The organism is Pelomonas parva (assembly GCF_043555835.1).
Lineage (GTDB): Bacteria > Pseudomonadota > Gammaproteobacteria > Burkholderiales > Burkholderiaceae_C > Pelomonas > Pelomonas parva.
This window is the reverse complement of the sequence record NZ_JBIGHV010000016.1, coordinates 1-41,805: the sequence shown is the minus strand read 5'-3', so window position 1 is coordinate 41,805 and position 41,805 is coordinate 1. Positions and strand designations below refer to the sequence as shown.

Below are 41,805 nucleotides of genomic sequence, written 5' to 3'. Positions count from 1 at the left end.
GTCCAACTGAAATACGAGCTCGAAGCACCAAGTACGAACCGACCTCTGCGCCGGACGCCGCCCCTGAATTACACGCCCGTTTCATGGGTCGTGGGACGCGCGAAGCGCGGTGGAACAACTGAAATGACGAACGGCGGCCGCAAGGCCGCCGTTTTGCTTGTCCGTTGCAATTCAGTGCTGCAGGATCTTGGCCAGGAAGTCCTTGGCACGCGGCGAGCGCTCCTCGGGCTTGCCGAAGAAGTCAGCGCTGCTGCAGTCCTCGATGATCTTGCCGGCGTCCATGAAGATGACGCGGTTGCTGACCTTCTTGGCAAAGCCCATCTCGTGCGTCACGCACATCATGGTCATGCCCTCGTGGGCCAGCTGCACCATCACGTCCAGCACTTCGCCCACCATCTCCGGGTCCAGCGCCGACGTGGGCTCGTCGAACAGCATGACGATGGGGTCCATCGACAGCGCGCGCGCGATGGCCACGCGCTGCTGCTGGCCGCCTGACAGCTGGCCGGGGAACTTGTCCTTGTGGACCGTCAGGCCCACGCGGTCCAGCATCTTCAGGCCGCGCGTCTTGGCGTCTTCCGCGGAGCGGCCCAGCACCTTGATCTGGGCGATGGTCAGGTTCTCTGTCACCGACAGGTGCGGGAACAGCTCGAAGTGCTGGAACACCATGCCCACGCGTGCGCGCAGCTTGGGCAGGTTGGTCTTGGGGTCGGCGATGGAGATGCCGTCGACGACGATGTCGCCCTTCTGGATGGGCTCCAACGCGTTGACCGTCTTGATCAGCGTCGACTTGCCCGAGCCCGAAGGCCCGCAGACGACGACGACCTCACCCTTCTTGATGGTGGTCGTGCAGTCGGTCAGCACCTGGAAGGCGCCGTACCACTTGGAGACGTTCTTGATGTCGATCATGACGAGGCTCAGCGGATGATTTGGATCTTGGCCTGCAGGCGGCGGACCAGCATGGACAAGCCGAAGCAGATGACGAAGTAGACGACTGCCGCAACCAGGTAGGTCTCGACCGGCCGGTTGAAGTTCTTGCCGGCGACTTCGAAGCCCTTCAGCAGGTCATAGGCACCGATGGCATAGACCAGCGACGTGTCCTGGAACAGGATGATGGTCTGCGTCAGTAGCACCGGCAGCATGTTGCGGAAGGCCTGCGGCAGCACGACGAGCTGCATGGTCTGGCTGTAGCTCATGCCGACCGCATAGCCCGCATAGACCTGACCCTTGGGCACACTCTGGATGCCGGCCCGCATGATCTCGGAGTAGTAGGCCGCCTCGAACAGCGTGAAGGTGATGATGGCCGACAGCTCCGCCCCCAGCGCCTTGCCGATCAGCAGCGGGATGAGCAGAAAGAACCACAGGATGACCACCACCAGCGGGATGGAGCGCAGCGTGTTGACATAGAACGCCGCCGGCCACACCAGCCAGGACTTGCCCGACAGCCGCATCAGCGCCAGCAAGGTGCCCAGCAGGATGCCGCCGACCATCGCAATCAGCGTCAGCTGGATGGAGAAGAAGAAGCCCTTGGCGACGAAGCTGGAGACGACGCTCCAGTCCAGGAAGCTGAAGTCGAGATTCATTTGCCGCCCCCGATCATGCCGGGCACGCGCGTGCGGTTCTCGATCACCAGCGCAAGGCGGTTGATGGTGAAGGCCGACACGAAATAGGCTGCGGTGATGGCCAGGATCATCTCCAGGTTGCGCGAAGTCTCTTCACCGGCCTGCAGATAGAACATCGTCAGCTCCGAGATGCTGACCGCGAAGGCCACCGACGAGTTCTTGATGATGTTCATGCTCTCGCTGGTGAGCGGCGGAATGACGATGCGAAAGGCCATCGGCAACAACACATAGCGGTAGGTCTGCGGCAGCGTCAGGCCCATGGCCAGGCCGGCATAGCGCTGGCCCTTGGGCAGGCTCTCGATACCCGCCTTGACCTGTTCGGCGATGCGGGCCGACGTGAAGAAGCCCAGCGCAAACACCACCAGCACAAAGCTGGGTATCTCGCGCAGGCTCAGGAACAGCGACGGCAGCACGTGATACCAGAGGAAGATCTGCACCAGCAACGGGATGTTGCGGAACAACTCCGTCCAGGTATTGCCGATCGCCACCAGCACGCGGCTGGGCGTCGTGCGCAGGATGCCCATCAGGGACCCCACGCCCAGCGCCACCAACAGCGCCAGCAACGAGACGCTCAGCGTCCAGCCCCATGCCGAAAGCAGCCATTGCAGATAGGTGATGTCGCCACCGCTGCCGAAGCAGCTGCCTATCACTTCACCATCGATGGTGTTCTTGCAGAACACCTGCCAATCCCAACTCATCGCTTCTCCTTGAGCCTGCTACCTAAAGCAAAGCGGGTGCCAGGCACCCGCTTTGCGGTCGTTCAGAAGAGCGCGTGACTACTTCTTCGCGACGTAGTCTTCCGCAGGCTTGTCGTTGGGGTTGGCCCAGGCGTCCTTGGTCGCGGCGGACAGCGGCAGGCCGATCCTGGTGTTGGTCGGCGGGATGGGCTGCAGGAACCACTTGTCGTAGATCTTGGCCAGCTCACCCGACTTGATCATGGCTTTGATGCTGTCGTCCACGGCCTTCTTGAAGGCGGGGTCGTCCTTGCGCAGCATGACGGCGATGGGCTCGACCGCCAGCACCTCGCCGACGATCTTGAAATCGGCCGGATTCTTGGACGTGGCGATGTTCTTGGCCAGGATGGAGCCGTCCATGACGAAAGCGTCGGCGCGGCCGGAGTCCAGCAGCAGGAAGCTGTCGGCGTGGTCCTTGCCGTAGACCTCCTTGAAATCCACGCCCGCAGCGCGCTCGTGCTTGCGCAGCGTCTGCACGGAGGTCGTGCCGGTCGTCGTGGCAATGGTCTTGCCGCTGAGCTGGTTGATGCCGGTGATGCCCGAGCTGGCCTTCACGGCGATGCGCACTTCCTCGACATAGGTCGTCACGGCGAACGCGACATCCTTCTGGCGGGCGGCGTTGTTGGTCGTCGAGCCGCACTCCAGGTCGACGGTGCCGTTGACGGTCAGCGGGATGCGGTTCTGCGAGGTGACCGGCTGGTACTTGACCTCGAGCTTGCCGCCGAGTTGCTTGCGCAGATCGGCGACGACGCGCTCGCAGACATCGATGTGGTAACCGACGAACTTGCCGTCACCGATGGTGTACGAGAGACCCGAGGACTCGCGCACACCCATGGTGATGACGCCGCTGTCCTTCAGCTTCTTCAGCGTGTCCTGGGCATGCACGGCGGTGACGCCGGCCAGCAGGGCGGCGACGAGCAAAACTTTCTTCATGGAGACTCCAACAACAGGTAGTGAAATCGATAACAACCTTGAGCAGACCACGCCGTGCACTCAGCCCGAATACGGGTTTTCACGATCCATGCACAGCTGCAATGACCTCATGCCGCAGATGACAGGTAGTCCCACAGCGCCTGCGCCGCCGGCTTCTGCCGGCGCGACGCCTCGGGCCGCTCGCGGTAGATGCGCAACTCCATGCTGACGCTGAACGTCCCCGGGGCCGCCGCTGGCACCAGACGGCCACCCGCCAGTTCCTTCTGCACCGAGCTGGCGGGCAGGAACGCAAGCCCATGCCCTTCGAGCGCCATCGCCTTCAGGCCCTCGGCCATGTCGGTCTCGTAGATCGCGTCCAGGTGCAGCGCGCAGTCGGCCTGCTTGACGATGAGCTCGACGATGCGGCCCAGGTAGGCGCCAGCGGCATAGCTCAGGAAGGGGATCTTCTGCCCCGGCCGGCCGGGCAGCCGGAACATCGGCTCGCCCTGGGCGTCGGCGCGGGCGTAGGGGGACAAGGTCTCGTGGCCCAGCGACACCATCTGGTAGCGCTCCGGATCGAGTTGCAAGGGCTGGCTGGCGTGGTGATAGACCAGCAGCAGGTCGCAATTGCCTTCGCTGAGCTGCAGCATCGCGTCATGCACGTTGGCTGCGTTCAGCCGGCACTTGATGGCGCCGAAGCCGCGGCGCAAGCCCATCAGCCAGTGCGGGAAGAAGCTGAACGCCAGCGAATGCGGCACGGCGAACTCGATCATGTCGAGATCCGCCGCCTGATGGCTGCGCAGCATGTTGCGCGTGGCCTGCAGGTTGCCCAGCAGGTCCACCGCCTGGGCCAGCAGCGTTGCGCCGGCTGCCGTGAGCCGGGTCGGATAGGACGAACGGTCGACCAGGTCGACCCCCGCCCAGGCCTCCAGCGCCTGGATGCGGCGCGAAAACGCCGGCTGGGTCACATGACGCAACTGGGCCGAGCGGGAAAAGCTGCGCGTCTCGGCCAGGCTGACGAAGTCTTCAAGCCATTTGGTTTCCACCCGGGGCAGTGTAGCGAAGGGTTTTTGCCCTTCCCCACCCCCCTAAGCCCGGTCCCTGGCGCTCGCGTCCCCCTTAACTGAAGGGGCCGCGGCCGGCCCAGTGGGGGAGCGCTTGTTTACAGTCTGTTCCACAAACCCAACTCGAACATTCCGGACGGAGAACGCCATGCGCGCAACGAGCAAACTTCTGGCCCTGGCCCTGGCAGCGGTGCTGCAACCGGCTATCGCCGCGCCGGCTCCCATCGTGCTGGACTTCGAGGACATCACAACCAAGGTCGACGCGGATGGCGTGGTCGACCTGAAGATTCCCCGCTATGCCGGCGTCGAGTTCAAGGATGCGGCCTGGGGGCTCACGTCCAGCACTTGCGATAGCGAAGCCGTCTCCAACTTTTTCACCCGCCCGGCAAACCCCGCGACTGGCGACGCGGGCGGAGGTTGCAGCGGCCTTCTGCTGGCCTCCGCGCGCAGCGGGTCGTCCATAGAGAGGCAGTTCGCGACGATCAACCTGACGGACGGCTTCGTTACCGGCTCCTCGCTGTGGTACTCGGCCACGACGGACTCCACCATCAATGTGACGGTATACGAAGGTCTGGACGGCAGCGGCCGCCGCATGGTTTACGAGGACCTGGAAAAGAGCAACTGCAACGGCGCAACTTTTTGCGATTGGAGCGAACTGAAGTTAAGTTTCGACTTCACCGCCAAGTCCATCGTCATCTCGGGCGCTGATCGCTCCGTGATGCTGGATGACATCAGCTTCCAGCCGTTCTCGACCCAGCCGGCGCCGCTGCCCGAGCCGGGCGGCATCGCCTTGGCGCTGGCCGCCCTGGGTGCGCTGGGCTGGGCACGCAAGCGCGCCGCACGCTAAGCCGCAGGCGCACTGCACCGCCTCAAACGACCGCTGCGGCGGTCGTTTTCGTTGGCGCTAGCCCGCCTGCCCGGCGCGGCGCCAGGTCAGCACCGGCCCGCCATCGTCGATGCGTGCATGGGCGGACGGCTGGAAGCCTGCGGCGCGCAGCGCCGCGAGCGTAGTCAGCGCCGAGTCGGCAGCATGGGCGAGCCCGTGCTCGGCCGCCTCGCCCAGAAAGGACAGGTAGATCGCCTGGCGCGGCAACAGCGCCGCCAGGTGGCTGCGCCAGGCCGCGCCCAGCCGGGCCTCGGCTTGCTGCGGGTCGCCGGCATAAAAGCGCGCACCCAGCGCCTGCCAGACCGGCGAACGGCCCTCGCCGTCGCGCCAGCCCGGCAGCTCGGCCACCAGCCAGTCGCCGAAATCCGCCGGCCGTTCAGCCATCAGCCCTTGCGCCGCCGAGATCAGGCGCAGCAGCGCGGCCGTCTGCTCGGCCTCTGCCAGCCCCGGCGCAAAGCGCAGCTCGGCAAGTTCCGACTGGCCGGTGTGGTCGTTGCCGAGCAGCAGCGTCGTCTGCACGCGGAACAGGCCCAGCTCCTGCGCTGCATGGACGACGCGGCCGATGTGGAAGTGATAGCGCGGCAGCGTCAGGCCCAGCCGCGGCACGAGCAGCAATGATGCGGAGCCATCGGCCAGCGACAGCCGCTGCCCGTCGGCCTCGGCGTGGATGTGGACGTCACTCATGCCACCTCCCCGATGTGCAGCGGCGTGGCCAGCAGCCGCTCGCCCGGGCGCGCGCCCAGGGCCTCGGCGTCGGCCGGTGTCACGCAATCGCCGGCCTCGGCCAGCACCGCCGCAAAGCTGGCGCGCTGCGGCCGCACGAGCAGCTGCCAACGGCGCGCCCCCTCACCATCGGCCCGGACCTCCACCTCGCGCGCCAGCCGCACGCTGCGCAGCGATGCCAGCGGCGCATCGACCGTCGGCCCGCCGTCGAAGATGTCGATGTAGGTGTCGGCGTCGAAGCCCTCGTCCTGCAGGATGGAGAAGGGCAGCTCGCCGACCGGATGCAGCTGGCCGATGGCCCACTGCGCGGCCTCGGGCAGCAGCGCCACGTAGACCGGCGACGGCGGCATCAGCTCGGCGATGCAGGCGCGGCTGCGGCCGCCGATGACGGCCTCGGCCTCGGGGTAGTCCATGCCGAAGAAGCGCCGGCCGACCGCGTCCCAGAACGGGCTCTGGCCGGCCGAGTCCGTGATGCCCGGGCTCTCGGCGGCAATGCGCTCCGAGAACCGCTCGGCATTGCCGTGGATGAACAGCAGCCGCGCACGCGACAGCAGCTGCGCCGCCGGGCCCTGCTCGTAGCCAGGGTCGAGATAGAACGAGGTCAGCAGCGTCGTGCCGGTCAGGTCGTGGCACAGGTGCAGCGTGTGCATGCGCTGGGATACGCCTAACGCCGCACTCGCATGCACGACGAACTCGTTGCGGTAGCTGTAGAAGCGGTCGAAGAAGCCGGCGCTGGCGGCGATGCCCGAGCAGCCGACGATGCCGCCGGCGGCGAGGTCCTCCAGCACAAACAGGTAGGTCTCCTCGCCGCTGGCGTCGTCCGGGCTGGCGAAGGCCTGCAGCGAGGCGGCAATGCGCCGGCGCAGCTTGCCCTCGTCGTTGGGCAGCGAGCTGATGCCGTCGGCGCTGGCTGCAGCCATGCGCTGCAGGTCAGCCAGGTCGGCCGCCGCCACGGGGCGCAGCAGCAGGTGGTTCATGAGGTCTCTCCCGATGGGGGGCCGGCGCGCCAGGCAAGCGCGCGGCGGCTGCGCTCGTCACGCGGCGTGTGGCCGAAATGGGTCTTGTAGGCGTTGGAGAAATGCGGCCCCGACGAGAAGCCGCAGGACAGGCCGATCTGCAGGATGGACTGGCTGCTCTGCTGCAGCAGGCGCTGCGCCCGCGCCAGCCGCGCCTGCAGGTAGTAGCGCGACGGCAGCGTGTCCAGGTGCTGCTTGAACAGGCGCTCCAGCTGGCGGCGCGACACGCCCACCAAGCGGGCCACCTCCTCGGTGGGCAGCGGCTCGGCGAGGTTGGCCTCCATCAGCGCCAGCGCCTCGGCCAGCTTGGGGCTGCCGGCGCCGCGCTGCTCGCTGTAGCCGGCGCGCTGGCGCTCGTCGCGCGGCCGCCAGCCTTTCAGCCCCAGCGCCTGCACCAGCTCCTCGCCGACGCGCTCGCCATGCAGGCTGGCCAGCCAGGCGCACGCCAGGTCCAGGCTGGCCGTGTTGCCGGCACAGCTCAGGCGCCGGCCGTCTGCGGCGATCTCCCACAGGCCGCTGGCCCAGGCGACTGCGGGGTAGGCATCGCCGAGGGCATCGAGCTGAGCCCAGTCGGCACAGGCGCGCAGGCCGTCCAGCTGGCCGGCGGCCGCCAGCGCAGCAGCGCCGGCATCGACGCCGCCCAGCACGGCACCCTGGGCGGCCCAGGCGTTCAGCTGCGCGGACAGCTGCGGGTCGGCCGGGCCGGCGTCGGCCATGACGATGAACACCGCATGCCAGTGGGCCGCCTGCGTCCAGCCCTGCGTCTGCACCTGCAGGCCGGCGGACGACGCGACCGGCCCGCCGGCGGCGGACAGACATTCGCTACGGTAGGCGGCGTCGCCCTGCAGTGCATTGACGGCGGCGAGGCTGTCGATGAAGCCCGCCAGCGCAAGCGTCGAGAACCCGGGCTGCAGCACCAGGCCGACGCGGCGCAGCGGGGCGGGATTCATGCGGGCATTGTGGCGCTCAGGACCACTGCGTCAGCGCCGGAATGGCCAGCAGCACCAGGGCCATGACGAGGTAGGCCGCTTGCAGCGGCAGCATCCAGCGCACCCAGGTGCCGTACTTCAGGCCGGACAGCGCCAGCACGCCCACCGTGATGCCGGAGGTCGGGATGATGGTGGTGGTCAGCTCGCCGAACTGGAAGGCCAGCACGGCCGTCTGGCGCGTGATGCCGACCAGATCGGACAGTGGCGCCATGATGGGCATGGTCAGCGCGGCCTGGCCGGTACCGGAGTGGATGAAGAAGTTGATGACCGACTGGATCACGAACATCTTCTGCGCGGCGAACACCGGGTTCTCGGAGCCAACCAGCGGCGCCAGCGCGTGCAGCATCGTGTCGATGATCTGGCCGTCGCGCATCAGGATGACGGTGGCCTTGGCGAGCGCGATGACCAGCGCCGTGGCGACCAGGTCGCGCGCGCCCTGCAGGAAGGCGGCAACGATGTCTTCGGCCGACAGGCGCGCGACGACGCCCACGGTGACCGCCATGACGAGAAAGAGCGCGGCGATCTCCTCGACGTACCAGCCCCAGCCGACCACGCCGACGATCATGCCCACCAGCGTTAGCGCGAACAGCCACAGCACCATGCGCTGGCGGCCGGTCATGCCGGCGAAGTTCTCGAAGCTGGCCAGGTCCAGCGTGCGGCGGCGTTCCTGGTCCAGCTCGTAGCTGGGGCTGAGCGTCGGGTCGCGGCGGATGCGCGCGGCCCACCACATCAGGAAGCCCACCGTCAGCGCCGTCGCGATGGCCCAGCAGAACACGCGGTAGCCCAGGCCCGAGAACATCGGCACGCCAGCGATACCCTGGGCGACGCCGACATTGAACGGGTTGAGGAAGGCCGTTGCGAAGCCGACCTGCGAGCCGACGAAGGGGATGGCCACGCCGGTGAGCGAATCCAGCCGCAGCGCCAGCGCCAGCGGGATGAAGATCAGCACGAAGGGGATGGCTTCTTCCGCCATGCCGAAACTCGCGCCGCCGAGCGAGAACAGCGTGACGAAGCCGGGGATGATGGCGGCGCGCACAAAGGCTGAGCGGCGGTGGGCGCGGGCCACGGCCTTGATCATGGCGTCGATGGCCTCCGTCTTCTGCAGCACCGAGAAGGCGCCGCCGACGATGAGCACGAAGCCGATGATGAGGGCGGCTTCCACAAAGCCCTTGATGGGCGACGTGAGAAACGCCGTCAGCCCCTGCGGCCTGGCCTCCGCCGGCTGGAAGCTGCCGGCGACGATGAGGGTCTTGCCGTTGACGAGCTCCGTCGCGAAGCGCCCGCCGGGCACGACCCAGGTGGCCAGCGCGATCAGCGCCAGCAGGGACAGCAGCAGCACGAAGGTGTTGGGCAGGCGCAGCGTCATGGCGAAAGCAGCTTGCCGCTGCGGTAGGCGGTGGGGCCGGCGATCTTCATGAGCCGCATGCCGCAGTTGGCGTAGCGGCGCGAGGAGCGGGCGAAGCAGCGGCCGCTGGCGCGGGCGTGCAGCGGCGTGCGGGCATCGGTCAGCGGGTCGATGAGCTCGGCCACCAGCTCGCCGGCCTCGACCCAGTCGCCCGGCGCCTTGGCGAAGATGACGATGCCGCTGGCCGTGGCCGTGATGGGCTCGACGCCTTGCAGCGGTGTGGCCTCGCAGCCAGGCGGCTGCGGCGGTGGCGTGCCGTCGACATGCCCGGTGGACCGCAGGAAGGCGATCAGCGCATCGGCATCGTGCTCGGCCAGCTCGCGCGACACCTCGGTCTCGCCGCGAAGCTCCACCGTCGCGGCCAGGCAGCCCAGCGGGTCGATGGGGAAACGGCCCTCGAAGTGGGCGGCCAGCTCCCACCAGATGCGCGACACGGCCTCGTCGAAGGGGTCGTCGCCCGACACGTCGGCGTAGAGCAGCGCCTGCGCGCCGAGGTAGCCGGCCAGCGGCGCGATGGCGGCCGCCTGCGGCGTGCCGGTGTAGAGGTGCATGACGGCCTGGTTGTCGCAGTGCAGGTCCAGCACCAGGTCGGCATCCATCGCCAGGCCTTGCAGCAGGCGCTTGAGGGCCTCAGCCTCGGTGGCAGGCTGCCAGGCCTGCAGCAGCGTCGCGCAGGCAGCGCGGATGAGCTGCGTGTTGGCGGCCATGTCCGGGCCCAGTTGCGCCTCGACGAGCGGGATCAGCGCCGCTGTCAGCGGCTTGAACTGGCGGTTGAAGTTCAGCCCGGTCGACAGGTCGAAGCGGCCGAAGGCCGAGCCTTGCAGCTCCTGCGCGAGGCCGATGGGGTTGGCCATGGGCACCAGCACGATCTCGCCGGCAATGGCGCCGGCGGCCTCCAGTGCGCTCAGTCGTTCCGTCAGCGCCTGGGCGACCAGCATGGGGGGCACTTCGTCGGCATGCAGGGAGGCCTGCAGATAGGCCTTGCGGCCGGACTGGCCGCTGCCGAAGGACAGGCTGCGCAGGCGCCGCGTGGTGCCGGCGCTGGCGCCCGGCAGGTCATGGATCAGGGTTCGCATCGGGTCAGTGGGCCGCAATGGGCGTGAACAACGGTGTGGCCATGCGCACGGGCACGACGTCCAGCCGCGCCTTGAGCACGGTGTAGTCCTCGCCGCCCAGCGCGCCGCTGAACCAGCCGACCAGGCCGGGCGCCTTGCGCAGGCGGAACTCGAAGCCCACGTCGGGCGCCGCGTCTGCGGGACGGGGCCTGGCACGGAAGGCCAGGCCGCGCACCTCGGGCGCTGGGCTGTCCAGCAGCTGCGCCATGGCAGTGACGATGGTGTTGTCGCCCAGCATGTCCAGGTGGTACTGGTCACCCTGCAGATAGGGCTTGTAGTCGCTGGCGGTGGGGTCGATGCGCGCCTCCTTCAGCTTGTGAGGCGCGGGTGTGCTGACGCCGGTCGCGAGGTCGTGGCGGTCGCCGCGGTCCAGGTAGCTCAGCGTGGCGTTGCGCAGGTTGAAGTGGGGCGTGCGGGCATCGCTCGTCGCCTCGCTCAGGTCCACCAGCAGCGCGCCGCGCGCGCCGATGACCTCCACGGCGGTGCCCTTGACGACGATCGCCGAGTTCTCCTCGACGCCGATGCCCAGCCGAAAGCCCAGCGAGCGCATGGCCGGCAGCATGCGGCCGATGCGGCCGCGCTTGAGGAAGTGCTGGTCGACGAACAGGTCGGGGCCGACAAAACCCAGGCCGCGGTCGTACTCGCGACGCTCGCGCCACTGGCCCTTGAGGATCTGCATGTTGTCCTGCGCGTCGCGGAACATCATGCGGCTCATGATCGCGGCACCGGCGCTCGACCCGGCGACGACGCCGCCCTTGTCGAAGACCTCGCGGATGGCCTTCAGCATCGCGGTCGGCTCGCCGCCGGGCAGCAGCGTGTCAACGATCAGCTCCTGCGCGCCACCCGAGAAATAGATGCCGCGCGACGCGGCCACCTTGGCGATCAGCGCCGGGTCGGCGAGCTGGGCCGCGAGGTCGACACCCTTCAGACGCGGCGCGACCGGGATGACCTCGGCCTGGGCGCCGCGCTGGTTCAGCGCCGCGACGATCTGCGCGCCGCTGCGCCTCGGGTTCGCGGCTGCGGTCGCGAAGACGGCGATGCGCGCACCGGCACCGCCGGACTCGTCGACGACGCGTTGCCAGACTTCGTCGTTGTCGTGCTTGAGCGCGCCGCCGATGACGATGGCCGTGCCGGCGTGGGCCGTGGTGCCACACCACAGGGCCAGGAACATGAGGCGGGTCAGACGTTTCATGCAGCCATGTTGGCAGTGCTGTCGCAGTGCAGCCAGCGGGTTAGGCCCCGAACCAGTGCCCCGTGCACCGCGAACGCAATTGCATGTCGCTTGCGTGCAAGCAGTGTTGCCAATGCGCGCCTGTGCTTGCCCAGAAGCGACGCGCATTTGCGCGCAAGCGACCGGCGCGCCGAAACCCCATAGGCAAGCCCTGCACCGCCTCCCTAACCTGAATGGCATCCGCTCCACCCATCCACGACAAGAGGCTCCATGACTTCAGCTCCCTCCTTCGCCCGGCACGCGCTGGCCCATGCCGCGCTGCTCTGTCTCATTGCCCTGCCGGCGCAGGCGCAGGAGCAGAAGCTCGAACGCGTCGAGATCACCGGCTCCAGCATCAAGCGCATCGATGGCGAGGCCGCGCTGCCGGTGGACGTCATCAAGCGCGCCGACATCGACAAGGCCGGCGTAACGACCGCCGCCGAGCTGCTGCAGAAGATCACGGCCAACGTCGGCGGCCTGACCGATGGCGCCAGCATCAGCGACCAGTCGGGCGCCCAGCGCGGCTTCAATGGCGCCAACCTGCGCGGCCTGGGCGTGTCCAGCACGCTGGTGCTGCTGAACGGCCGCCGCCTGGCCAACTTCGCCTCGCCTGGCGACAACGCGGGCGTGGACCTGAACAACATCCCTGCCGGTGCGATCCAGCGCGTGGAGGTGCTGAAGGACGGTGCCTCCGCCATCTACGGCACCGACGCCATGGGCGGCGTCATCAACTTCATCACCCGCAAGGACTATCAAGGCGTCGACCTGAGCACCTATGCGCTGCGCACCGAAGAGGGCGGCGCCGGCAAGACCACCTTCTCAGCCTCGGCCGGCTTCGGCGACCTGGCCAAGGACCGCTTCAATGTCTTCGCAGCACTGGACGTGCAGAAGCTCGACCCGCTGAACTCCAGCCAGCGCCAGTTCATCCAGGACTACGACCTGCCCGGCCGCCTGGCGCCGCAGCTGTCCAGCAACACCTTCCCGGCCAACGTCGACCTGACCTCGGCGCAGCTGACGGCGCTGAACAACTTCGTGCTGGCCAACCCGACCACGGCGCTGAAGGGCTCCAACGCCAACGGCACCTGGAACCCCGGCGGCGGCACGGCCGCGCCGCGCCGCGTCAACTTCGGCAAGGCCAGCTGCACCGGCGGCGCCAACCCCAACTCGATCTCCCCCACCGGCCCCGGCGGCCGCGAGGGCTGCGCCTTCAACTACATGGGCGACACCGAGATCTACCCGACCTCCGACAAGGCCAGCATCGTCGGCCGCGCGACCTTCCAGGTCGCTACGGACCACCAGGTCTTCGCTGAAGTGCTGCTGTCCAGGACCGAGACCGACTACGCCGCCTCCCCCGCCACCTTCCGCTTCCGCACCGCCTCGGGCATCACGCTGCCGACGGCGCTGCAGGCCGTGACCGGCATCACCACGCCGGTGGACTTCCGCTTCCGCCTGACCGATGCCGGCAAACGCACCAGCCGCGTCGAGAGCGAAGCCCGCCGCCTCGTCGTCGGCGCGACGGGCAACTTCGGCGGCTGGGACTACGACACCGCCATCAATGTCGCCACCAACAAGGCCAGCGATGCCAACGTGAGCGGCTGGGTGTCGCTCGCCAAGCTGGAAGCCGGCATCAAGAACGGCAGCTACAACCCCTTCGTGCCCGCCACCGGCGACGCCGGCCGCAGCTTCATGAACGGCATCCGCCTGGACGGCGCGGCCCGCGTTGCCGAAGGCACCAGCACCAGCATCGACGGCAAGCTGACGCGCGCGCTGACGGCCCTGGCCGGCGGCGACCTGATGGTGGCCATCGGCACCGAGCTGCGCCGCGAGGAGACCGAGTTCCGCGCCACCGACGTGCTCAAGAGCAACGACGTTGTCGGCGACCGGTCCAGCTCCGGCCCGCTGCTGGCCGACACGAATCACAAGCGCGACGTGGCCGGACTCTTCACCGAACTGAGCGCGCCGTTCAGCAAGCAATGGGAAGGCCAGTTCGCGATCCGCCACGACCGCTACGACGGCGTGTTCGACGCGGCCACCGGCGCCACCTCGCCCAAGCTCAACACCACCAACCCCAAGATCGGCCTGAGCTTCCGCCCCGACCGCGCGCTGATGGCCCGCGCCTCCTACGGCACGGGCTTCCGCGCGCCGTCCATCTCGGAGATGTTCCGCCCGGTGCGCGCCGGCATCACGGCCAGCTTCGTCAAGGACCCCGTCTCGGGCGAGGTCGCGCAGATGCCGGTGGACCGCTACGCCAACCCGGCGCTGAAGCCGGAGAAGTCCAAGCAGTTCAACATCGGCGTCGTCTTTGAGCCGTCGCGCGCCTGGAACGGCAGCGTGGACTACTGGGCCATCCGCAAGACCGACATCATCTCGGAGATCGGCGAAGAGACCATCTTCACCAACCCGGTCTACTACAACGACCCGGCCATCGTGAAGCGCTTCTCCGACGGCTTCGTCGAGTTCGTCACCGTGAAGAAGGAAAACCGCGGCCGGCTCGACACCTCGGGCATCGACCTGGCGCTGACCTGGCGCGGCGAAGCCTCCGCCTATGGCCGCTTTGGCGCCAGCCTGGCCGGCACGCTCATCACCGAATACAAGTTCAACACCGACCCACGCTCGCCCATGGTCAGCGGCCTGGGCAAGTTCCGCGACGACAAGGCCGTGCAACGCTGGCGCCACAAGCTCAGCGTGGACTGGGACCTGGGCCCGATCGGCGTGACGGTGACGAACAACTACCTGTCCGGCTACACCGACCAGAACACGCCCGGGCTGGCCGCTGCCGAGTGGAACGACCGCGACGTGAAGCCCTATTCGCTGTGGGACCTGACCGCCAGCTACCGCATCACGCCGGCCCTGCGCCTGCGTGCCGGCGTGCTGAACCTGGCCGACACCGCGCCGCCCTTCACCAACCAATCGCGCTACTTCCAGGTCACCTGGGACCCGACCTACGGCGACCCGCGCGGCCGCAGCGTCTTCGCCAGCCTGAGCTATCAGTTCCGCTGATCGGCAGCAGCCAGCGCTCATGCGGCGGGCGTGAAACCGGGTGTTCCTGCAGGCGGGCAGCGCCGACTACCATCGCGCCTCGCCTGCTTCCCACCACGGCCCTCCGCGCCGCGAATGCCCCATGAGCCACACGCCCGCCCCCTCGCGCTACGACCGCCAGCCCTATCGCCGCAGCGGCCGCAGCGGCCTGCTGCTGCCCACGCTGTCCCTCGGCCTGTGGCACAACTTCGGCGATGTCGACCGCCATGACACGGCCCGCGAGATGCTGCTGGGCGCGTTCGACCGCGGCATCACCCACTTCGACCTGGCCAACAACTACGGCCCGCCGCCCGGCTCGGCCGAGGTGACGATGGGCCGCGTGCTGCGCGAGGACCTGGCCGCCTATCGAGACGAGCTGATCATCTCCACCAAGGCCGGCTACCGCATGAACCCCGGCCCCTACGGCGAATGGGGTTCGCGCAAATACCTGCTGGCCAGCCTGGACGCGAGCCTGAAGCGGCTGGGCCTGCCCTATGTCGACATCTTCTATTCGCACCGCCCCGACCCCGACACGCCGCTGGAAGAAACCATGGGCGCGCTGGACCAGGCCGTGCGCAGCGGCCGGGCGCTGTACGTGGGCCTGTCCAACTATTCGGCCGCGCAGACCCGCGAGGCCAGCGCCATCCTGCGCCGGCTGGGCACGCCCTGCGTCATCCACCAGCCGCGCTACAGCATGCTGGACCGCCATGTCGAAGGCGGCCTGCTCGACGTGCTGGCGGAGGAAGGCATCGGCTGCATCGCCTTCTCGCCGCTGGCCCAGGGCCTGCTGACCGAGAAGTACCTGGCCTCCATCCCCGCCGACTCGCGCGCCGCGAAGGGCGGCTTCCTGAAGCCGACCGACATCACGCCGGGCCGGCTGGCCGCGCTGCGCGGGCTGAAGGAACTGGCCGATGCGCGCGGCCAGACGCTGGCGCAGCTGGCGCTGAGCTGGGTGCTGAGGCAGCCGGTCATGACGTCCATCCTCGTCGGCGCCAGCCGGTTGGCCCAGATCGACGATGCGCTGGGCATCATCGCCGCCGCGCCGCTGAACGATGCCGAGCTGGCGGCCATCGATGCGGCCCTGGCACTGGAGAACGCCACCACGTGACCCGAGACACCGCCCCGCGCCGCCTGCGTTCGCAGGACTGGTTCGACAACCCCGACCACATCGACATGACCGCGCTCTACCTGGAGCGCTTCATGAACTACGGCCTCACGCCGGAAGAGCTGCGCTCGGGCAAGCCCATCATAGGCATCGCCCAGAGCGGCAGCGACATCAGCCCCTGCAACCGCATCCACCTGGAGCTGGCCAAGCGCGTGCGCGAGGGCATACGGGCGGCGGGCGGCATCGCGCTGGAGTTCCCGCTGCACCCCATCTTCGAGAACTGCCGCCGGCCCACGGCGGCCATCGACCGCAACCTGGCCTTTCTGGGCCTGGTCGAGATCCTGCACGGCTATCCACTCGATGGCGTGGTGCTGACCACCGGCTGCGACAAGACGACACCCTCGCAGCTGATGGCCGCCGCAGCGGTCGACATCCCGGCCATCGTGCTGTCGGGCGGGCCGATGCTGGACGGCTGGTTCGAGGGCGAGCTGGTGGGCTCTGGCGCAGCGATCTGGAAGGGCCGCCGCCAACTCGCTGCAGGCCAGATCGACAACGAGAAGTTCCTGGAGATTGCCGCGGCTTCGGCGCCCTCCGCCGGCCACTGCAACACCATGGGCACGGCGTCGACAATGAACGCCATCGCCGAGGCCCTGGGCATGTCGCTGACGGGCTGCTCAGCCATCCCCGCGCCCTACCGCGAGCGCGGCCAGATCGCCTACCGCACCGGCGAGCGCATCGTGCAGATGGTGCATGAGGACCTGCGGCCGTCACAGGTGCTGACGCGTGACGCCTTCCTGGATGCGCTGGTCGTCAACGCGGCCATCGGCGGCTCCACCAATGCGCAGCCGCACCTGATGGCGATGGCCCGGCATGCCGGCGTCGAGCTGCGCGCCGACGACTGGATGACGCATGGCTTCCACGTGCCGCTGCTGCTGAACATGCAGCCGGCCGGGCAGTTCCTCGGCGAGCGCTTCCACCGCGCCGGCGGCGTGCCGGCGGTGATGTGGGAGCTGGAGCAGGCCGGCCTGCTGCGCGCCGACCGCCCCACCGTCACCGGTCGCACGATGCGCGAGAACCTCACCGGCCGCGAGACCAGCGACCGCGAGGTGGTGTTCCCGTTCGCCGCGCCGCTTAAGCCCGACGCCGGCTTCATGGTGCTGCGCGGCAACCTGTTCGACTTCGCCATCATGAAGACCAGCGTCATCTCGCCGGCCTTCCGGGCACGCTACCTGAGCCGCCCAGACGCCGAGAACGTCTTCGAGTGCCGGGCCATCGTCTTCGACGGCTCGGACGACTACCACGCCCGCATCGACGACCCGGCGTTGGCCATCGACGAGGACTGCATCCTCGTAATCCGCGGCGCCGGCCCGGTGGGCTGGCCCGGCTCGGCCGAGGTGGTCAACATGCAGCCGCCGGCGGCCCTCATCCAGCGCGGCATCACCAGCCTGCCCACGCTGGGCGATGGCCGGCAGTCGGGCACGTCGGACAGCCCATCCATCCTGAACGCGTCGCCCGAGAGCGCCGTTGGCGGTGGACTCTCCAGGCTGCGCACGGGCGACCGCATCCGCATCGACCTCAACACCGGCCGCTGCGACGCGCTGGTCGACGAGGCCCTGTGGGCGCAACGTGCCAACGATCCGCCGCCGGCCATTCCACCCAGCCAGACGCCCTGGCAACAGCTTTACCGCGAGACGGTGGGCCAACTCGACACGGGCGCCTGCCTGGAGATGGCTGTTCCCTACCAGCGCATCGCGGATCAGCTGCCCAGGCACAACCACTGACCCAGCCACAGCGTGCGTGGTGCCGCACGCGCACGCTGCTGGCCGACATGCTTGGCTTGGCCCGGTGCTGATCGGCCGCGACGCCGACACAGGCGAAACGTGGGCCGAAATTGAAAAACCCGCCGAGCGGCTGCTGCTACTCGGCGGGTCTCTGAAATTGGTTGCGGGGGCGCGCAACTCCTCCCGGAGACGCCTGTATTTCCCCAGGTGAGCCCGCCGGTGGCATGGGCCGCCCGAATCCCGGTGTGAGAAGATCGATGGCATGAAAAGCGCCGCCGTCGCCAAGGCCAGCAAGCCGAAGCCGATCAGCCTCAAAGAGGTTGAGGGCATCGGCTTCTATGAGGTGCCGAGCAGCGCGCCGCGCTTGAGCCCCGAAGAGATCAGGGCCAAGCTGGACGCCTTCTACGCGAAGCACCCACGGCGCACCCTGAAGAAGGGCCAGAAGAGCATCGCCGAGCAGGTCCGCGAAGACCGTGATCGTCGTTGACGCGTCGGTCGCGCTGGCCTGGGTGCTTGACGACTCCGACGCAAGCCACCGGTACGCGGCAGACGTAGCCGCCGCCAAGCTGGAAGGCGATGAAGAGCTGATCGCACCGATGCTGATGGCGCAGGAATGCAGCTACCGGCTGCTCAAAGTCGGCCGCACCAAGCGCTGGGGAGAGGCCGTCATCGCAGAGTTCGGCGAGACCATCGACATGATCGGCGTGCGCTACCTCGACCAGACCTCCACCGTCTCCGGCTTGGTGCGCTTCGCCGTGCGCCGCCACGTGCAGGGCTATGACGCCGTGTATCTGGCGCTGGCGATTGCCACGGGCGCCAAGATCGCCACGCTGGACGGCGGCCTGCGCACGGCAGCCCGTGCGGCCGGCGTCGAACTCTTCACCGCCTGAACGAACGAGGCCGTCGGTTCGGCGGGTTTACCGTTGCCGGCAACGCAGACGAGATCCAGGCAAGAGGGCGGCGCCAACGAGGCATGGCCCTTTCTGCTGGTGGCCGGAGGCCGGGAACTCTGGAGAGACAGCCGATCAACCGATGAAACTGGCCGGTTGAACCCGTGAAACTGCCCAGTTCTCACCACTAGGCACCCTAGCGCTAGCGGTAGGAGTAGGCAGCAGCGCGGGCGGCAGGCGTCAGCTCTGCACCGCCAGAACGACCACGGCCGGGAGGCCGGCAGCTCGGCGCGTTCACCGCCACCGGCCACCAGATCGAGACCCGGAAGCCGGCCGGCAACGGCGAGGCATAGCCCTTTCCTCAAGACGTGTTGGGGGCTGGGGGCCTGCCCCCAGTAGAGGCCACCAGCCCCGGCCAAGTCATTGGCGACGTGATGGCGCGCTACCGGCGCCAGATGCTGGCGCTGCAGCAGGTGCTTGAAGAGGACGCCGACCGGGACCGCACTCGTGCGCTGCTGGCCGACATGCTTGGCTTGGCCCGGTGCTGATCGGCCGCGACGCCGACACAGGCGAAACGTGGGCCGAAATTGAAAAACCCGCTGAGCGGCTACTGCTACTCAGCGGGTCTCTGGAAGTGGTTGCGGGGGCAGGATTTGAACCTACGACCTTTGGGTTATGAGCCCAACGAGCTACCAGACTGCTCCACCCCGCGACTGAAGCTAGCAGTATACACGCGATTTGGCGGCGCGGGCAAATGCAGCCGAAATCGGTGCTGAGAAGCCTGTGCTGCCGTGTCGTTCCGTCGGCCAGGAACGCCCGCAGATGTCGGCGGCCATTGCTGCCGAGGGTCAACACAAGCCAAGCGGCCTCTGGCTTGGGCACACTCGGCCCATGTCTGATTTGGTCACTTGCCGCCCGCAGGGGCTCTATTGCGAGCCTGGTGATTTCTACATCGACCCCTGGTTGCCGGTCGAACGCGCCGTCATCACGCATGCGCATGCCGACCACTGCCGGCCTGGCCATGCCGCCTACCTTGCCCAGCGCGACGGCCTCGGCCTGATGCGTGCGCGGCTGGGCGACGAGGCGCTACTGGAAGGCCTGGCCTATGGCGAATCGCGACGCATCGGCGATGTGAGCGTGCGCCTGCATCCAGCCGGCCATGTGCTGGGCTCGGCACAGGTGCGCATCGAGTACCGCGGCGAAGTCTGGGTGGTCGCTGGCGACTACTTCGTCAGCGGCGCAGGCGACTGCAACACCACCTGCGCGCCCTTCGAGCCGGTGCGCTGCGACGTGTTTGTCACGGAAAGCACCTTCGGCCTGCCCATCTACCGCTGGGCACCGCAGACGGAGGTGCTGGGGGAGATCCGCGCGTGGTGGACCGATTGCGCGGCGCAAGGCAAGCACGCGCTGCTGATGGGCTACAGCCTGGGCAAGGCGCAGCGGCTGATCGCGGGCCTGGCCACAGCCGATGCGCCGGGGCCGGTGCTCGTGCACGGCGCCGTGACGCGATTGAACGCTGCCTATCGCAAGGCCGGTGTGGCGCTGCCTGAGGTGGACACCGTGATGCCGGAGACCCCATTCAGGACCCTGCGCGGCGCCCTCGTCATCGCGCCGCCAGCCGTGCAGGGCAGCCGCTGGGCCAAGGCCATCGGCCCGCACAGCGACGCCTTCGCCAGCGGCTGGATGCGGCTGCGCGGCGCGCGACGGCGGCGCAGCGTGGACCGGGGCTTCGTGTTCAGCGACCACGCGGACTGGCCGGGCCTGCTGTCGGCGATCGCCGCCACGGGCGCGCAGCGCGTCATCGTCACGCATGGCGATGAGGGCGCGCTGGTGCGCTATCTGACCGAACTGGGCCTGCAGGCAGAAGCCTTCGCAACCGAGTTCGGCGACGAGGCCCAAGGCGGCGCGGAGGCCACCGAGGCATGAAGCGCTTCGTCGCCCTGTATCTCGCCATCGACGCGAGCACGTCGACGCTGGCGAAGGTGGCCGCGCTGAAGCGCTACCTGGCAGACGCGCCGCCGCGCGATGCCGCCTGGGCCGTCTATCTGCTGGCCGGCGGTACGCCGCGCCGCGCGGTGCCGACGCGTGAGCTACGCGCCCTCGCCTGCGAGGCGGCTTCGCTGCCGGAGTGGCTGTTCGAGGCCGGCTATGCGGCGACCGGCGACCTGGCCGAGGCGATTGCCTACGTGCTGCCCGACCCCGAGGACAAGCTGGACGAGTCGCTCGCCGACTGGATGGAGCAGCGCATCCTGCCGCTGCGCGCGCTGGACGCTGCGGCCCGTCGAGAAGCCGTGCTGGCCGCCTGGCGCGGGCTGTCGGCGGATGAGCGCTTCATGTTCGTCAAGCTGGTCGGCGGTGGCTTTCGAGTCGGCGTCAGCAAGCTGCTGGTGCAGCGTGCGCTGGCCGAGTGGTCGGGGTGCGATGCGACCGGTATCGCACAACGCATGATGGGCTACACCGGCATTGACACGCCGCCGACGGCAGAGCGATTTCAAGCACTGCTCACCGACGATGTGAGCGGTGCGCGCGGCGGCCAGCCCTACCCCTTCTTCCTGGCGCACGCGCTGCCCGGCGAGCCGGCGGCTTCGCTGGGCGAACGCGGTGACTGGCTGGCGGAATGGAAGTACGACGGCATCCGCGCCCAGGTCGTCAAGCGCGATGGCCAGGTGTGGATCTGGTCGCGCGGTGAGGAGCTGGTGACGGCGCGCTTCCCGGAAGTGGCAGCGGCCGCCAGCACGTGGCCGGACGGCACGGTGGTCGATGGCGAGCTGCTGGCATGGCGGCCGGGCGAGACGGCGCCGGCGCCGTTTGCATTGCTGCAGAAACGCATTGGCCGCACCAAGCTGTCCAAAGGCATCCTTGCCGAAGCGCCGGTGCGGCTGCTGGCCTACGACCTGCTTGAGAGCGAAGGCGAGGACCGTCGCCAGGAGCCGATGCACGTGCGTCGTGCGCGGCTGGAGCAGCTCGGCATGGCGACATCGCCGCTGCTGAATGCAGATGACTGGGCCGGCCTGGCAGCCGCCCGCACACAGTCTCGCGAGCGCCGGGTGGAAGGCCTGATGCTCAAGCACCGCGAGTCGCCCTACGGCATCGGCCGCACCGGCAACGCCTGGTGGAAATGGAAGGTCGCGCCGCTCAGCGTGGATGCGGTGTTGATCTATGCGCAGGCCGGCCACGGCCGCCGTGCCAACCTCTACACCGACTACAGCTTTGCCGTCTGGAGCCATGCACCGCGCGATGCCGCAGAGGCCGAGGCTGCGCTCGATGCGCCAGGCGGCGAGCTGACGCTCGTGCCTTTCGCCAAGGCCTACTCCGGGCTCACGGACGAAGAGATCAAGGCCGTGGACCGCGTGATCCGCAAGACCACCGTGGAGAAGTTCGGCCCGGTGCGGCGCGTGCGGCCCAGCCTGGTGTTCGAGCTCGGCTTCGAGGGCATCCAGGCCAGCACGCGGCACAAGAGCGGTATCGCGGTGCGCTTCCCGCGCATGCTGAGGATTCGCGAGGACAAGCCGCTGCATGAGGCGGACTCGCTGGACAGCTTGCGCGCGCTGATGGAGGTGGGGCCGCATGGCGCCAAAGTCGCCGACGACTGAGTGGCTGGCCGGGCGCGGCTGGAAGGCCTTCCCCTTTCAGCGCGAGGTCTGGCGGGAGATGGCGGCCGGCCGCTCGGGCCTGCTGCACGCGACCACCGGCTCCGGCAAGACGCTGGCCGTCTGGCTCGGTGCGCTGCAGGCCCTGGGCGATACCGAGGCGCCGCTGACGGTGCTGTGGGTGACGCCGATGCGCGCCCTCAGCCACGACACGTTGCTGGCCCTGCAAGACGCCGCCAGCGCCCTCGCGCCGACATGGACGCTGGCGGCGCGCACTGGCGACACCTCGACGAGCGAGCGCGTGTCGCAGCAGCGCCGCTGGCCGACGGGCCTGGTCACGACGCCGGAGTCGCTGAGCCTGATGCTGTCCCGCGCCGATGCGCCCGACATGCTCAAGCGCGTGCGCCTGGTCGTCGTGGACGAATGGCACGAACTGCTCGGCAGCAAGCGCGGCGTGCAGTTGCAGCTCGCCCTGGCGCGGTTGCGGCGCTGGAACCCAGGCCTGATGACCTGGGGCCTGTCTGCCACGCTGGCCAACCTGGAAGAAGCCTGCGACACCTTGGCACCCAACGCCGTGCTCGTGCGCGGCGCGCAGGACAAGAAGATCCTCATCGACACGCTGCTGCCCGAGCGCATCGAGCGCTTCGCCTGGGCGGGTCACATGGGTCTGGCGATGTTGCCGGCCGTCATCCAGCAGATCGAGCACGCCGCCAGCTCGCTGGTGTTCACCAACACGCGCTCGCAGTGCGAACGCTGGTTCCAGGCGCTGCTGGAGGCGCGGCCGGATTGGGCGGGTTTGATCGCGCTGCACCACGGGTCGGTGGATGCGGACATGCGCCGCTGGGTCGAGGCGGCAATGAAGGCGGGTCAGCTCAAGTGCGCAGTTTGCACGGCCAGCCTGGACCTGGGAGTCGACTTCCTGCCGGTGGACCAGGTGCTGCAGATCGGCTCGGCCAAGGGCGTGGCGCGGCTGCTGCAGCGCGCCGGCCGCAGCGGCCACGCGCCGGGCCGCCGCTCGCGCGTGACGATGGTGCCGACGCACAGCCTGGAGATCGTCGAAGCCTCGGCCTTGCGCGCCGCCGTGCAGGCCGGCCGCATCGAGCCGCGCCGCCCGCCCGACGCGCCGCTGGACGTGCTGGTGCAGCACCTCGTCACCATCGCGCTGGGTGGCGGCTTCCGGCCCGAGGATCTCCTGGCCGAAGTGCGCAGCGCGCCGAGCTACCGGGCCTTGAGCGACGACGCGTGGGCTTGGGCACTGGCCTTCGTGCGGCACGGCGGCGAGACGCTGCGCGCCTATCCGGACTTCCAGCGCGTCGTGCCCGATGACGCGGGCGTCTGGCGCGTGCCCGACGTGCGGCTGGCGCGGCGGCACCGCAGCAACATCGGCACCATCGTGTCGGACGCGGCGATGAGCGTGCAGTTCGTGACCGGCGGTCGCATCGCGACGGTGGAGGAGAGCTTCATCGCGCGGTTGCGCACGGGCGATGTCTTCCTGCTCGGCGGCCGCGCGCTGGAGCTGGTGCGCGTGGAGGGCCTGACGGCCTATGTGCGCATCGCCAAGCCCGGCAAGGCCCTGCTGCCGCGCTGGGACGGCGGGCAGTTTCCGATCTCCGACACGCTGGCCGACGCGATGCTGGAGCGCTTCGACGAGGCGGCTCAGGGGCGCTACAGCGACCGGGAGATGCGCTTCGTCGCGCCGCTGCTGAAGCTGCAGGGCGAGTGGTCAGAGCTGCCCGGGTCGCAGCGGCTGCTGGCCGAGGTGATGACCTCGTCCGACGGCCACCATCTGTTCCTCTATCCGTTTGCCGGCCGCACGGTCCACCTGGGGCTGGCGTCGCTGCTGGCCTGGCGCGTGGGGCGCGACACACCGGCCACGTTCACGATGGCCATCAACGACTACGGGCTGGAGCTGCTCAGCGCCACGCAGATCGACTGGACCGCTCAACTGCCCGCGCTGCTGGCACCCGTGGGCCGTGAGTCGCTGCGCGACGATGTGCTGGCCAGCCTGAACGCGACCGAGATGGCGCGACGACGCTTCCGGCAGATCGCGCGCATCGCCGGGCTGATCTTCCAGAGCCATCCGGGCGAGGCGCGCAGCCAGCGTCAGCTCCAGGCCTCAGCGTCGCTGTACTACGACGTGTTCCGCCAGCACGACCCTGGCAACCGGCTGCTGCGTCAGGCCGAAGCCGAGCTGTTGTCCGCAGAGCTGGATGTGGACGCCTTGGGTCGCACGCTTGCGCGGTTGGCGGCGCAGTCATTGGACCTGCGCCAGTTGGCGCGGCCGACGCCGCTGGCGTTTCCGCTGCTGGTTGAGCGGCTGCGCGAGCGGGCGTCGACCGAGTCGCTGGCGCAACGCCTCGGGCGCATGCTGGACGAGTTGGAAGCAGCAGCCGGCGGGAAGGCGGTGGCAGACGTCGGATCGCGGCTCGCGTTCGGCAAGGCGCCCGAGAAGACCGCGCCGCGCACGCGCCGGAGGCGGCGATGAGCCTGCAGGCCACTGCGGCCGGCGAGGTGCTGTGGCTGTTGGCCGATGGCGCCGTGTGGTGGCCGGCCAGGCAGACCGTGTTCGTGGCCGATCTCCACTTGGGCAAGGGTGCGGCCTTTCGTGCGCAAGGCCAGGCGGTGCCGGCAGGCAGTAGCTCCCGGACGCTGGAGCGGCTGCAGAACCTCGTCAACGCGCATGACGCAGCTCGGCTCGTCGTGCTCGGCGACTTCTGGCATGGCGCAGAAGGCCTGACACCCCGATTGCTGGATGCCGTCACCGCGTTCGCTGAGCGCGTCCCGACCGTACTCGTGCTCGGCAACCACGACAAGCGCATCCACCCGGCGGAGCTGCCGCTGCAGTCGGTCAGCGGGACATGGGCGCTAGGACCTCTGACGGCGGCCCACGAGCCGCCGCCGCCCGGCACGCCCGGATTCACGCTGGCGGGCCACTGGCACCCGGCCGTGTCTCTCGGCAGTCGCGCGGGGGACCGGCTGCGGCGGCCCTGCTTCGTGCACTATCCGCACGCACTTGTGCTCCCTGCCTTTGGCGGCCTGACCGGTGCACTGACGCTGCGCCATAGCGAACTCGCGCGCCAAGGTGCCGAAGTGGCCGTGATGGGTGGTGGCGAGGTGCGCTGGCTGCCGCGCCGCTGAGATCACCGAACGGGTTGCCCTGGCGTCGCAGCCAGCGCATCATCAGGGCTGTTTTCCATACAGCCCATCGTGTTGAACCCATCAGGATTCGCTGGGCCTTACGTGCGGCCCGCCGCCACGCGCCGGGAGCCACCGACCGAGCAATTGGATCTGCACGGCACGGCCATGGACGCGTCGCTCTACGACCTAGCCACGCTGACGGGCGGACCCCGGCCGCTCGGGTACACGCTGCTCCTCGCGCTGTTCCCTGAGCCCGCCGACGCGCTGCGCATCCACGCCGCCGTGACCCACATCATCTCCGCACATCCGATGCGCAACGCGCGCCAGCCCGCAGACCGCCTGCATGTGACGCTCTGCAGCGTGTATCACGCACCCTGACGGGGTACCCTGCGCGGTCCTGGACGCAGCCTGTGCCGCAGCGGCACGGGTCAGTTACCCGTCGCTGTCGCTACGGTTGGACCGTGCGGAGAGCTTCAACCAGGACGGCACGTATGTGCTGCGGGGCGATGCCGCGACCGACGCCGCAGTCGCCAGGCTGCGCCGCCCGCTCGTGGCAGCCCTGCGCCGGTTCGGACTGAAGCCCGGCGAATCAAAAACGCCGCACATGAGCCTGGTCTATCGCTGCGGGCACAAGGTACTGGAGCACAGCATCGAACCGCTGGTGTGGACAGCTCAGCGCTTCGTGCTGGTGCTCAGCCACGTCGGACTCACACGCCACGAGTGGTTGGCGGCGTGGGACCTGCCCCAGCGTTGAACGCCGGGCGCAAAAAAGCCCGCGCAAGGCGGGCTTCGCAGATCAGCCGGGGCTGAACTTATTCGACTGCTTCTCCAGCGGTCTCGCCTTCGGCGCGGTCCACCAGCTCAACGAAGGCCATCGGCGCGTTGTCGCCAACACGGAAGCCCATCTTCAGGATGCGGGTGTAGCCGCCCGGACGTGCGGCGAAGCGCGGGCCCAGTTCGTTGAAGAGCTTGCCGACGATGTCGCGGTCGCGCAGGCGGTCGAAGGCCAGGCGGCGGTTCGCCAGCGTGGGCACCTTGGCGAGCGTGATGAGCGGCTCAACGACGCGGCGCAGTTCCTTGGCCTTGGGGACCGTGGTCTTGATGGCTTCGTGCTGCAGCAGCGAGACGCACATGTTGCGCAGCATCGCCTGGCGATGCGAGCTGGTGCGGTTGAGTTTGCGGAGGCCGTTACGGTGACGCATGGTGCTTTTCCTTTCAGTTCAATAATGCCGCCAGCCGGATCAGGTACTGGCGGGTGCACCGGGTGGCGTTGGTCAGCGCGCCACCCATCTAAAAATTAACGCTTGTCGAGCCCTTGGGGAGGCCAGTTCTCGAGACGTGCGCCCAAGGTGAGGCCGCGCGAAGCCAGCACTTCCTTGATTTCGTTGAGCGACTTGCGACCCAGATTCGGGGTCTTCAGCAGCTCTGTCTCGGTGCGCTGGATCAGGTCGCCGATGTAGTAGATGTTCTCGGCCTTCAGGCAATTGGCCGAACGCACGGTCAACTCCAGCTCGTCGACCGGGCGCAGCAGGATCGGGTCGAAGCTGCTGGAGCGCTGGGCCGGTGCATCGAAGGCGTCAACCAGGTCGGTACCTTGCAGTTGCGCGAACACGGCGAGTTGCTCAACCAGGATCTTGGCCGAAGCACGGATCGCTTCCTCGGGCGAGATGGCGCCGTTGGTTTCGATTTCCATGACCAGCTTGTCCAGGTCGGTCCGCTGCTCGACGCGGGCGTTCTCGACGGCGTAGCTGACGCGACGGACCGGCGAGAAGGACGCGTCGAGGACGATGCGGCCAATGCTCTTGGTCGGCTCGTCGCCGAAGCGGCGCATCGTGCCGGGCACATAGCCACGGCCCTTCTCGACCTTGATCTGCATGTCCAGCTTGCCGCCTTGCGACAGGTGGGCAATGACGTGCTCGGGATTGATGATCTCGACGTCGTGCGGGGTCTGGATGTCGGCCGCAGTGACGGGGCCTTCGCCTTCCTTGCGCAGGACCAGGGTCACTTCTTCACGGTTGTGCAGGCGGAAGACGACGCCCTTGAGGTTCAGCATGATGTGAACCACGTCCTCTTGCACGCCATCGATGGCCGAGTACTCGTGGAGCACGCCGGCAATCGTCACTTCCGTCGGCGCATAACCCACCATCGACGAGAGCAGCACACGGCGCAGGGCATTGCCCAGGGTGTGGCCGTAGCCGCGTTCGAACGGCTCCAGCGTGACCTTGGCGCGATGACCGCCCAGGGGCTCCACGTTGATGGATTTGGGTTTGAGCAAATTGGTTTGCATGAGGTCTTTCTTTCAATACCCTCGGTTCGTTACACCGATAAGGCTGAGGACCAGCCGGGCAGAGCCTTCGAAGGGCAGAGGCGCCCGGACGAGGAAACGCCGGCCACGCTCTTGCGAGCGTGGCCGGCGGGGGAAAACATTAACGCGAGTACAACTCGACGATCAGCGATTCGTTGATCTCGGCGCCGAACTCGTCGCGGTCGGGCGCCTTCTTGAACACGCCTTCGAGCTTGGTGCCGTCAACGGTCACCCAGGCCGGCAGGCCGATGGAGTCAGCCAGCTTGAACGACTCGGTGACACGCAGCTGCTTCTTGGCCTTGTCGCGCACGGCGACGGCGTCGCCAGCCTTGACCGAGTAGGAAGCGATGTTGACGACCTCGCCGTTCACCGTGACACCCTTGTGCGAAACCAGCTGGCGGGCTTCTGCGCGGGTCGAGCCGAAGCCCATGCGGTAGACGACGTTGTCCAGGCGCGATTCCAGCAGTTGCAGCAGGTTCACACCGGTCGAACCCTTGCGGCGCTCGGCTTCGGCGAAGTAGCGGCGGAACTGACGCTCCAGCACGCCGTACATGCGCTTGACCTTTTGCTTCTCACGGAGTTGCAGGCCGAAGTCGGACGTGCGCTGGCCGGAGGTGCGGCCGTGCTGGCCGGGCTTGCTGTCGAACTTGACCTTGTCGCTGATGGCGCGGCGGGCGCTCTTCAGGTAGAGGTCGGTGCCTTCACGGCGGGAAAGTTTGCCCTTGGGGCCGAGGTAACGTGCCACTTTGCGTGTCCTTGTTCAATCTGACGCCGGGGCTCGAAACCGAGTTGCCTGACGCGAGTCCAGCCAGTGTTTTTATGGGCTTGGACGGTGGGCTTGTGAGCCGCCCCTGAAATGAGGTCGACTCAAGACTGAAGCCGGCGCGGCACTGATGTGCCCGCCGGCTCCGGGAAAACGCGCGATTATCGCACCGTCATCCGAATCTGCAATATCCCAGTCACCGAACGGTGAAGGAGATCAGATCCGACGACGCTTCTGCGGACGGCAGCCGTTGTGCGGCACCGGCGTCACGTCAGAGATCGAGTTGATGCGGATGCCGAGCGCAGCCAGAGCACGCACCGACGATTCGCGACCCGGGCCGGGGCCCTTGATCTTGACGTCTAGGTTCTTGATGCCCTGCTCTTGCGCTGCGCGCCCAGCGACTTCAGCCGCCACCTGAGCTGCGAAGGGGGTCGACTTGCGCGAGCCCTTGAAGCCTTGGCCACCCGACGAAGCCCAGGACAGGGCGCCGCCTTGACGGTCGGTGATGGTGATGATCGTGTTGTTGAACGACGCGTGGACGTGCGCAATGCCGTCAGCAACGTTCTTGCGGACCTTCTTGCGAACCCGCTGTGCCGCCGCGTTATTAGGAGCCTTTGCCATATTGACCTTCTTTCAGTTCGGGCAGCTTACTTCTTGCCGGTCGCAGCCGACTTGCGCGGACCCTTGCGGGTGCGGGCATTCGTACGGGTGCGTTGACCGCGCATCGGCAGGCCACGGCGGTGACGGAAACCGCGGTAGCAACCGAGGTCCATCAGACGCTTGATGTTGATGGACTGCTCACGGCGCAGATCACCTTCGATGGTCAGCTTGTTGACCTCGTCACGGATCTTCTCGAGATCGCCGTCGTTCAGGTCCTTGACCTTCTTGTCGAACGGAATGCCGCAGTTCGTGCAGATCTGCTGAGCGGTCGTACGGCCAATGCCGTAGATCGAGGTCAGGCCGATCTCAGTGTGCTTTTGCGGCGGAATGTTGATACCAGCAATACGTGCCATGGTTGTCCTCTAGTCCTGTCGTGCGAGCCGAGGCTCAGCCTTGGCGCTGCTTGTGGCGCGGGTCGGTGCAGATCACACGCACCACACCCTTGCGGCGGATGATCTTGCAATTGCGGCACATCTGCTTTACGGATGCCGAAACTTTCATGGTGTGCTCCTTGGCCTAACTTCTTTTGCGCTCACACGCGTTCCCGGGGGTTCAAACAGCTCACTTCGCCCGGAACACGATGCGAGCACGACTTAAATCGTACGGTTTAGATCAGCGGGCCCTTAGCTGGGCTTGAAGCTGGCCTTCTTCAGCAGTGATTCGTACTGCTGACTCATGATGTAGCTCTGCACCTGGGCCCAGAAGTCCATCGTCACGACGACGATGATCAACAGAGACGTGCCACCGAAATAGAACGGCACGTTGTACTTCAGAGTCAGGAACTCAGGCAACAGACAGACTGCGGTGATGTAGATCGCCCCAGCCAATGTCAGTCGCGACAGGATCTTGTCGATGTGCTTGGCAGTCTGATCGCCCGGACGAATGCCCGGAATGAACGCACCACTCTTCTTCAGGTTGTCTGCGGTCTCACGGCTGTTAAACACCAGCGCTGTGTAGAAGAAGCAGAAGAACACGATCGCGGCGGCATACAGCAGCACATAGATCGGCTGGCCCGGAGACACCATGCTCGCCAGGTCCTTCAACCAGCGCAGGCCGTCACCTGTCGCAAACCAGCTCACCACCGTCGTCGGCAGCAGGATGATGGACGACGCAAAGATCGGCGGGATCACGCCCGACATGTTCAGCTTCAGCGGCAGGTGCGACGACTGGCCGCCATAAACCTTGTTGCCGACCTGGCGCTTGGCGTAATTCACCAAGATCTTGCGCTGACCGCGCTCGACGAACACCACGACATAGGTCACACCGACGATCAATGCGACGATGAACAGCGCCGTGCCGTAACCCATCGCGCCAGTACGAACCAGCTCGAACAAGCCACCGATCGCACTGGGCAAGCCCGCAGCGATACCGGCAAAGATCAGGATCGAGATGCCGTTGCCCAGACCGCGCTCGGTGATCTGCTCACCCAGCCACATCAGGAACATCGTGCCGGCCACCAGGCTGGACACTGCCGTCAGCTGAAAGCCGAAACCAGGGCTCAGCACCAGACCCGGAGAGCCTTGCAGCGCCAGCGCAATCGACCAGCTCTGAAACAGCGCCAACCCCAGCGTCGCATAACGCGTGTACTGCGTGATCTTGCGCCGACCGGCCTCACCTTCCTTCTTCAGCTGCTCCAACGTCGGGACCACATAGGTCATCAACTGCAGCACGATGGAAGCCGAGATGTACGGCGTGATGCCTAACGCGAACACGGTGAAGCGCGACAGCGCACCGCCCGAGAACATGTTGAACAGGCTCAGAATGCCGCCCGACTGGCCTTCGAAGAACTTCTGCAGCTGGACAGGGTCGATACCGGGCACGGGGATATGCGCCCCGATGCGGTAGACGACCAGAGCCAAAAGCAGGAACACAAGCCGGCGACGCAGGTCACCGAACTTGCCGCTCTTGGCCAGCTGATTCGCGTTGGTAGCCACGCTGGATCAGTTCCTTGTGCGCTGTGGATTAAGCGACCGAGCCGCCCGCTGCCTCGATGGCCGCCTTCGCGCCCTTCGTGGCATTCACGCCCTTCAGCGTGATCTTGCGTTCGATGGCGCCAGCCAGGATGACCTTGACCGACTTGGCCAATTGAGGCACCAGGCCGACAGCCTTCAGCGTCGACACGTCGATTTCGTCGCCGGCCAGACCTTGCAGGTCCGACAGCGTGATTTCGGCGTTGTACTTGAGCGTCAGCGACTTGAAGCCGCGCTTAGGCAGGCGACGCTGCAGCGGCATCTGGCCACCTTCGAAGCCAACCTTGTGGTAACCGCCAGCGCGGGACTTCTGCCCCTTGTGGCCTCGACCTGCGGTCTTGCCCAGGCCGGAGCCGATGCCACGGCCGACACGGCGCTTGGCATGCTTGGCGCCCTGTGCGGGCTTGATCGTGTTGAGTTCCATCGTCTTGTCCTCAGTGTGCTTGGCGCTTAAAGCACCTGCACCAGATAGGCGATCTTGTTGATCATGCCGCGCACGGCGGGCGTGTCTTCCAGGGTGCTTTGGCTGTTCAGCCGACGCAGACCCAGGCCGACCACGGTGGCGCGGTGCGAGGCGCGGCAGCCGATGGGGCTACGCACCAGCTTGACCGTCACGGTTTTCTTGTCAGACATCTTGTGCTCCGCTGTGGCGATCAGTTGAAGATTTCTTCAACCGTCTTGCCGCGCTTGGCCGCGACAGAGGCCGGCGTCGTCGAACGCTTCAGAGCGTCCAGCGTGGCGCGGACCATGTTGTAAGGGTTGGTCGAACCGTGGCTTTTGCTCACGATGTCGGTCACGCCCATCACTTCAAAGACGGCACGCATCGGGCCGCCGGCGATGACGCCGGTACCGGTCTGCGCCGGGGCCAGCATGACGCGCGACGCGCCGTGCTCACCCAGCACTTGGTGGTGGATGCTGCCGTTCTTCAGGCTGACCTTGACCATGTTGCGGCGAGCCGACTCCATGGCCTTCTGCACCGCAACCGGCACTTCCTTGGCCTTGCCCTTGCCCATGCCGATACGGCCATCGCCGTCACCGACCACCGTCAGAGCGGCGAAGGACAGCGTGCGGCCGCCCTTGACCACCTTGGTGACGCGGTTGACCGCGATCATCTTTTCCTTCAGACCGTCGTCGTTGCCTTCAGTCTGTGCGCCGCGGGGTTGAAACTTTGCCATTTCTTATTCCTTGATGCGTCAGAACTGCAGACCGGCTTCGCGGGCTGCTTCGGCCAGAGCCTTGACACGGCCGTGATAGGCGAAGCCCGAGCGGTCGAAAGCGACCTTCTCGACGCCGGCAGCCTTGGCCTTCTCGGCGATCAACTTGCCAACCAGCGTCGCAGCAGCGACGTTGCCGCCGTTGCTCAGCTGTTCGCGGACCGACTTCTCGGCCGTCGAGGCTGCAGCCAACACCTTGTCGCCGTCTTCCGAGACGACTTGGGCGTAGATGTGCAGGTTGGAGCGGAACACCGTCAGACGGGCCACGCGCTGGATCGCAATGCGAGCGCGGGTCTGGCGCGAACGACGCAGGCGTTGTTCTTTCTTGGTCATCATGGCGCTGTTCCTTACTTCTTCTTGGTCTCTTTGATGGTGACCTTCTCATCCGAATACCGGATGCCCTTGCCCTTGTAAGGCTCGGGGGGACGGAAGGCACGCACCTCAGCGGCGATCTGGCCGACGACCTGACGGTCAGCGCCCTTGATGATGATTTCGGTTTGCGTCGGGCACTCGACCTTGATGCCAGCCGGCATGTCCTTCACCACGGGGTGAGAGAAACCGATCTGCAGGTTGAGCTTCTGACCCTGGGCTTGGGCGCGGAAACCCACGCCAACCAAGTTCAGCTTCTTCTCGAAGCCCTTGCTGACGCCGTTGACCATGTTGGCCACCAGCGCTCTGAACGTGCCGCTCATCGCGTCGGCTTCAGACGACTCGTTGGCGGGCACGAAGCTCAGCTTGCCAGCGTCATTCGTGACGTTGACCAGCTTGTTTGCCGGACGCACCAGCGTGCCGAGCGAACCCTTGACGCTGATCGAGTCAGCGGACACGGTCACATCCACGCCTTGCGGGATGGTGACCGGCATTTTTCCTACGCGGGACATTTCGTCTCTCCTTCTCGCTTAGGCGACGTAGCAGAGCACTTCGCCACCGATGCCGGCAGCGCGCGCCTTGCGGTCAGTCATCACGCCTTGCGGGGTGGTGACGATCGCGACGCCCAGGCCATTCATGACCTGAGGGATGTCGTGACGGCCCTTGTAGATGCGCAGGCCGGGACGGCTCACGCGCTCGATACGTTCGATGACCGGACGGCCAGCGTAGTACTTCAGGGAAATTTCCAGCTCGGGGCGAGCTGCCTCGCCGCGGACGGCGAATTCATCGATATAGCCTTCATCCTTCAGGACCTTGGCGATAGCGACCTTCAGCTTCGACGACGGCATGACGACACTGGGCTTCTCAACGATCTGTGCGTTGCGAATCCGGGTCAGCATATCGGCGATAGGATCACTCATGCTCATTGCGATTTCTCCTAATCGAGCCGATTACCAGCTGGCCTTGACGACACCAGGGATGTCGCCCTTGAACGCCAGCTCACGGATCTTGTTGCGGCCCAGGCCGAACTTGCGGAAGGTGCCGCGCGGGCGACCGGTCAGTTCGCAACGATTGCGCAGACGGGTCGGATAAGCGTTGCGGGGGAACTTCTGCAGCTCCAGGCGAGCGGCATAACGCTCTTCATCCGACTTCTTGCTGTCGTCGATGATGGCCTTCAGCTCTGCGTACTTCTTCGCGAACTTGGCGACGAGTGCTTCGCGCTTCAGTTCACGTTGCTTGATGGAAGTTTTAGCCACAGATCACCTCAGTTCTTGAACGGGAACTTGAACGCAGCAAGGAGGGCCTTGGCTTCGTCGTCCGTCTTGGCAGTCGTCGTGATGCTGATGTTCAGACCACGCAGAGCATCCACCTTGTCGTATTCGATTTCGGGGAAGATGATCTGTTCTTTGACGCCGATGTTGTAGTTGCCACGGCCGTCGAACGAGCGACCAGAGATACCCCGGAAGTCACGGACGCGCGGCAGTGCGATCGTCACGAAGCGGTCCAGGAATTCATACATCTGGACGCCGCGCAGGGTCACCATCGCGCCGATGGGCACAGCGTCACGGATCTTGAAGCCGGCGATTGCCTTCTTCGATTTCGTGACGACAGGCTTCTGGCCAGCGATCTTGGTCAGGTCACCCACAGCGTGGTCCATGACCTTCTTGTCGGCGACGGCCTCGCTCACGCCCATGTTGAGCGTGATCTTGGTGATGCGGGGCACCTCCATGACCGACTTGTAGCCGAACTTCTCGACCAGGCCAGGCACGACGGTGTCGCGGTAATGCGTTTGAAGACGAGCCATGAGGGACCTCTTAAGCCTTGATCTCTTCGCCGGTCGACTTGAACACGCGCACCCGCTTGCCGTCGACGAGCTTGACGCCCACTCGATCAGCCTTGCCGGATGCAGCGTTGAAGATCGCCACGTTGGATTGATGGATGGGCATGGTCTTGTCGACAACGCCGCCGGTAGTGCCCTTCATGGGGTTGGGCTTGACGTGCTTCTTGACGACATTGATGCCGTCAACCACAACGTGGTCGACATCGGTGCGGGCGGACACGGTGCCGCGCTTACCCTTGTCGCGGCCGGTCAGCACAATGACCTGGTCGCCGGTACGAATCTTGTTCATGGCTTACCTCAGACAGTGGGGGCTCAAAGCACCTCGGGCGCCAGCGACACGATCTTCATGAAGCGCTCGGTACGCAGTTCACGCGTGACCGGGCCGAAGATGCGGGTGCCGATCGGCTCCAGCTTGGCATTGAGCAGCACGGCGGCATTGCCGTCGAACTTGACGAGCGAGCCGTCCTGACGGCGCACGCCCTTGGCGGTACGAACCACCACGGCGCTGTAGACCTCGCCCTTTTTCACGCGACCACGCGGCGCAGCTTCTTTGATGCTGACCTTGATGATGTCGCCAATGTGCGCGTAACGGCGCTTGGAACCGCCCAGCACCTTGATGCACTGAACGGACTTCGCACCAGTGTTGTCCGCGACATCAAGCCGCGATTGCATTTGGATCATGTCTGTCCCCAACTTGCCCCGAGTTGCCGGCTTTGCAGCGCGACGCGTCGGTCAGTCTTGGGCCCGTAAGTCAAACAGCTGAGGCTTTGCGCCTTTGCTGCCCAACGGTTGAGGGCGGATCCGAAGCCAGCATGGGCTCCCTGCGTGGCAGAGAGCACCGGCGTTCGGCGAAGCTGCGCATTATGCATCGGCGGAATTGGATCCGTCAATGCCCACTACACAAGATTTTCTGTGTGCGCTTCAGGCGGCCTTGGCCTGGCCCAGCAGCGTCGCCGCATCGCTGACCTCGAACTTGCCCGGGCCTTCTATGTTTAGCGTCATGACGACCCCATCCTTGACCAGCATGGAGTAGCGCTGCGAGCGCACGCCCATGCCCTTGGCGGTCAGGTCCAGCGTCAGACCCGTCGCCTGGGCGAACAGGGCGCTGCCGTCGGCCATCATCCGCACCTTGCCGCCGGTCTTCTGCTCGCGACCCCAGGCGCCCATGACGAAGGCGTCGTTGACGGACACGCACCAGATCTCGTCGACGCCAGCGGCCTTCAGCGCATCGGCGGACTCGACGTAGCCAGGCACATGCTTGGCCGAGCAGGTGGGCGTGTAGGCGCCCGGCAGCGCAAAGATGGCGATGGTCTTGCCGGCCGTCGCCTTCTCGATGTCGAAGCTGTTGGGGCCGAGCGTGCAACCCTCGCCCTCAACTTCGATGAATTCCTGCAGGCTGCCTGCCGGCAGCTTGTCGCCAACCTTGATCATGGTGTTGCTCCTCAATGAGTTTTCACAAAAAAGGAAAACCGGCGCGCCAGTTTCCCAGCGTGCCGGTTTTGCAGCGGTCATGCGACCGGTGTCTTTAGACGATCTCGGCCTTCTCGACCAGGCGGGTCACGACCCAGCTCTTGGTCTTGGAGATCGGACGGCCTTCGCTGATCTCGACCACGTCGCCGTTCTTGTACTCGCCCTTTTCGTCATGGGCGTGGTATTTGCGGGAACGGGCCACGATCTTGCCGTAGAGCTCGTGCTTGGCGCGACGCTCGACCAGGACGGTGACCGTCTTGGAACGCTTGTCGCTCACCACGCGACCGACCAGGGTGCGGGTGTTCTTCGTCACTTGGGCCTCAGTCATTTCGTGGCCTCCTTCTTCTTCTGCGCCAGGATGGTCTTGGCACGCGCGATGTCGCGGCGGGTGTTGCCCAGTTCGCTGTGGTTGGTCAGCTGCTGGGTGGCCTTTCGCATGCGCAGGCCGAAGTGGGCCTTCAGCAGATCGTTCACTTCCTTTTCGAGGGCAGCGACGTCCTTGGCGCGGAGTTCAGTTGCTTTCGTCATGGTGTCTTCCTCAGGTACCGACCTGGCGGGCCACGAAGGTGCAACGCAGCGGCAGCTTGGCAGCAGCCAGCGTGAACGCCTCGCGGGCCAGCACTTCAGGCACGCCGTTGATCTCGTAGAGCACCTTGCCGGGCTGAATTTCAGCCACGTAGTACTCCGGGTTGCCCTTGCCGTTGCCCATGCGGACTTCGGCAGGCTTTTGCGAGATGGGCTTGTCCGGGAAGATGCGGATGAAGATCCGACCGCCACGCTTGATGTGACGCGAGATCGCGCGGCGAGCCGCTTCGATCTGGCGGGCCGTCAGGCGGCCGCGCTCGGTGGCCTTCAGGCCGAAATCACCGAAAGACACCGCAGCGCCGCGAGTCGCAACACCCGTGTTGCGGCCCTTCTGCTCCTTGCGGTACTTGCGACGAGAGGGTTGCAGCATATTTATTCTCCTTTGGCCTCACCACCGGCTGCGGGGACCTTGCGGACCACGCGCTTGGCGGCGGGCTTGGCTGCGTCACCCGTGGGGGCGGCGGCAGCGGGCTGATCTGCTCCGTCACGCGGGCCACGGTCGCTACCCGGGCGGCCGCGGCCACCAGGAGCGCCCGGACGGGCGTTACGGCGCGGGCGGCGATCGTCTTCGGCGCCTGCGGGGGTGTTGATGACCGGCGCATCGCCATTGGCGAGACGGTCACCGCGATAGACCCAGACCTTGACGCCAATGACGCCGTAGGTGGTCTTGGCCTCAGAGAAGCCGTAGTCGATGTCGGCCTTCAGGGTGTGCAGGGGCACACGACCTTCGCGATACCACTCGGTACGAGCGATTTCGATGCCGTTCAGACGACCAGCGCTCATGATCTTGATGCCCTGGGCACCCAGACGCATCGCGTTCTGCATAGCGCGCTTCATGGCGCGGCGGAACATGATGCGCTTTTCGAGCTGCTGGGTGATCGAGTCGGCGATCAGCTGAGCATCGACTTCAGGCTTGCGCACTTCTTCGATGTTGACGGCGACGGGCACGCCCAGACGCTTGGTCAGCTCAGCCTTCAGCGCTTCGATGTCTTCACCCTTCTTGCCGATCACGACGCCCGGACGAGCCGAGAAAATCGTGATGCGGGCGTTCTTGGCGGGGCGCTCGATCAGGATGCGCGAGACGGCGGCGTTCTTGAGCTTCAGCTTCAGGTAGTCGCGAACCTTCAGATCTTCGGCCAGCATCGTGGCGAAGTTTTGGTTGTTCGCATACCAGCGCGAAGCCCAGTTACGGGTGACAGGAAGGCGGAAGCCAACCGGATGGATTTTTTGTCCCATAGTCTTTGCGCCTTAGTTGCCGACAGCCACAAAGATGTGGCAGGTGGGCTTGCTGATGCGGTTGCCGCGACCCTTGGCGCGAGCCGAGAAGCGCTTCAGCGTGGCACCTTGCTCGACGTAGATCGAGGTGACCTTGAGCTCATCGATGTCAGCGCCGTCGTTGTGCTCGGCGTTGGCGATGGCACTTTCCAGCGCCTTCTTGATGATCAGGGCCGCCTTCTTCTGGGTGAATTCCAGGATGTTGAGCGCTTGGTCCACCTTCTTGCCGCGGATCAGGTCAGCCACGAGGCGGCCCTTGTCGCAGGAGAGGCGAACGCCACGAACGATTGCTTTGGTTTCCATCGTCGGCATCCTTACTTCTTCCCGGCCTTCTTGTCGGCCGGGTGGCCCTTGAAGGTGCGGGTCAGTGCGAATTCACCCAGCTTGTGGCCGACCATTTGGTCAGACACATAAACCGGCACGTGTTGCTTGCCGTTGTGCACGGCGATCGTCAGACCGATGAACTCGGGCAGGATCGTCGAGCGGCGCGACCAGGTCTTGATGGGCTTCTTGTCCTTGATGGCAACCGCCTTGTCGACCTTGGCCAGCAAGTGGTGGTCAACAAAGGGGCCCTTCTTCAGTGAGCGAGTCATGGCCTAGCCCTTACTTCTTGCGACGCGAGACGATGAACGTCTGCGTGCGCTTGTTGTTGCGAGTGCGGTAGCCCTTCGTCAGGGTGTTCCACGGCGACACGGGGACCTGGCCCTCGCCAGTGCGGCCTTCGCCACCACCGTGCGGGTGATCCACCGGGTTCATCGCCACACCGCGAACGGTCGGACGGATACCCTTCCAGCGGATCGCGCCGGCCTTGCCGTACTGGCGCAGGCTGTGCTCTTCGTTGCTCACTTCACCAATGGTGGCGCGGCATTCCACGTGCACGCGGCGGACTTCGCCGGAGCGCAGACGGATCTGGGCGTAGACGCCTTCACGAGCCATCAGGACGGCAGAGGTGCCGGCCGAACGGATCATCTGGGCGCCCTTGCCAGGCTGCAGCTCGATGCAATGGATCGTCGAGCCCACCGGGATGTTGCGGATCGGCAGCGTGTTGCCAGCCTTGATCGGCGCTTCCGAGCCGCTCAGGATGGTCGCGCCCACTTCCAGACCGCGCGGGGCGATCACGTAGCGGCGCTCGCCGTCGGCGTAGCACACCAGCGCAATGTGGGCCGTGCGGTTCGGGTCGTACTCGATCGTCTCGACCTTGGCCGGAATGCCGTCCTTGTTGCGCTTGAAGTCGACCACGCGGTAGTGGTGCTTGTGACCACCGCCCTTGTGGCGAATCGTGATGTGACCGTTGTTGTTACGGCCCGAGTTCTGGATTTGGGGCTCAAGCAGAGCTGCATGGGGCGCGCCCTTGTGCAGATGCTTGTGCACCACCTTGACCACGCCACGGCGGCCGGGCGAGGTAGGTTTGACTTTGACGATGGCCATTTACGCGGCCTCCCCGGAGAAATTGAGCTCTTGACCCGCCTTCAAGGAGACGTAGGCCTTCTTGATGTGGTCACGGCGGCCGGCACGGCCACCGAAGCGCTTCGTCTTGCCCTTGACCTGGACGACGTTGACCGCCTCGACCTCGACCTTGAACATCAGTTCAACAGCGGCCTTGATCTCGGGCTTGGTGGCGTCGCGCAGGACCTTGAACAGGACCTGGTTGTGCTTCTCGGCAACTTGCGTGGCCTTCTCGGACACGATGGGCGCGAGCAGCACGGAGGCCAGACGGCCTTCGGAATACTTGGGGGCGCTCATGCCAGCATCTCCTTGAGTTGCTCGACCGCAGCCTTGGTCACCAGCACCTTCTTGTAGAAGACCAGCGACAGGGGGTCGGCGTAGCGCGGTTCGACAACCAGCACATTGGCCAGGTTGCGCGAAGCCAGCAGCAGGTTGTCATCGACGACGTCGGAGATGACCAGCACCGAGTCCAGGCCCATGGCCTTGAACTTGGCGGCCAGCAGCTTGGTCTTGGGGGCTTCGATCGAGATCGAGTCCACCACGGCCAGGCGGCCTTCACGGGCCAGCTGCGACAGGATCGCAGCCATGCCGGCGCGGTACATCTTCTTGTTCAGCTTGTGCGAGAAATTCTCGTCAGGCATGTTCGGGAAGATGCGACCGCCGCCACGCCACAGGGGCGACGAGGTCATACCGGCGCGAGCGCGGCCGGTGCCCTTCTGGCGGAAAGGCTTCTTGGTCGAGTGATGGACCTGTTCACGGTCCTTCTGGGCGCGGGTGCCTTGGCGGGCGTTGGCCTGGAAGGCCACGACCACCTGGTGCACCAGGGCTTCGTTGTAGTCGCGAGCGAAGATGGTGTCAGGCGCTTCCACCTTGGCGGTGGCCTGACCCTGCTCGTTCAGGAGCTCGAGCTGCATCAGTTGGCTCCCTTCTTGACTTTGACCTTGACGGCCGGGCGAACGACGACGTGGCCATTCTTGGAACCCGGGACCGCACCGCGGACCAGCAGCAGTTGACGAGCCTCGTCAACGCGCACGATGTCCAGGTTCTGGGTAGTGACGGTTTCGTCGCCCATGTGGCCGGTCATCTTCTTGCCCGGGAACACGCGGCCCGGGTCTTGCGCCATCGAGATCGAGCCCGGCACGTTGTGCGAACGGCTGTTGCCGTGCGACGCGCGCTGCGAGCTGAAGTTGTGGCGCTTGATGGTGCCCGCGAAGCCCTTGCCGATGGACGTGCCTTGCACGTCGACCAGCTGGCCGGTCGCGAACAGCGTCACAGGCACCGTACCGCCAGCTTGATACTGGGCAGCAACGTCGGCTTCGACGCGGAATTCCTTGAGGATTTCACCGGCTTCGACACCCGCCTTGGCGAGGTGGCCAGCTTCAGGCTTGGTGACGCGCGATGCTTTGCGCGTACCGAACGCCACCTGAATGGCGCTGTAACCGTCGGTCTGTTCGGTCTTGATCTGGGTCACGCGGTTGTTGGACACATCCAGCACCGTCACAGGGATGGCATCGCCATCGTCCGTGAAGATGCGCATCATGCCCACCTTGCGGCCCAGCAATCCGAGACGATTGCTAAGACTCATGTTTTTTCTCCAGCCCCTGCCGCATGAGCTTGGCACTCACGCTTTGGAAGCTATTGCGAACACCCGACATCGATTGGCCGGGCTGACTTGTGTGGCGACGCTTGCGAATCACCACGCGAACCTCCTGGGCAGGCAGGGCCCATCCAGGAAAGCTGGCGAGTATAGCCTGCGGGATTGTGCGGATGCAAGCTCGGTTAGGCCACCAACCCCAAAAGACAAGGCCCCGGCCTGTCGAAACAGGGCCGGGGCCTTGAGATCGCTTGCCCGAAGGCCGGCGAATTACTGCAGCTTGATTTCGACGTCGACGCCGGCGGGCAGGTCGAGCTTCATCAGCGCGTCAACCGTCTTGTCGGTCGGGTCGACGATGTCCATCAGGCGCTGGTGGGTGCGGATCTCGAACTGGTCGCGGCTCGTCTTGTTGACGTGGGGCGAACGCAGGATGTCGAAACGCTCCATGCGCGTCGGCAGGGGCACGGGGCCCTTGACGATGGCGCCGGTGCGCTTGGCGGTCTCGACGATCTCGAGGGCCGACTGGTCGATCAGCTTGTAATCAAACGCCTTCAGGCGGATGCGGATCTTTTGCTTTTGCATGACGATTCCTTAAAGAGCAGGCTGGCGACCGCGCGCAGGACGCGCGGCGCGAAGCAAAAGTTGATTACGCGAGGATCGTTGCGACGACGCCCGAGCCGACGGTACGACCGCCTTCACGGATGGCGAAGCGCAGGCCGGTTTCCATCGCGATCGGCGCGATCAGCTTCACGGTGATGCCGACGTTGTCGCCAGGCATGACCATTTCCTTGTCCTTCGGCAGCTCCACGGCACCGGTCACGTCCGTCGTGCGGAAGTAGAACTGGGGACGGTAGTTGTTGAAGAACGGCGTGTGGCGGCCGCCCTCTTCCTTGCTCAGAACGTAGATCTCAGCGGTGAAGTGGGTGTGGGGCTTGATGGTGCCGGGCTTGGCCAGGACCTGGCCTCGCTCGACGTCTTCACGCTTGGTGCCACGCAGCAGGATGCCGACGTTGTCGCCTGCTTGACCTTGGTCCAGCAGCTTGCGGAACATTTCGACGCCCGTGACCGTGGTCTTCTGGACTTCGCGGATGCCGACGATTTCGATTTCTTCGCCGACCT

The 41,805-nt window shown here is 66.3% G+C and carries 54 protein-coding genes and 1 tRNA gene; 13 read left to right on the top strand and 42 right to left on the bottom strand.

Annotated features, from left to right (window positions below; translation table 11 throughout):
- Window positions 1–171 precede the first annotated feature (171 nt).
- The 5 genes from ACG00Y_RS28290 to ACG00Y_RS28270 form a co-directional block, all read right to left on the bottom strand.
- Window positions 172–906 carry an amino acid ABC transporter ATP-binding protein gene (locus ACG00Y_RS28290; RefSeq protein WP_394484916.1) on the bottom strand — a complete coding sequence of 245 codons (735 nt, stop codon included), beginning with the start codon at window positions 904–906 and terminating at the stop codon, window positions 172–174.
- Window positions 907–914: 8 nt separating this feature from the next.
- Window positions 915–1,580 carry an amino acid ABC transporter permease gene (locus ACG00Y_RS28285; protein WP_394484914.1) on the bottom strand — a complete coding sequence of 222 codons (666 nt, stop codon included), beginning with the start codon at window positions 1,578–1,580 and terminating at the stop codon, window positions 915–917.
- A complete protein-coding gene (locus tag ACG00Y_RS28280; RefSeq protein ID WP_394484912.1) occupies window positions 1,577–2,317 on the bottom strand; it encodes an amino acid ABC transporter permease in 741 nt (246 codons plus the stop codon). Before ACG00Y_RS28280 ends, ACG00Y_RS28285 begins: the two co-directional genes overlap by 4 nt.
- A 78-nt stretch (window positions 2,318–2,395) precedes the next feature.
- Complete coding sequence (locus ACG00Y_RS28275; protein ID WP_394484910.1) at window positions 2,396–3,286, bottom strand: amino acid ABC transporter substrate-binding protein; 891 nt, start codon at window positions 3,284–3,286, stop codon at window positions 2,396–2,398.
- Between the two features lie 107 nt (window positions 3,287–3,393).
- Window positions 3,394–4,311: a LysR substrate-binding domain-containing protein gene (locus ACG00Y_RS28270; RefSeq protein WP_394484908.1), complete on the bottom strand. Its 918-nt coding sequence runs from the start codon at window positions 4,309–4,311 to the stop codon at window positions 3,394–3,396.
- Between the two features lie 166 nt (window positions 4,312–4,477).
- Here ACG00Y_RS28270 and ACG00Y_RS28265 point away from each other — a divergent pair, with 166 nt between their 5' ends.
- A complete protein-coding gene (locus ACG00Y_RS28265; protein ID WP_394484906.1) occupies window positions 4,478–5,176 on the top strand; it encodes a hypothetical protein in 699 nt (232 codons plus the stop codon).
- A 57-nt stretch (window positions 5,177–5,233) separates the two neighbouring features.
- Here the strand turns inward: ACG00Y_RS28265 and ACG00Y_RS28260 are convergent, their stop codons facing one another.
- From ACG00Y_RS28260 to ACG00Y_RS28235, 6 genes are read right to left on the bottom strand one after another with little or no spacing between them, the layout of a single operon-like run.
- On the bottom strand, window positions 5,234–5,899 hold the full coding sequence (locus ACG00Y_RS28260) for an arginine N-succinyltransferase (RefSeq protein WP_394484904.1): 666 nt from the start codon (window positions 5,897–5,899) through the stop codon (window positions 5,234–5,236).
- Window positions 5,896–6,915, bottom strand: a complete 1,020-nt coding sequence (locus ACG00Y_RS28255) for an arginine N-succinyltransferase (RefSeq protein ID WP_394484902.1) — start codon at window positions 6,913–6,915, stop codon at window positions 5,896–5,898. Before ACG00Y_RS28255 ends, ACG00Y_RS28260 begins: the two co-directional genes overlap by 4 nt.
- Window positions 6,912–7,904, bottom strand: a complete 993-nt coding sequence (locus ACG00Y_RS28250; RefSeq protein WP_394484900.1) for a GlxA family transcriptional regulator — start codon at window positions 7,902–7,904, stop codon at window positions 6,912–6,914. Before ACG00Y_RS28250 ends, ACG00Y_RS28255 begins: the two co-directional genes overlap by 4 nt.
- A 16-nt stretch (window positions 7,905–7,920) precedes the next feature.
- Entirely contained in the window at window positions 7,921–9,309 is a 1,389-nt protein-coding gene (locus tag ACG00Y_RS28245; protein ID WP_394484898.1) for a YfcC family protein, read from the bottom strand.
- A complete protein-coding gene (locus ACG00Y_RS28240; RefSeq protein ID WP_394484895.1) occupies window positions 9,306–10,424 on the bottom strand; it encodes a succinylglutamate desuccinylase/aspartoacylase family protein in 1,119 nt (372 codons plus the stop codon). Before ACG00Y_RS28240 ends, ACG00Y_RS28245 begins: the two co-directional genes overlap by 4 nt.
- 4 nt (window positions 10,425–10,428) lie before the next feature.
- Entirely contained in the window at window positions 10,429–11,655 is a 1,227-nt protein-coding gene (locus ACG00Y_RS28235) for a cyanophycinase (protein WP_394484893.1), read from the bottom strand.
- A gap of 249 nt (window positions 11,656–11,904) precedes the next feature.
- Between ACG00Y_RS28235 and ACG00Y_RS28230 the strand changes: the two genes are divergently transcribed.
- From ACG00Y_RS28230 to ACG00Y_RS28205, 6 genes are all read left to right on the top strand, one after another.
- A complete protein-coding gene (locus tag ACG00Y_RS28230; protein ID WP_394484891.1) occupies window positions 11,905–14,673 on the top strand; it encodes a TonB-dependent receptor in 2,769 nt (922 codons plus the stop codon).
- 121 nt (window positions 14,674–14,794) lie between these two features.
- A complete protein-coding gene (locus ACG00Y_RS28225; protein ID WP_394484889.1) occupies window positions 14,795–15,799 on the top strand; it encodes an aldo/keto reductase in 1,005 nt (334 codons plus the stop codon).
- A complete protein-coding gene (locus ACG00Y_RS28220) occupies window positions 15,796–17,577 on the top strand; it encodes an IlvD/Edd family dehydratase (RefSeq protein ID WP_394484887.1) in 1,782 nt (593 codons plus the stop codon). Before ACG00Y_RS28225 ends, ACG00Y_RS28220 begins: the two co-directional genes overlap by 4 nt.
- A gap of 262 nt (window positions 17,578–17,839) precedes the next feature.
- Window positions 17,840–18,064 (top strand): hypothetical protein, encoded by a 225-nt coding sequence (locus ACG00Y_RS28215; protein ID WP_394484884.1) that lies wholly within the window; start codon window positions 17,840–17,842, stop codon window positions 18,062–18,064.
- Window positions 18,051–18,467: a type II toxin-antitoxin system VapC family toxin gene (locus ACG00Y_RS28210; RefSeq protein ID WP_394484882.1), complete on the top strand. Its 417-nt coding sequence runs from the start codon at window positions 18,051–18,053 to the stop codon at window positions 18,465–18,467. Before ACG00Y_RS28215 ends, ACG00Y_RS28210 begins: the two co-directional genes overlap by 14 nt.
- Window positions 18,468–18,835: 368 nt before the next feature.
- On the top strand, window positions 18,836–19,015 hold the full coding sequence (locus ACG00Y_RS28205) for a hypothetical protein (RefSeq protein WP_394484879.1): 180 nt from the start codon (window positions 18,836–18,838) through the stop codon (window positions 19,013–19,015).
- A gap of 87 nt (window positions 19,016–19,102) precedes the next feature.
- Here ACG00Y_RS28205 and ACG00Y_RS28200 read toward each other — a convergent pair.
- Window positions 19,103–19,179: transfer RNA gene (locus tag ACG00Y_RS28200), tRNA-Met, on the bottom strand.
- A gap of 179 nt (window positions 19,180–19,358) precedes the next feature.
- On the opposite strand from ACG00Y_RS28200, the gene ACG00Y_RS28195 reads away from it, so the two are divergent.
- The 6 genes from ACG00Y_RS28195 to ACG00Y_RS28170 all read left to right on the top strand — a co-directional run bounded on the left by ACG00Y_RS28195 (window position 19,359) and on the right by ACG00Y_RS28170 (window position 25,949).
- Window positions 19,359–20,393, top strand: coding sequence for a ligase-associated DNA damage response exonuclease (locus ACG00Y_RS28195; RefSeq protein WP_394484878.1), 1,035 nt, complete (start codon window positions 19,359–19,361; stop codon window positions 20,391–20,393).
- Window positions 20,390–22,060, top strand: a complete 1,671-nt coding sequence (locus ACG00Y_RS28190) for an ATP-dependent DNA ligase (RefSeq protein ID WP_394484876.1) — start codon at window positions 20,390–20,392, stop codon at window positions 22,058–22,060. The genes ACG00Y_RS28195 and ACG00Y_RS28190 overlap by 4 nt, the downstream gene beginning before the upstream one ends.
- Entirely contained in the window at window positions 22,035–24,542 is a 2,508-nt protein-coding gene (locus ACG00Y_RS28185; protein ID WP_394484874.1) for a ligase-associated DNA damage response DEXH box helicase, read from the top strand. The genes ACG00Y_RS28190 and ACG00Y_RS28185 overlap by 26 nt, the downstream gene beginning before the upstream one ends.
- On the top strand, window positions 24,539–25,195 hold the full coding sequence (pdeM, locus tag ACG00Y_RS28180) for a ligase-associated DNA damage response endonuclease PdeM (protein ID WP_394484872.1): 657 nt from the start codon (window positions 24,539–24,541) through the stop codon (window positions 25,193–25,195). The genes ACG00Y_RS28185 and pdeM overlap by 4 nt, the downstream gene beginning before the upstream one ends.
- Window positions 25,196–25,267: 72 nt before the next feature.
- Complete coding sequence (locus ACG00Y_RS28175; RefSeq protein WP_394484870.1) at window positions 25,268–25,573, top strand: hypothetical protein; 306 nt, start codon at window positions 25,268–25,270, stop codon at window positions 25,571–25,573.
- On the top strand, window positions 25,560–25,949 hold the full coding sequence (locus tag ACG00Y_RS28170; RefSeq protein WP_394484921.1) for a 2'-5' RNA ligase family protein: 390 nt from the start codon (window positions 25,560–25,562) through the stop codon (window positions 25,947–25,949). Before ACG00Y_RS28175 ends, ACG00Y_RS28170 begins: the two co-directional genes overlap by 14 nt.
- Before the next feature lie 58 nt (window positions 25,950–26,007).
- On the opposite strand, the gene rplQ is transcribed toward ACG00Y_RS28170, so the two are convergent.
- The 30 genes from rplQ to ACG00Y_RS28020 form a co-directional block, all read right to left on the bottom strand.
- Window positions 26,008–26,397 carry a 50S ribosomal protein L17 gene (gene rplQ / locus ACG00Y_RS28165; protein ID WP_394484868.1) on the bottom strand — a complete coding sequence of 130 codons (390 nt, stop codon included), beginning with the start codon at window positions 26,395–26,397 and terminating at the stop codon, window positions 26,008–26,010.
- 95 nt (window positions 26,398–26,492) lie between these two features.
- Window positions 26,493–27,482, bottom strand: a complete 990-nt coding sequence (locus tag ACG00Y_RS28160; protein WP_394484866.1) for a DNA-directed RNA polymerase subunit alpha — start codon at window positions 27,480–27,482, stop codon at window positions 26,493–26,495.
- Between the two features lie 139 nt (window positions 27,483–27,621).
- Window positions 27,622–28,245, bottom strand: a complete 624-nt coding sequence (gene rpsD, locus ACG00Y_RS28155) for a 30S ribosomal protein S4 (RefSeq protein WP_394484863.1) — start codon at window positions 28,243–28,245, stop codon at window positions 27,622–27,624.
- 234 nt (window positions 28,246–28,479) lie between these two features.
- Window positions 28,480–28,884 carry a 30S ribosomal protein S11 gene (gene rpsK, locus ACG00Y_RS28150; protein ID WP_348010324.1) on the bottom strand — a complete coding sequence of 135 codons (405 nt, stop codon included), beginning with the start codon at window positions 28,882–28,884 and terminating at the stop codon, window positions 28,480–28,482.
- Window positions 28,885–28,910: 26 nt separating this feature from the next.
- Window positions 28,911–29,276: a 30S ribosomal protein S13 gene (gene rpsM, locus ACG00Y_RS28145; RefSeq protein ID WP_056194199.1), complete on the bottom strand. Its 366-nt coding sequence runs from the start codon at window positions 29,274–29,276 to the stop codon at window positions 28,911–28,913.
- Window positions 29,277–29,310: 34 nt separating this feature from the next.
- Window positions 29,311–29,424, bottom strand: a complete 114-nt coding sequence (gene rpmJ, locus ACG00Y_RS28140; protein WP_056194202.1) for a 50S ribosomal protein L36 — start codon at window positions 29,422–29,424, stop codon at window positions 29,311–29,313.
- Window positions 29,425–29,546: 122 nt separating this feature from the next.
- On the bottom strand, window positions 29,547–30,857 hold the full coding sequence (secY, locus tag ACG00Y_RS28135; protein ID WP_394484860.1) for a preprotein translocase subunit SecY: 1,311 nt from the start codon (window positions 30,855–30,857) through the stop codon (window positions 29,547–29,549).
- A 28-nt stretch (window positions 30,858–30,885) separates the two neighbouring features.
- Window positions 30,886–31,317, bottom strand: a complete 432-nt coding sequence (gene rplO / locus ACG00Y_RS28130; RefSeq protein ID WP_394484858.1) for a 50S ribosomal protein L15 — start codon at window positions 31,315–31,317, stop codon at window positions 30,886–30,888.
- A 26-nt stretch (window positions 31,318–31,343) separates the two neighbouring features.
- On the bottom strand, window positions 31,344–31,526 hold the full coding sequence (rpmD, locus tag ACG00Y_RS28125; RefSeq protein ID WP_056194210.1) for a 50S ribosomal protein L30: 183 nt from the start codon (window positions 31,524–31,526) through the stop codon (window positions 31,344–31,346).
- A 20-nt stretch (window positions 31,527–31,546) separates the two neighbouring features.
- Window positions 31,547–32,068, bottom strand: coding sequence for a 30S ribosomal protein S5 (gene rpsE, locus ACG00Y_RS28120; RefSeq protein ID WP_394484857.1), 522 nt, complete (start codon window positions 32,066–32,068; stop codon window positions 31,547–31,549).
- Window positions 32,069–32,086: 18 nt separating this feature from the next.
- Window positions 32,087–32,443 (bottom strand): 50S ribosomal protein L18, encoded by a 357-nt coding sequence (rplR, locus tag ACG00Y_RS28115; RefSeq protein WP_394484855.1) that lies wholly within the window; start codon window positions 32,441–32,443, stop codon window positions 32,087–32,089.
- Window positions 32,444–32,454: 11 nt separating this feature from the next.
- A complete protein-coding gene (rplF, locus tag ACG00Y_RS28110; RefSeq protein ID WP_394484853.1) occupies window positions 32,455–32,988 on the bottom strand; it encodes a 50S ribosomal protein L6 in 534 nt (177 codons plus the stop codon).
- An 18-nt stretch (window positions 32,989–33,006) separates the two neighbouring features.
- Window positions 33,007–33,402, bottom strand: coding sequence for a 30S ribosomal protein S8 (gene rpsH / locus ACG00Y_RS28105; RefSeq protein WP_394484851.1), 396 nt, complete (start codon window positions 33,400–33,402; stop codon window positions 33,007–33,009).
- A 24-nt stretch (window positions 33,403–33,426) separates the two neighbouring features.
- Window positions 33,427–33,732, bottom strand: coding sequence for a 30S ribosomal protein S14 (gene rpsN / locus ACG00Y_RS28100; RefSeq protein WP_348010316.1), 306 nt, complete (start codon window positions 33,730–33,732; stop codon window positions 33,427–33,429).
- A gap of 8 nt (window positions 33,733–33,740) precedes the next feature.
- A complete protein-coding gene (rplE, locus tag ACG00Y_RS28095; RefSeq protein WP_394484848.1) occupies window positions 33,741–34,280 on the bottom strand; it encodes a 50S ribosomal protein L5 in 540 nt (179 codons plus the stop codon).
- A gap of 10 nt (window positions 34,281–34,290) precedes the next feature.
- A complete protein-coding gene (gene rplX, locus ACG00Y_RS28090; protein ID WP_056264780.1) occupies window positions 34,291–34,605 on the bottom strand; it encodes a 50S ribosomal protein L24 in 315 nt (104 codons plus the stop codon).
- Between the two features lie 23 nt (window positions 34,606–34,628).
- Window positions 34,629–34,997, bottom strand: coding sequence for a 50S ribosomal protein L14 (gene rplN, locus ACG00Y_RS28085; protein ID WP_056194233.1), 369 nt, complete (start codon window positions 34,995–34,997; stop codon window positions 34,629–34,631).
- Window positions 34,998–35,237: 240 nt separating this feature from the next.
- Window positions 35,238–35,747 carry a peroxiredoxin gene (locus ACG00Y_RS28080; protein WP_394484846.1) on the bottom strand — a complete coding sequence of 170 codons (510 nt, stop codon included), beginning with the start codon at window positions 35,745–35,747 and terminating at the stop codon, window positions 35,238–35,240.
- A gap of 94 nt (window positions 35,748–35,841) precedes the next feature.
- Window positions 35,842–36,114: a 30S ribosomal protein S17 gene (gene rpsQ, locus ACG00Y_RS28075; RefSeq protein ID WP_394484844.1), complete on the bottom strand. Its 273-nt coding sequence runs from the start codon at window positions 36,112–36,114 to the stop codon at window positions 35,842–35,844.
- Window positions 36,111–36,314, bottom strand: a complete 204-nt coding sequence (gene rpmC / locus ACG00Y_RS28070; protein WP_394484841.1) for a 50S ribosomal protein L29 — start codon at window positions 36,312–36,314, stop codon at window positions 36,111–36,113. The genes rpsQ and rpmC overlap by 4 nt, the downstream gene beginning before the upstream one ends.
- Before the next feature lie 10 nt (window positions 36,315–36,324).
- The gene (gene rplP / locus ACG00Y_RS28065) at window positions 36,325–36,741 is read right to left on the bottom strand and encodes a 50S ribosomal protein L16 (RefSeq protein WP_394484839.1); all 417 of its coding nucleotides are present in this window, start codon (window positions 36,739–36,741) and stop codon (window positions 36,325–36,327) included.
- A 2-nt stretch (window positions 36,742–36,743) separates the two neighbouring features.
- Window positions 36,744–37,607, bottom strand: coding sequence for a 30S ribosomal protein S3 (rpsC, locus tag ACG00Y_RS28060; RefSeq protein ID WP_394484837.1), 864 nt, complete (start codon window positions 37,605–37,607; stop codon window positions 36,744–36,746).
- 12 nt (window positions 37,608–37,619) lie between these two features.
- Window positions 37,620–37,949 carry a 50S ribosomal protein L22 gene (rplV, locus tag ACG00Y_RS28055; protein ID WP_057297242.1) on the bottom strand — a complete coding sequence of 110 codons (330 nt, stop codon included), beginning with the start codon at window positions 37,947–37,949 and terminating at the stop codon, window positions 37,620–37,622.
- A gap of 11 nt (window positions 37,950–37,960) precedes the next feature.
- On the bottom strand, window positions 37,961–38,239 hold the full coding sequence (rpsS, locus tag ACG00Y_RS28050) for a 30S ribosomal protein S19 (protein WP_056877737.1): 279 nt from the start codon (window positions 38,237–38,239) through the stop codon (window positions 37,961–37,963).
- Window positions 38,240–38,249: 10 nt separating this feature from the next.
- Window positions 38,250–39,074, bottom strand: a complete 825-nt coding sequence (gene rplB / locus ACG00Y_RS28045) for a 50S ribosomal protein L2 (RefSeq protein WP_394484834.1) — start codon at window positions 39,072–39,074, stop codon at window positions 38,250–38,252.
- On the bottom strand, window positions 39,075–39,389 hold the full coding sequence (gene rplW, locus ACG00Y_RS28040) for a 50S ribosomal protein L23 (RefSeq protein ID WP_394484832.1): 315 nt from the start codon (window positions 39,387–39,389) through the stop codon (window positions 39,075–39,077). It abuts the gene before it with no gap.
- Window positions 39,386–40,006 (bottom strand): 50S ribosomal protein L4, encoded by a 621-nt coding sequence (rplD, locus tag ACG00Y_RS28035; protein ID WP_056194259.1) that lies wholly within the window; start codon window positions 40,004–40,006, stop codon window positions 39,386–39,388. The genes rplW and rplD overlap by 4 nt, the downstream gene beginning before the upstream one ends.
- Window positions 40,006–40,677, bottom strand: coding sequence for a 50S ribosomal protein L3 (gene rplC / locus ACG00Y_RS28030; RefSeq protein WP_394484919.1), 672 nt, complete (start codon window positions 40,675–40,677; stop codon window positions 40,006–40,008). Before rplC ends, rplD begins: the two co-directional genes overlap by 1 nt.
- Window positions 40,678–40,956: 279 nt before the next feature.
- Window positions 40,957–41,268 carry a 30S ribosomal protein S10 gene (gene rpsJ, locus ACG00Y_RS28025; RefSeq protein WP_056194266.1) on the bottom strand — a complete coding sequence of 104 codons (312 nt, stop codon included), beginning with the start codon at window positions 41,266–41,268 and terminating at the stop codon, window positions 40,957–40,959.
- A gap of 64 nt (window positions 41,269–41,332) precedes the next feature.
- Window positions 41,333–41,805: EF-Tu C-terminal domain-related protein (locus tag ACG00Y_RS28020; RefSeq protein ID WP_394484830.1), on the bottom strand; the 473-nt coding region annotated here is incomplete at its 5' end.

Excerpts from the sequence above, each read along its gene's own strand:
- ACG00Y_RS28290 (WP_394484916.1), bottom strand. The coding sequence starts at position 906 with ATGATCGACATCAAGAACGTCTCCAAGTGGTACGGCGCCTTCCAGGTG.
- ACG00Y_RS28285 (WP_394484914.1), bottom strand. The coding sequence starts at position 1,580 with ATGAATCTCGACTTCAGCTTCCTGGACTGGAGCGTCGTCTCCAGCTTC.
- ACG00Y_RS28280 (WP_394484912.1), bottom strand. The coding sequence starts at position 2,317 with ATGAGTTGGGATTGGCAGGTGTTCTGCAAGAACACCATCGATGGTGAA.
- ACG00Y_RS28275 (WP_394484910.1), bottom strand. The coding sequence starts at position 3,286 with ATGAAGAAAGTTTTGCTCGTCGCCGCCCTGCTGGCCGGCGTCACCGCC.
- ACG00Y_RS28265 (WP_394484906.1), top strand. The coding sequence starts at position 4,478 with ATGCGCGCAACGAGCAAACTTCTGGCCCTGGCCCTGGCAGCGGTGCTG.
- ACG00Y_RS28260 (WP_394484904.1), bottom strand. The coding sequence starts at position 5,899 with ATGAGTGACGTCCACATCCACGCCGAGGCCGACGGGCAGCGGCTGTCG.
- ACG00Y_RS28255 (WP_394484902.1), bottom strand. The coding sequence starts at position 6,915 with ATGAACCACCTGCTGCTGCGCCCCGTGGCGGCGGCCGACCTGGCTGAC.
- ACG00Y_RS28250 (WP_394484900.1), bottom strand. The coding sequence starts at position 7,904 with ATGAATCCCGCCCCGCTGCGCCGCGTCGGCCTGGTGCTGCAGCCCGGG.
- ACG00Y_RS28245 (WP_394484898.1), bottom strand. The coding sequence starts at position 9,309 with ATGACGCTGCGCCTGCCCAACACCTTCGTGCTGCTGCTGTCCCTGCTG.
- ACG00Y_RS28240 (WP_394484895.1), bottom strand. The coding sequence starts at position 10,424 with ATGCGAACCCTGATCCATGACCTGCCGGGCGCCAGCGCCGGCACCACG.
- ACG00Y_RS28235 (WP_394484893.1), bottom strand. The coding sequence starts at position 11,655 with ATGAAACGTCTGACCCGCCTCATGTTCCTGGCCCTGTGGTGTGGCACC.
- ACG00Y_RS28230 (WP_394484891.1), top strand. The coding sequence starts at position 11,905 with ATGACTTCAGCTCCCTCCTTCGCCCGGCACGCGCTGGCCCATGCCGCG.
- ACG00Y_RS28225 (WP_394484889.1), top strand. The coding sequence starts at position 14,795 with ATGAGCCACACGCCCGCCCCCTCGCGCTACGACCGCCAGCCCTATCGC.
- ACG00Y_RS28215 (WP_394484884.1), top strand. The coding sequence starts at position 17,840 with ATGAAAAGCGCCGCCGTCGCCAAGGCCAGCAAGCCGAAGCCGATCAGC.
- ACG00Y_RS28195 (WP_394484878.1), top strand. The coding sequence starts at position 19,359 with ATGTCTGATTTGGTCACTTGCCGCCCGCAGGGGCTCTATTGCGAGCCT.
- ACG00Y_RS28190 (WP_394484876.1), top strand. The coding sequence starts at position 20,390 with ATGAAGCGCTTCGTCGCCCTGTATCTCGCCATCGACGCGAGCACGTCG.
- ACG00Y_RS28185 (WP_394484874.1), top strand. The coding sequence starts at position 22,035 with ATGGCGCCAAAGTCGCCGACGACTGAGTGGCTGGCCGGGCGCGGCTGG.
- pdeM (WP_394484872.1), top strand. The coding sequence starts at position 24,539 with ATGAGCCTGCAGGCCACTGCGGCCGGCGAGGTGCTGTGGCTGTTGGCC.
- rplQ (WP_394484868.1), bottom strand. The coding sequence starts at position 26,397 with ATGCGTCACCGTAACGGCCTCCGCAAACTCAACCGCACCAGCTCGCAT.
- ACG00Y_RS28160 (WP_394484866.1), bottom strand. The coding sequence starts at position 27,482 with ATGCAAACCAATTTGCTCAAACCCAAATCCATCAACGTGGAGCCCCTG.
- rpsK (WP_348010324.1), bottom strand. The coding sequence starts at position 28,884 with ATGGCAAAGGCTCCTAATAACGCGGCGGCACAGCGGGTTCGCAAGAAG.
- rpsM (WP_056194199.1), bottom strand. The coding sequence starts at position 29,276 with ATGGCACGTATTGCTGGTATCAACATTCCGCCGCAAAAGCACACTGAG.
- rpmJ (WP_056194202.1), bottom strand. The coding sequence starts at position 29,424 with ATGAAAGTTTCGGCATCCGTAAAGCAGATGTGCCGCAATTGCAAGATC.
- rplO (WP_394484858.1), bottom strand. The coding sequence starts at position 31,317 with ATGGAACTCAACACGATCAAGCCCGCACAGGGCGCCAAGCATGCCAAG.
- rpmD (WP_056194210.1), bottom strand. The coding sequence starts at position 31,526 with ATGTCTGACAAGAAAACCGTGACGGTCAAGCTGGTGCGTAGCCCCATC.
- rpsE (WP_394484857.1), bottom strand. The coding sequence starts at position 32,068 with ATGGCAAAGTTTCAACCCCGCGGCGCACAGACTGAAGGCAACGACGAC.
- rplR (WP_394484855.1), bottom strand. The coding sequence starts at position 32,443 with ATGATGACCAAGAAAGAACAACGCCTGCGTCGTTCGCGCCAGACCCGC.
- rplF (WP_394484853.1), bottom strand. The coding sequence starts at position 32,988 with ATGTCCCGCGTAGGAAAAATGCCGGTCACCATCCCGCAAGGCGTGGAT.
- rpsH (WP_394484851.1), bottom strand. The coding sequence starts at position 33,402 with ATGAGCATGAGTGATCCTATCGCCGATATGCTGACCCGGATTCGCAAC.
- rplE (WP_394484848.1), bottom strand. The coding sequence starts at position 34,280 with ATGGCTCGTCTTCAAACGCATTACCGCGACACCGTCGTGCCTGGCCTG.
- rplX (WP_056264780.1), bottom strand. The coding sequence starts at position 34,605 with ATGAACAAGATTCGTACCGGCGACCAGGTCATTGTGCTGACCGGCCGC.
- rplN (WP_056194233.1), bottom strand. The coding sequence starts at position 34,997 with ATGATCCAAATGCAATCGCGGCTTGATGTCGCGGACAACACTGGTGCG.
- ACG00Y_RS28080 (WP_394484846.1), bottom strand. The coding sequence starts at position 35,747 with ATGATCAAGGTTGGCGACAAGCTGCCGGCAGGCAGCCTGCAGGAATTC.
- rpsQ (WP_394484844.1), bottom strand. The coding sequence starts at position 36,114 with ATGACTGAGGCCCAAGTGACGAAGAACACCCGCACCCTGGTCGGTCGC.
- rpmC (WP_394484841.1), bottom strand. The coding sequence starts at position 36,314 with ATGACGAAAGCAACTGAACTCCGCGCCAAGGACGTCGCTGCCCTCGAA.
- rplP (WP_394484839.1), bottom strand. The coding sequence starts at position 36,741 with ATGCTGCAACCCTCTCGTCGCAAGTACCGCAAGGAGCAGAAGGGCCGC.
- rpsC (WP_394484837.1), bottom strand. The coding sequence starts at position 37,607 with ATGGGACAAAAAATCCATCCGGTTGGCTTCCGCCTTCCTGTCACCCGT.
- rplV (WP_057297242.1), bottom strand. The coding sequence starts at position 37,949 with ATGGAAACCAAAGCAATCGTTCGTGGCGTTCGCCTCTCCTGCGACAAG.
- rpsS (WP_056877737.1), bottom strand. The coding sequence starts at position 38,239 with ATGACTCGCTCACTGAAGAAGGGCCCCTTTGTTGACCACCACTTGCTG.
- rplB (WP_394484834.1), bottom strand. The coding sequence starts at position 39,074 with ATGGCCATCGTCAAAGTCAAACCTACCTCGCCCGGCCGCCGTGGCGTG.
- rplW (WP_394484832.1), bottom strand. The coding sequence starts at position 39,389 with ATGAGCGCCCCCAAGTATTCCGAAGGCCGTCTGGCCTCCGTGCTGCTC.
- rplD (WP_056194259.1), bottom strand. The coding sequence starts at position 40,006 with ATGCAGCTCGAGCTCCTGAACGAGCAGGGTCAGGCCACCGCCAAGGTG.
- rplC (WP_394484919.1), bottom strand. The coding sequence starts at position 40,677 with ATGAGTCTTAGCAATCGTCTCGGATTGCTGGGCCGCAAGGTGGGCATG.
- rpsJ (WP_056194266.1), bottom strand. The coding sequence starts at position 41,268 with ATGCAAAAGCAAAAGATCCGCATCCGCCTGAAGGCGTTTGATTACAAG.